Consider the following 57671-nt stretch of genomic DNA (forward strand, 5'->3'; position numbering starts at 1 on the left):
CACCCGAAGCAGCCCTGGCGCAGGAACTCTTGAAAAGCAGACCCCTGCTTGATTCGGTAGCTGAGGATCTTGATCTGTATGAGCGTCTGAACCTGGATGAGAACCCCAAGACAGCTGCCAGAGAGTTCCTCTCCGATAACATGACTGTGGAGTATAAGAGCGACTCCGGCATTTTTTCCATTACCTTTGAGGATACGGACCGGGAGTTCACCAAAGAAATAATTGATACGGTGGTAGTTCATCTGGAACGGTTCTACCGCTCAATAAACCAGGAGCGGAACAACCAAAACCTGGCCTTCGTGGAAGAGCGGGTGGAGGAATTTGCCCGGAATAAGGACCTTGCCCGGCAGCGGTTAAAGACGTTTCAGGAAAAGAACCAGCTCTTCGTACCCCTGGGTACGGCCGCCTCGGCTGCCGGGGCTGCTCAGTCCTTTCAGGCACCCCAGCTGATCGCCGAGTACACAGCCATGATTGTAACGAAACAGCTGGAGATTCAGGGGCTTCTGGAATACCTTTCCGAGGATGCAGCCCAGGTTCGGCGTCTACGCAATGAAATCACCCTACTCCAGAATGCCATACGGGAGCTGCGGTACGGAGATAGTGAAAACCTGCCCATCGATACCATTCCCGAAAGCCAGATCAATCAGGTGCTCTTGGAATACCAGGACCTCGCTAGAGAGCTCCAGCTCCAGGAATCCCTCTACAGCCAGTTCCTGCTCCAAGCAGAATCCATCCGGATTCAAAACGCCGATAAAACAAGCACATTCCAGGTAATCGGCCCTGCCGAGGTGCCAGAGAAAAAATCTGCCCCGTCCCGGGCGATGATCATGGTGGTCGGTACAGCCGGCGCCTTCTTCCTCGCAGTGTTTCTGGCGTTCTTCCGCGAATATCTGCAGCGGGTAAAACAGGATCCTGAGGAGGGTAAAAAGCTGCAGGCAATTAAGGAATCGGCCCGGCTCTTCCCCAAAAAAGGAGCCCAAGAGTAACCATGCCGCTGTTCGTGTGCCAGGTCAAAACAGGGGATGAAAAAAAGGTGATTCAATACCTCCAGAACCGGGGGGTGGTGTCCCCGAATGTGAAATTCCATACTCCGGAACGCGAGCTCTCCATCCGTAGGGCTGGCAGGGTACGGAAGGAGCGATCCCTGCTCTTCCCTAGTTACCTATTCGTTGAAACAGAAACAGTTGAGCCGGAGATGGTTCTCGCCCTGCGAAAAATTCCGGGATTCTACCGGTTTTTGCCGGATAACCAGGCTCCCCAGGCCCTATCTGCCGCCGAACGGGATTTGCTGCGCCACCTCATTCATGGCGGCAGGGTGCTGGGACAATCTAAGGTCATTTTTCGTGAGCAGGGCCGGATCCAGGTACTCTCCGGCCCGTTGCAAGGTCTGGAGGGATGCATAGTGAAGGTTAACCGCCGTAAACAGCGGATACGAATCCGTCTGGATTTGTACCAGAACAGTCATCTGATTGATCTAGGGTTCGAGGAAGCAGCCCCCAGCCAGGAAACCGACGGGCCCCCGGCTGAAGGAGTAGAATCCCGATGAGTATCTATATTATTGGTGCAGGCTTCGCCGGCCGAACCATTGCCAAGGAAATTCTTGCCAAGGGAATCTACGGACCCATTTCCGCATTCTTGGACGATGATCCCGGAAAAATCGGAACCCACATCGAACAGGCTCCGGTCCTCGGACCCGTTGACGACGTTCTGGATATACTGAGTCTCTCGGCTAAGGATGAGGCCCTTATAGCCATGCCTTCGGCTCCACGAGAGCGGATCCGGGAGATTTTCGCCCACCTCAAACGGGCAGGCTTCCCCCGGATCAGAATTCTGCCGGATGTGGGGCAAATAATTGAGGGAGAGGCTCATCTCGTCCAAACCCGGGAGCTTGATCTGCAAGACCTTTTGGGGCGCAAGCCCCTGAGAATCGGACTGAAACAGAGTCTGGGTTACCTGAAGGGTAAGCGGGTTCTTATCAGCGGCGCAGGAGGGAGCATTGGCAGCGAGATTGCCCGGCAGTTGCTCCACGGCGGAGCCGAGCGTCTCTATCTCCTGGGTCATGGTGAAAACAGTATCTATGAGATCGACCGGGAACTTCGCTTACTGCAACAAGAGGGTGTGGGAGAAGAGGCCACCATCGTTCCGGTAATCGGTGAACTCCAGGATCCAGATTTTACCAACTTCATCATGGAACGGCTCCGGGCCGATGTGGTCTTTCACGCAGCCGCCTACAAACATGTACCCATGATGGAAGAAAATCCTGTGAATGCCATTAAAAATAACGTTTTCGGCACCCTGAACCTCCTACGGGCCAGCCGGGTTCACGGGGTCAAACGGTTTGTACTTATTTCCACCGATAAGGCGGTAAATCCCCGTAGTATATACGGTGCGAGCAAGAAAATTGCCGAGGCCATAGTTCTGTCCGAGGGGCAGAAAACCCAGGCGGATTTTCGTTCCATGGTCGTCCGGTTCGGCAATGTCTTAGGCTCCCGGGGAAGCATCATCCCCCTCTTTCGGGAACAAATCCGTACCGGGGGCCCGGTAACCATAACCCACCCCGAGGTCAGCAGGTTTTTTATGACCATTCCCGAGGCGGTATCCTTGGTGCTCAAGGCGGGCGGGGTTGGGAAAAACTCTGGACTGTACCTCCTAGATATGGGTGAACCGGTTTTTATTCGGGACATCGCCGAACAGCTCATCCGGTTCCACGGCTTCGAACCTCACCAGGACATCCCCATTCGAGTCATCGGTCTCCGGAAGGGTGAGAAACTTACCGAAACCCTCACCGAGGATTTTGAGCACGCCCGTACCACAGAGTTTCCCAAAATTCTGGAGGTTCAAAACTCCCTTGATTGGACAGGGAAGGGTCTGGCCGATTTCCTTGAACAGCTCTACCCTGTTTGTTACCGGAGTTCACAGCAGCCTGAAAAGTACCGGGACAGAAAGCTGCTGCGCCGCATACTCGCGTCCCGGTTACCCGACCTTCCGGAGAATACCGATGAACCCCAGTTCTGATTCCACATCTACAACCATCCCCTTCGCAAAACCTAGCCTTGGCAGGGAAGAAGAAGAGGCAGTTATCCAGGTGATGAGAAGCGGCTGGCTCACCTCGGGAGAGCAATGCCGGCTGTTTGAACAGGAATTCTCCCGGTTTCTTGAGAACAACCCTGGGGAAACCCAGTCTACTGCTCCCCTCCATACCCTGAGTGTAAACTCAGCAACGGCGGGACTGCATCTCGCCATGGATGTTTTGGGGGTTCGGCCGGGAGATCGGGTTGCCATGAGCCCCTACACCTTTGTTGCCACCGCAGAGGTGGTACGGTACATGGGCGGCATTCCAGTATTCGTTGATATTGAGCCGGGAACCTTCCATTTGGATCCGGCTGCCCTGGCAGAAGCCCTGGATTATTGGGAGCGCCAGGGCAGTCCCATCCGCGGGGTGATTGCGGTACACATTAGCGGTTGCAGTTGGCGCATGGCTGAGTTAGCCGGGCTCTGTAGTAGTCGGGGTATCTGGTTGGTGGAGGACGCTGCCCATAGCTTCCCCTCACGAACCTCGGCAGGCTTCCATGGAACCCTGGGGGATATTGGTGTGTTTTCCTTCTACGCCAATAAAACCATCACCACCGGCGAGGGGGGAATGGTAGTAACCCGGAATGCGACCTGGGCGGAATCAATGAAACGTAAACGCCTCCATGGTATCAGCCGAGAGGTTTGGAACCGCTACCGGGATGCCGGAGCATCCTGGCAGTATGAGGTCACCGACCTTGGGTATAAGTACAACCTAACCGATTTAGCCGCCGCCATGGGGAGACAGCAGCTGCTAAAGGCTCAGGGCTTCCTCCAGGCTAGACGGGCAATCGCCCGGGATTACACCCGGGACTTTCTCGGGTGGGATGGCATTCAAATCCCCCCGGCAGGGGATCCGGATTCCCCAGGGGCGCCAAAGCCCCTCGAATCTCTCGCTGAGCTTCCCGCTTTCACCGGAGCGGGTCACGCCTGGCATCTGTACATCCTCCAGTTTCCGAATTCGACCATTCGGGACAGGGTTCACCGTGGGTTGGCTGCGGTCGGAATCGGGACGAGCATGCATTTTATTCCCCTGCACCGGATGCCCTACTACCGTGAACTCGGCTGGCAGGAGGGGGCGTTTCCCCGGGCGGAGTACAGCGCGGATCGTGGATTGAGTATTCCGATATACCCCGACCTTCCTCCGGAATCCCGTAACCGTGTTGTTGATGAAATCAAAAAAATCTTTGATACTCTGTGATAATGGCAAAGATTCGATCTGTCAGGTCAACCCTAACCAGCCGCAGCAGGTTTATCACCGATCTCCCTGGAGAGAATGCCTTGGCCTGCCGGTTTCTCAGATCCGAGAAGGCCCGGGCGAAGATCCTGCGTATCCACATTCCCGAGGAGTCCCGGCTTAAGGAAGTGCGCGGCGGGGTTTTGCTCCCCGGTGATCTACCCGGTGCCCGAGACCTGGAGTTTTTTGGCAATTCTCTCCCCCTCTTTGCTGAGGATGAGGTTTTTTTCCAGGGGCAGCCCATTGGATTGGTCTACGCCCCCTCCCAGGCAGACGTCGATGCCATCCTTCAGGAAATTCAGGTCATATATGAGGAACTCCCGGGAGAGTTCATCCCCAAGGATTCTACTGTTTTTACCACCCGGCGGTTCTCATGGTTTGAACCCACCTGGGCAGAGCCAGGGCCTGCTGCCGCCAATCCCCGACTGCCCGATCTCCAAGGGGAAAATCCTTCCGAGGACGACTCACCGGAGCAGCCCGGAACCAACACGGCGGAGGATGGTTCGGATACAGAAATTCTCCCGGAGGTGCAGTGGCTGGATTCCGGGTCGGAAGAAGGGATGGATGATTCGAATTCCGATAACCCAGGAGATTCCCTTGAGTCCGAGATTCAGGATACAAGCATCCATGAGATTCATTCCCAACTAAACCTCCATTCCCAGTTTCAACCCGTGCGAGAAAGCCTCGGAGCATATTGTTATTTACACGATGGTATCTTGGTGGTAAGAACCCCGGCTATCTGGCCCCACCATCTTCAGCGCAGTATCACTCAAATCTGCAAACTCCAGCCGCGCCGGGTTGATGTACAACCGACCATTCCCGGAATGTACCACGACCGCCTCCTGATTGATTCTGAGATCGTTGCCCTCGGCGCCGCCCTTTGCACTATTCATACCGGCAACCCAGCACTCCTGGTTCTTGACCCCGAGGAGGAGATGCTCACCGCCACGAAACAGGCGGTTATGACCTGCTCCCATAGCCTACGGGTGGATGCCGAAACAGGGTTGGATGAGGTGCGGATTACCTACCGGATAAATATGGGTGCCTTCCCCCTCTTTACCCAGGAGATTCTCCGGCAGGTAGCAGTTTCAAGCCTCTACCGGTACCGCTGTCCCAAGGGGTTGGTGGAGGTGGAATTACACCGCACGAACCTCCAGCCCATGAGCATCTTCCACGGGTTTCTCAGCCCTCAGGCTCAAACCTGTACGGAAATTCAGATGAATCGGGCGGCGGAGGTGCTAAACGTAGACCCCATGGAACTTCGGTTGGGGTTGCTTCTGCACCCCGGGGAGCAAAATCCCACAGGAGCGGAATTTCCTAACCCCGAAGAGGTGTTTACCATCCTGCCCCGCCTCGGGGAAATCTCCGATTTTTCCAGGAAATTTTCCGCCTTCGAGGTACTGAGAAAAAGCCGTAGCCGGCAGGAAAATACCCTGGGCAGGGGATTGTTACACCAGCTCCGGGGTATCGGCATGGCGCTGGGATTCCAGGGCAACGGGTTCACCCGGCCTACCGAACAGTATTTTAAAACCCGTGTCAGGCTCCGCCTCGAAACCGACGGAACCATCAAGCTCTACGCCAGTTCCTCTCCCGGGTCCTCTTCCCTGAAGGCCCATTGGCGGGATATGGTGCGGGAATTCTTCGATGTCCCCGAAGAATCCATCGAGCTTGTTCAATCCAATACCCTTGAGGTTCCCGATGCGGGGCCGTCCAGCGTATCCCGAAATATAACAATAATGCGGAAACTCATAGAACAGAGCTGCAAAACCCTCCAGCGCCAGCGCTTCCGGGAGCCCCTACCCCTGGAAATTGTAAAGACGTACCGGCCTTCAACCCGGGGCAGCTGGGATGATGAGCAGTTTTCAGGGAATCCCTACTACACCACCAGCTGGGCAGGGGCTGCGGTGGAGGTTGGGGTTGATCCGGTAACCTACCAGCCGTCGGTAACCGGAGTCTGGGTAGTTGTCAACGCGGGGGGGATTCTCTATAACAGTCAGGCCCGGGCTCATATTGAGGGTAGTGTAATCCAGACCCTCAGCTGGGCTCTAAACCAACGATGGGATCTCGAACGAACCCGCCTGGTTCCCCATCTGGCAACCGGACATAGTCCCACAGGCCTATCCCGCACCCCCCCTATTCATGTAGAATTCATAGAACCCGAGGGATTCACCGGCCTTGCGAAACGCAGAACCGCCCTCTACCAGGAAGCGGTGCTAGGGATCGGTGAATTGGCCCAATCAGCAATTCCCGCGGCCCTGCTCTCAGCCCTGAGTCAAGCTACAGGACAATACTTCGACCAAATTCCCATCACCCCGGAACTTATCCATCACTATATGGAGGAAGTATGAAGCTTGATTTCCTTCTTAACGGTCAGAATCAGTATATTGATGTCCCCCCCGGAGAGACCCTTCTGAAAATTCTTCGGAGCAACCTTGGAATAAAAAGCGTCCACTCGGGCTGCGGCGAGGGGCATTGTGGTTCCTGTACGGTTTTGATGAATGACCACCTGGCTGCAAGCTGTATGATTCCCGCCTTCCACCTAAAACAGAAGCAGATTGAGACTGTAGAGTATTTCCTAACCACCGATGAATTTGTGGATATTGAATGGGCCTTTTTAAAAACAGGATTCCTTCCCTGCAAATACTGTGCAGGAACCAAGGTACTCATGGCTGAGGCTATTCTCCGAGAGTTTGAGACCCCCCAGGAAGAGGATATGCGCAGCTATATAACCCGTACCTGGTGTACCTGCACCGCCCCGGGCCCCTTCTTCAAGGCAGTGTCCGAAGCCTCGGCTCGGAGGAAACGGAGGGCTCATGGCACTCGTCGCTAATCAGCGGGTTTTTATTCCGAAAACCCTCAATGATGCCTTAAACATTCTCCGTCGTCGGCCAGAGTGCATAGTTTCTGCCGGCGCGACCCACCTCTCCCTCCAAAAAGATCCACTACCCGAGGATCGTGACATTGTATCCCTTGCCTACGTCGAGGAACTGTCCAGGGTATTCCGTTCCGACCGGTATGTAGATATCGGTGCAATGGTTTCTTTGGAGAAGATGTACGATCTCAGTACCCACGTTGTTCCCCGGGGTGTCCGACAGACCGTTAAAGACATCGGCACCCCCCAGGTGAGAAGTCTTGCTACCCTCGGAGGAAACATCTGTGCAGGAGCCCACCACCTCGGGCTCCTACCCATCCTCATTCTCAATGATTCAAAGATTGAATTACGTCGATCGGGCGCTTCCCGCTGGATCCCGGCGGGTCGTTTGCTGGATCAGGATGGCAGTCCGGCACTCCAGCCTGGGGAGATTGTCACCCGAATCCGTATTCCCCTGGACCGTTGGAATATCCAGGAAACTCGCCGTCTTGAACTGGGTCGCGGTTTCGGCGGAAAGGACTTTTCCTTCTGCGCCCTGGGGGCCGTGCATCAAAATAGTATTGAGGATCTCCGTATAAGCATCTGTCTCGGGGGTGCGAGGATCCTACAAAGCCGGACTTCGGATGCTGAGCTGGTAGGAAAAAAACTGCCCCTGGGTACCCGGGATGTCTCACAGTACACCGCCACCCTCCTCACAGCCCTGGAGCTGCCCCAGGAGTATAAGACTTCATTTTTAGAACACCGCATTCGAAACCTTGCTGCGGCGTTTCTCTTTTCCCTGAATCGTGACTGATAGATCGTGTGCAGAAGGTTGTAACCCACACCGGACATGGAGGGTTGGCAGTGGTCCCGCCCCGGGGGCAGCGCCGCCGATAGGCATAAGTACAACCTTTTGCACACTATGAGACTAATCCATTTCCCAGGGTTCTATGCAGCCGCCCGTGCATCGGTATTGTGGCCCTACTTGACGTGTTTTGGCTCCCATTCGGTGCAGCCGCCCGTGCATCGGTATTGTGTAACCTTTTCCTAGTGGTGCCCGGGGTTGGGAGTGTGCAGACTTTGGTTATGAATACGGAGTTTTGTCAGAAACAGCACCCGTTCCTCCTGGGTCAGTAAACCCCGATCAACTAAAATCTGACCGAAGCTGCGGGAACGACTCCGCTGCACAGCAAGAACCTTCTGTACATCCCGAGTTGTCAGAAGCCCCAGGTTCTGGGCAGTTACACCGATAAATATTCCGGGCCGGAGGTGCCTGCCCAGGGTTTGAACCCCCGTCGATGAGAGAAGACCGAGGTCCACCGCTGTGGTGCCGAAGTTCACCCGCTCCCGCCGCTGTTCCAGCAAGGCTCCGATAAGATTATCCCAGGAGATGACCCGGCAATAATAGAGGAACTGACCAAAGCGCAGAGGACGACGAGGAATCCAGAGAAAACGCTGGTCCGCCCGGTAGAGCACCCATCCACCGCGGACGGTGCCTCCTGCAGGGTGCATTGTTGCCGGCCCAGGGGTATCCGCGGCGGTCCTGGAGGTACCGGGGGCGGCGGTCCTTGGTCTTCGGTAGGTTGAGGCGGCACCTACAGGGGAACGCCGTTTTTTATCCCGGCCACGGGAGGCAGGGTTCTTTGGCGGGGCGGCGGTTCCGGTTCCGGTTCCGGTTCCGGTTCCGGGAGCATTCGTGGTATCCTTTGTTTTTTTTGCATCCATGGAAGCCCTGGGAGAGCCAGCCCTTGACCCGGCGAAAGGAGCTTGGGGCCTGGGTCCCGGAGAATACGGATCTCCGGGTGATCCGACGGATGATCCTGAACCGGTCCCGCCTTCGGGAGTATACCAGCGGTCAAGAAGCTGCCGGGCATCAATGAGGGAGTCAAGTCCCCGGGTATAGAGGTTTTGGGGGTTCAGATCAGGGTGAACCTCCTTAACCCGCTTTCGAAACGCCTTTTGAATGCTGTCCGGGGTAATCTCCAGGGGGGTATCGGGGAACAGCAATTCGACCGCCTCAGTTAGGGTCACCGGAAGACCTCCTATTCGAAAATATCCAGGAGAGCGCGAATCTCCCCATAGTTGAGATTAAATACATCGACGATCCGGGGGTCAAACTGAAGTCCCCCCTGACTGACGATATACTCCCGGACCTGCTCATGGTGCATAGCAGGCCGGTCGGCTCGGGCATGGCACATGCTGTCATATACATCACAGAGGGCAACAATCCGGGCAGCCTCATCGATCTGGTCTCCCCCTAGTCCCTGGGGGTACCCGGTTCCGTCCCAACGCTCGTGGTGCTGATGGGCGATCCTGGCACCGGTTTGGAACAGCTCCCGGGTTGAACGGGACAACACCCGGTATCCGGTGACGGGATGCTCCCGGACGATTGTCCATTCCTCATGGGTGAGATTGCTCGGTTTTTGGAGGATTCGATCGGGGATACCCACCTTCCCAATGTCATGCAGACTCGCTGCCCACCGCAGCACCTCCACCTTGGCAGCGGTAAACCCGAGTTTCAGACCTAAGAATCCGGCCAGTGCGCTGATCCGTTGAATATGCGTACCGGATTCCTTGCTCAGGGTGTGGATGATCTCCCCCAGTAATCCGGGGAGAGAACGCTGCTCCAGTCCCCGGGCCATGGAGATATTATCCAGCACCATGGTCAGATTCATATGGAAAATTCGCAGGAGATTCTGTTCATGGTCGGTCAGAGGAAAGGCCTGTTGGTAGAGCAAGACAATAGAATCACCCTGACCCCCCGGGAAACTGGCTGCATAGCCGGTCTTGAAATACCGCGGCGCATCTATGGACACCGCCTGCTCTAGAGCAGCCATGGTATCCTCATCAAGAGGGACTTCAATAAACTCTCCCCCCTGAAAGCGGCGCAGCTCCGGAGTGGAGTTTTGTGGCCAACGGCATAGGAGAATCTGCTGTCCCTCGGGATTCCAGGGAATCAGAGCCCCCAAAACCGTGGCTGCCTCGGTTATAATCGTTTGTTCATCCCTAAGGGTTTCGATTCCCTTCCAGTTTTCCACCAGGGTAAGTAGGGCCGTGTTGCTCTCCTGGAGATAGTAGATCCGGGAATAGGCGCGAAGCGCCACGATTAGACTGGTTTGAAGCTTTTGACTGGTCAATTCTGTTTTAAGCCGGTAGTCATTAATATCGTACTCCCGGATCACCTTTGCCTCCGGGGCTTGGCCTGGCTGGCCGGTGCGGAGAATGATACGAACCGCCTGGTTACCGAGGTTCCGCCGGATATACCGTACCAATTCAAGGCCGCTGGTATCGGATTCCATTACCACATCCAGGAAGATCACGGCTACATCGGGATGATCGACCACCAACATCCTCGCCTGTTGGGATGAATAGGCATGCAAAATCTCCAGACCGTTCCCCTCAAACCGTAAGGTGCGGAATACAAGATCGGTAATGGAGTGAACCGACTCCTCGTCATCTACTACCAGTATCTTCCAGGAGGACTCCATGGCTGGGGAATCCGGGGAGTCCACCTCATCCATGAATTCCAGATCGTCACTCATACTACAACTATAGATTTTTTTACGGTTTCCCGGTAGGCTTTTTTCATGGAAGACCAGAATTCCGGTCTAGAGGCCAGGAAAGTTTTTATTTTGTATCCCCCCTCGGTAGTACAAGAACAGCTCATCGAGGTTCTGATCCAGGCGGAATTCGAGGTGGCAGTCATAAAGGATTACCGGCGGATATTCAGCCTCATGTATAAGTACCCGGGATCCATCCTGTTTCTTAATATAGAACAGCGCCTTCCCGAGCGAGACTGGGATTGGCTGGTTGACCAGATCAGGGCGGATCAGGCTGCCCACCGAACCCGGTTGGGAATTCTGGTGTACAACTCCACAGATGAGCTCAAACAGCATTACCTTATGGAAAAGGGATTAGAATGCGGATTCATTACCTTAAAGCTCGGTATTGCCGAGAGCGCTAAAATTCTGCTCAAAACCCTGGAAGCTAACGAAGCCCGGGGACGCCGCCGGTATGTCCGGGTCAGGGTTCCCGCAAGTAAGGGGAGCATTAACGTACGCTACAACGGCTTTACCTCCCAGGGAACCATCATGGACATCTCCAGTGTCGGCATGGCTGCGGTCCTAAAGCCCCCCATAGCGAAGGAGAGTTATATCGACGATATTCAGCTGCGGCTTTGGGGACAGATCAGCTCCGTCACCGGGAGGGTCTACGGTCAGCGGACCCTGGATAGCGGAGAAATCCTCCATGTGATACTCTTTGAGCCCGCTCCCGAGGGAGCGACCAAGGCAAAATTACGATCGGTAATCCGCAAGGCCCTTCAGGCAGAAATTGACGCGGAGTGACCCTAGGGAGGGAAGAAGATAGTGGCAAAAAAGCAGGAACTTCTGGAGCGTTGGAGCATCGGCGATTCCGCAAATGTTTATGGAATAAAGGATTGGGGTGCCGGTTACTTTGATTTATCAAACCGGGGCGAGGTTGTGGTCCGGGCGGATTTTCCCGCCGGTCCGGTGGAAATCAGCCTCATGGATATTATCTCCGGGATCAACGACCGGGGAATGGCCATGCCGGTTCTCCTGCGGATTGAAAATCTCCTGGACGGCCAGATTTCCCGGCTGAATACCAGTTTCCGCAAGGCCATTAAAACCCTGGACTATCAGGGCACATACCAAGGGGTTTTCCCGATTAAGGTCAACCAGCAGGCCCAGGTCATCGAGGAGGTAACCCGGTTCGGCGCACGGTTCAATCACGGATTGGAGGCAGGAAGCAAGGCTGAACTGATCATTGCCCTTTCCATGATTCAATCCACCCAGAGCCTGGTGGTCTGTAACGGCTACAAGGATGAGGAATTCATCGAGCTCGGATTACAGGCAGTCAAAATGGGGTATAAATGCTTTTTTGTAATAGAAACCCCCGCAGAGCTGCCGATTATACTCCGGCGGTCCAAGGATCTGGGGATACGCCCCCTCATAGGCATCCGGTTAAAGCTTTCAAGCAGGGCGGGGGGGCACTGGCAGGATTCGGGAGGGGATAACTCCATCTTCGGACTAACCACCAATCAGATGGTCGATGTGCTGGATACCCTCAAGGCCCAGGATATGCTGGATTGCCTGCAGCTCCTGCACTACCACCTCGGTAGTCAGATACCGAACATCCGGGATATCCGGGCTGCGGTACGGGAGACCGCCAGATTCTACGCCGACCTGGTTACCGAGGGAGCCAAAATGGGATACATCGACCTCGGAGGCGGACTGGCGGTGGATTACGACGGGAGTCAGACTAATTTCATCCATTCCAAGAACTACAGTCTGGATGAATACACCACCGATGTCATCGAGGTATTGGTGGAAATCTTCAATGATAAAAACATCCCTCATCCGACAATCATCACCGAAAGCGGCAGAGCCACCGTCGCCTATTCTTCCATACTGCTGTTCAATGTGCTTGATGTTAACCGCTATGAACCGGGGACTATTCCCAGTGCCCTACCGGAGAACAGTCCGGAATTACTGGAAAACCTCTGGTATGTAAAACAGAACATGACCCTAAAAAACGTTCAGGAATGCTATAACGATGCAATTTACTATCGGGAAGAAATCCGGGAACAGTTCAAACACGGCAACATCTCCCTGCGTCAACGGGCCTTCGCCGACAACCTATTCATGGACATCATCCACCGGATTGCCGCCAGTCTAGAAAAACTGAAGCGCATTCCTCCGGAACTGGAGGGACTTGATGAGGTTCTGTACGATATCTACTACGGTAACTTCTCAGTGTTCCAAAGTCTCCCCGATGCCTGGGCCATTGAGCAGATATTCCCTCTGATGCCCATCCACCGTCTGCGGGAGCAGCCCTCCAGGAGAGCAATTCTTGCGGATATCACCTGCGACAGTGACGGAAAAATCGACCGTTTTGCCGATCTGCACGATGTGCGGAAGGCTCTGCCCCTCCACGACCTGAAGGCTGAGGAGGAGTACTACCTCGGTGTATTCCTGGTGGGTGCCTATCAGGAAACCCTGGGAGATCTGCATAATCTCCTCGGAGATACCAACGTGGTCAGCGTACGGATCAATGAAAACGGAAGCTTTGATTTTGTCCGGGAGATTGAGGGAGATGCGATCTGGGATGTTCTCTCCTATGTTGAATATGAACCGAAGAGTTTGGTAGAACGGTTCCGTGCCAAGGCCGAACAAGCGGTCCGGGACGGAAAGATTACAGTAACCGACCGCCGGAATATTCTCGCAGCCTTCGAAGCGAGTATCCGGGGCTACACATACTACGAGAAATAGGGGGAAGGTATGGCAAAAAAGGTACTTATCATCGGAGCCGGAGGGGTAGGTCAGGTTGTGACCCATAAATGCGCCCAAGCGCCTGAGGTATTCGGGGAAATAATACTCGCAAGCCGGACGGAGGAGAAGTGCCGGCGGATTGCGGCTCAAATAAACCGACCGATACGAACCGCCCGGGTTAACGCCGACAATGTTTCCGAACTGGTTACCCTTATTTCCCGGGAAAAACCCGACCTGGTGATCAATGTAGCCCTGCCCTATCAGGATCTCCCCATAATGGATGCCTGTTTGGAAACCAAAACCAACTACCTGGATACTGCTAACTACGAACCGAAGGACACCGCAAAGTTCGAATATAAGTGGCAGTGGGCCTACCATGAAAAGTTCGCCGAGCGGGGCATTATGGCCCTCCTGGGAAGCGGTTTCGATCCCGGGGTTACCAATGTGTTTACCGCCTACCTTGCAAAGCACTACTTCGATGAGATCACAGAGTTGGATATTGTGGATGTTAACGGCGGTAATCATGGTCAGGCCTTCGCCACCAACTTCAATCCTGAAATCAATATCAGGGAGGTAACAGCCCCCTGCAGACACTGGGAATCCGACAGCTTTGTAGAAACCCCGGCCATGTCCGAAAATCGGAGTTTTACCTGCCCGGAGGATGTGGGAACCTACAGCATCTACCGGATGTATCATGAGGAGCTTGAGAGCCTGGTAAAACACTACCCCAGCCTGAAGAAAGCGCAGTTTTGGATGAGTTTCTCGGAAAACTACCTCAAGCACCTAGAAGTGCTCCAAAACGTCGGGATGACCCGTATCGATCCGGTACTCTACAACGGTATGGAAATAGTTCCCCTGCAATTTCTGAAGGCCGTGCTGCCCGAACCATCGAGCCTCGGTCCCCTAACCCAGGGAAGAACCTGTATCGGAAATATTGTAACAGGCAAAAAAAACGGGAAGGAAAAACGAACCTACATCTACAACATTTGCGACCACCAGGATGCCTATCGGGAGGTTGGTAGCCAGGCTATCAGCTACACCACCGGTGTTCCGGCCATGATCGGTGCAAAAATGATGCTCACCCAGACCTGGATGAAACCCGGGGTATGGAATATGGAACAGTTTGATCCCGATCCCTTCATGGCCGATTTGAACCAGTACGGTCTTCCCTGGAAGATTCAGGATCCTGCAGAGTTAGGGTGATTCCCATGCCCGACCCCTCCATTCCCGGATTAGCGCCGGACAGACCATACTTTCGGGGATTCGATCCGTCCTCGGTTCCAACCCCTTGCTTCGTTGTGGACCGGGCAGCCCTGCAGTACAACCTGGATATCCTGTCGGGGATCTCCCGGGACAGCAGTGCTGACATTCTCCTGGCACTCAAGGCATTCTCAATGTTTGCAACCTTCGACCAGGTACGCAGCAGCCTCTCCGGGACCTGCGCCAGCGGAGTACACGAGGCCAGACTCGGCCGGGAGTTTGTCGATAAGCAGGTTCATAGTTTTGCGCCGGCCTACAATCACCAGGACCTCCTCCAGCTCCTGGAACTCTCAGACCATATAGTGTTTAATACCCCGGGCCAGTGGGCGCGCTATTCCCCGGCCTGCCTCGAGGCGCACCATATAAACCCCTCCCTCCGCTTCGGGCTGCGGATTAATCCCGAACACTCCGAGGGAACCACCCCCTTGTATGATCCCGCAGGCCCTTTCTCTCGTCTCGGGACATCTCGTCAGGCCTTCACCCGCTACCTTGAAACTCTGGGAGACTCCCCCGGAACGGCATCCCCTGTAGATTCCGCCTCATCCGGCCTTGTCACGGATTCCTGGTTCCGGCCCGGTGGGATTCTTCACGGCATATCCGGATTGCACATGCATTCCCTCTGCGAGCAGGATTCCTTTGCATTGGAACGAACCGTCCATGCCCTGGAAGAAGCCTGGGCCGATGTACTGGCCAGGCCGGAAATCACCTGGTTAAACCTCGGCGGCGGTCATCACATCACCAAACCCTATTACGATCGTTCCCACCTAACCGCCCTGATTCATCGGCTGAGCAGTGCCTACAACCTCAAGATTTACCTGGAACCCGGAGAAGCCATCGCAATACATACCGGTATCCTGGTAACCCAGGTGCTGGACACCCTCTGGAACGGCATGGACCTAGCGATATTGGATACCTCCGCCACGGCTCACATGCCCGATACCCTGGAAATGCCCTACCGCCCTGATATCTGGGGAGCGGGACTGCCCGGGGACGAGGCCCATACCTACCGTCTGGGTGGGCAGACCTGTCTTGCCGGGGATATCCTGGGCGACTACAGCTTTCCCCGCCCCCTTAATCCTGGGGACCGATTGGTTTTTGATGACATGGCGCACTATACCATGGTAAAAACAACCACCTTTAACGGAATCGGACTCCCCTCCCTGGCCCTGTATGACAGCCGTACCGGGGCGGTGGAGGTAGTGAAGTCCTTTGGTTACACTGATTTTAAATCGCGGTTATCTTGAATATTCTACCGATAGCCGCATTCTATAGGAGCATTAGGGCCCATGAGTCAATTTCGAGAACCCATCTTCCTTGGCAGCGAGTTTGATCAACCCAAGGAAAGTCATGCACTGTTTCACGTTATTCCCGTTCCCTACGAAGCCACCGTTTCATACGGGCAGGGAACCAAGCGCGGCCCCGGAGCCATCATCGACGCCAGCCTACAGCTCGAGGTCTTTGACGGAACCAGTTCCCCTGCCGAGGAATGCATCTACACCCATAATGATGTGGACTGCTCAGGAACGAGAGAAGAAATATTCTCGCGGATCACTAAAGCGGTTGCCCGTCCCCTGAAGGCCGATGGAGACAAGGTTCCGGTCATACTGGGGGGTGAACACTCCATAACCTACCCCGTCATGCAGGCCATGGTGGAAAAGTATGGCCCCGATAACATCGGTGTGGTGCAATTTGATGCCCATGCGGATCTGCGGGATAGGTACGAAGGAAGCCCGTACAGTCACGCCAGCGTTATGCGGAGGATCCATGACGATCTTGGTGTAGCCATTTACCAACTGGGTATCAGGGCCCTGTGCCCCGAGGAATTCATGTACCGTCTGGAACGCCGAATTCCCGGGGTAGATGCGAAGGTTCTGGTACCATCTGCAATGAAGGAAATACTGCTTCCCGAATCCTTCCCAGAGCACGTATTCATTACCTTCGATGTAGATGCCCTGGATCCATCAATAATGCCCGCAACGGGTACGCCGGTTCCAGGAGGACTCAGCTGGTACCAAAGCCTCAACCTCCTCGAATCCGTAGCGGCCCAGCGCAAGGTGGTTGGCTTCGATGTGGTGGAATTGGCTCCCATGGATAATTTTGTCGCTCCAAGTTTTGCTGCCGCGGACCTAACATACAAAATCATGGGTATAATTGCTCGTTCACGTCTTGCAACCGGCCCTCAAGAACATAAGAATTAAAGAAGAAGGCAAACCGAGGAATTAACTATGAATATGTATCTAAGGGGTATCGCCAACCTTCCCATTATGCCGGAGGTCGCTTCCCGAATCCTCTCACTGAACGAACAGAACAGCGCCTACTCATTTGAACAACTGGAGAAGATCGTCAAAATAGACCCCGGTTTAACGGCAAAAATTCTAAAAGTCGCCAACTCCGCCCTCTATTCCCGCCCCAAAGAAATAGATAATCTGCAGACCGCCATAGGCTTGTTGGGATTTAAAAACATCCGGAGTATGGTCGTATTGGTTACCGCCTCCACCATGGTACAGGCCTCGGGGAACCACCGGGTACTTAAACACCTGTGGGATGAATCGGTTCGGTCTGCATTCTACAGCCGGCTCCTAGCCATTCGAACGGGAAACCGCGATATCGCCGAGGAGGTCTTTATCGCCGCCCTTCTTCAGGATATCGGAAAGCTCGCCTTCGCTGTCAGCGAGACGGATGCATACACTACCATGGTGGAACACAGCCATGAGAGCCCTCCCCTCCCGGACCAGCAGCTCGCCCAGGAGGAAGCTAAAGAATTCGGAATGAACCACCGCGAGCTTGGTGCCATGATCCTGGAAAGCTGGAAGTTTCCCGACCAGTACATAGAAGCGTGCCGGAGCCACGGATCTACCACCGTTTCCCTGCGGTACCGAAAGCTCCTCAGCCTCATCTCCCTGGGGAGCGGCCTCAGCCAGGTCCCCCAGGATAAACAGCTGGATGACCAGAGCACCCAGCAACTTAAAACCTACCTCAGGTACCTGGGTCTGTCCGAGGACGATCTTGAACCGTTCCGTCAGCAAACCGAAACCGAACTCTCCAAGGACCGGATGTTCATTGAATGCCGTCAGATGATCGCCTAGCTGGTTACAGCCCCCTGACTGGCACTGGCTGCCAGCTTAGCGAACTTTGCCAGGGCCCCGCGATTGTACCCCGTGTCCCTGGGGCGCCAGTTCTCCAGCCGCTTGGTAATCTCCCGATCCCCCAGGGCGACATTCAGCGATTTTTTCTCTAGATCTATAGTGATTCGATCGCCATCCCTCAGGGCAGCCAAGGGCCCACCGGTCTGGGCTTCCGGACTCACATGCCCTACAATTAAGCCGTGGCTCCCACCGGAAAACCTCCCATCGGTGATCAGGGCCACCTTCCCTGCCAAGCCCTGACCGGCAATGGCGGCAGTAGGTGCCAGCATCTCCCTCATTCCCGGCCCGCCCTTGGGTCCCTCGTAGCGGATGACCACCACATCACCCTGCTTGATGGTACCGGCCATGATGGCCTTCATCGCCTCATCCTCGCCGTCAAAAACCCGAGCCGGTCCCTCATGGGAGCTCAGGGAGAGGCCGCAGGTTTTTAGGACGGCGCCTTCCGGGGCAAGATTACCCTCAAGGATAGCTATGGGTCCGGTTTTCCGTTCAGGGTTGGTGAATGGCCTGATGACTTCCTGGCCCTCCAGAGCAACCCGAACACCGGCGAGATTCTCTTCCAGGGTTTTGCCTGTACAGGTGAGACAATCCCCATGCAGCAGCCCTTCTTCCAGCAGCATCTTCATAACCACCGGTACGCCCCCGACCCGATGCAGATCCTCCATTACAAAACGACCGGCAGGCTTCATATCGGTCAGGATGGGGGTGGTGTCGTAAAACGCATTAAAATCACCGATGGAAAGAGGAACCTCCGCCTCATGGGCCAGGGCAAGCAGATGAAGAACGGAATTCGTGCTTCCTCCCAACGCCATAACCGTACGGATAGAATTCTCGAAGGCCTTGCGGGTCAGAATATCCCGGGGACGGATATCGGCTTCAATCATCCCCATGAGGGCCTTCACACTCTGGGAAATATGTTCGGTTTTTTCAGGATCCACAGCTGGAATGCTCGCTGATCCAGGCAGGCTCAAGCCCAGGGCCTCTACCGCCGCAGCCATGGTATTTGCAGTGTACATCCCCCCGCAGGCTCCCGCTCCCGGGCAGGCAGCACACTCTATCCCGTGACGTTCTTCTTCGGAGATCCGGCCGTTAGAATAGGCACCCACGGCTTCAAAGGCAGAGACGATGTCGATGGCCTTATCCTTATAACGGCCTGCTTTGATGGTACCGCCGTAACAAAAAATACTGGGCCGGTTCAGCCGGGCCATGGGCATCACCGTGCCGGGAATGGTCTTATCGCACCCGCCTATCCCCAGAATGGCATCCAATTGATGCCCCCGGGTCACAAGCTCAATGGTATCCGCGATGACCTCTCTGCTGATGAGGCTTGCCTTCATCCCCTCATGGCCCATGGCCTCGCCGTCGGTGACCACGAAGGTATTATATTTCATGGGAACCGCATCCGTCTCGCGGATGGCTTTTTTCGCCATGGCAGCCAGATCGTCGTGATGAATGTTGCATGGGCTCAGTTCTGCGCCCGCTGACGCAATGCCGATAAGGGGCTTGGAAAAGTCATCATCGGAAAATCCAATGGCTCTGAGCATGGCTCTATTGGGGGTTCGCTCCAGCCCCTGGGTCATTTCTTTGCTGTATCGATTTTTACTCATGGTATCCTCCAAAATTGGGTGATTTTTTTGCGGCCAACGAGTCCGGGATCTGCTCCGCGCACCCTACCCTGTGGTCCAGGGCACCTGAGCTCTGGGATGCCGGGCCCGGTTCCATGGCTCCGGTTTGGTCTCCGTGGCTCCGGCTCGGTGGCACTGACTCGGTCTTCGTGGCTCCGGTTTGGTCTCCGAGGCACTGACTCGGTGGCACTGACTCGGTGGCTCCGGCTCGTTCTCCGTGGCTCCGACTCGTTCTCCACCGCCGTCGCCGCCGTCAAGCATGGAAATCGAGAATTGCTCCCCGATAGGTTCTCTTGAGTTATCAAAAGGCTGGATAGCACACCCGACATAGCAGAGCCATCGGGAAGTATTCCCAGAGATGGCGCCACCGGGGAAATACGTTGCAGCCCCTTGCGCACTTGGTCTGTATTCTGGGACATGCCCCGGGTACCGGGCCGTTCCCCAGATATTTATTATAATTTCTGTAATATTTAAAAAAAAATCAAGGGCTGATTTGGGAGGCGGAATTAGGTGGTGCGCAAGATAAGGTTACATCCGGAGCTAACCACCCTACCCTCGGTGTGATCATAGATGGAGGGGTAAAGAAAGTAAGTTTCAACTTTTCCTTTACAACTATGGCGTTCTCAGATATGACAAATGTCGTCCTGGGGCTAATACCTGGATAGATTGATGATTTTTAGAAGCCCAGCTTCCAATGGTTCCCCTGGGAATATTTAGAAGTTCACTCACTTCCCGGTGACTCATCCCCTGTTCTACGACCATTGTCAACGCTTCGATTTTAATTCTTCACTATAAAACTTTTTCTCTGCCATGCCTTTATTTTCCAGCTACCAAGCAATTGGTGTCTACCGAATCCAGTGTAGGTCAAGTTATGGAATATTAAGAGGAACGCTATTGGGTTCATCAAGCAAGGGCCTAGAATTATAATCGATGTCCGGTAAAGGCGTATTGCGATCTATGTTCTGTTTTATCGCTAATGATGCAATCATTTCCCCATCAATATTAAAGATCCTGTACCGAATAATTCCCATTTCAAGCTCTAAATTTTCCTGAACATAGCTAGGGGTATATCCTTCTTCGAGAGCTATCTGGAGTAAAACTTTCAGGGGAAATAATGCTTGAATCTGATCAAGGGCTTTAGGATGTATATGTTTAAACACAGATTCATTTTGAGAATCCTTTTCGATTTCATACACTACTTCATTAGGATCTGCTGAAATTGAAGTTGCAAACAACCCTATCCACAAGCAAACAAAAATTATTTTTTTCATTGCGATCATCTACGGTAAACCCAGGGCGGTTCAGGTTTTCTATTTTTTCAGTAATCGAAACACCAACCTGTTTTTCCAATTTTTTATGTTTATTTTTATCATCTATACCTAATAGGTCTCTATCTACTAGAATGATGAATCACCATTTTGTATCCACTCAATTGTATTCATTTTGCACCTCAGCGCCGAAGGCGTCGACCTACCATTGCTATTATAACACTTCTCCAAATCACCCCTTAATTCCAAAAACCACGTACGCCATTATACGTAATGGAGGTTTAGCAAACCATAGGCTGGGAACCGGGGCGCCCTGAGGGCACCCCGGTGATGACCTCTCTATAGCCGTGTCAACAGGGTGAGGAGGAACTCCCAGGTTCGGGCTACCGAGGGAATGTTAACCCGTTCCTGGGGAGTGTGGGCTCCCCGGATATCCGGCCCGAAGGAAAGCATGCGAATTCCCGGTATTTTATCACCGATAACCCCGCACTCCAGTCCTGCATGGATAGCCTCAACCTCCGGAGTGTTTCCGGTTGCATTTTTGTAGGATTCCACTGCGAGTTTCAATAGAGGTGAATTCGGATCCGGGGTCCAGCTCGGGTACTCCCGGGTATATTCCACCCCGAAACCGCAGGCCTTGAATACCGAACCAACCTGAAAGGCAGCCTGATCCCGGAGGGACTGGATATCAGACCGCTGACTGGTAAGAACCTCCATAGCATCCCCTTGAATCTTCACGGCCGCGAGATTGGTGGAGGTAGAAACCATCCCCGGCATTGTACGGCTCCAGCCGAGTATTCCGTGGGGCACCGACTGGAGAAGTAACTCCACAGCCCGCTGATCTGCCGGGGTCATGGCCGGAGTGTTCTCAGATTCCAGGGAATGCATCTCTATGGCAAGCCCTGCATCCTCCGTACCCAACTCCCCAAGAAAGGTCTGTTTCCAGGTGATAAGGCAATCAGACAGCTCCGATACCATCTCGGATGGAATATAACAACGGAGAAAGGCCTCCCGGGGTATGGCATTGTGCTTATCCCCGCCCACCACGGTTACCAGACGGTAGCCGGACCAGCCGGATAGATCACGCATTATTCTTCCCATGAGCACCAATGCATTTCCCAGCTCCATATGAATATCCGCCCCGGAGTGTCCTCCCCGAAGTCCGGTAATGCTGATTTCCACGGGCTGCATTCCCTCGGGTATCCCGATCTCCCGGGTAAACGGCCGAGTACCGATGGTTTCCTTGCCGCCAGCACAGCCTATGCAAAAATGTCCTTCTTCCTCGGTATCAATATTCAAGAGCTGTCGGTACTGAATAAGGCTCGCGTCAAGCCCCATGGCTCCGGTAAGTCCGGTTTCCTCGTCCACGGTGAACAACAGCTCGAGGGGACCGTGGGGATAATCACCAACCATCAGGGCAGTCATGTAGGCAACGGCGATGCCGTTGTCCGCCCCAAGGGTGGTTCCCTGGGCGCTCAACCAATCCTCCCGGACCTCCAAACGGATTCCCTCCCGCTCAAAATCAAAGGTGGTCTCACGGTTTTTTTCACAAACCATGTCCACATGGCCTTGGAGAATAGTACCCGGCCGATCCTCATATCCAGGCGTACCGGGTAGTCGGACGATAAGGTTCCCTACCCCATCCGTGGTTGACTGGAGGCCGCGGCTCTCTGCCAGTTTTTTCAGGTATGCAATGATCCCATCTTCACATTTAGAGCAGCGAGGAATAGCGCTGATAGCCTCAAATTGCTTCCAAACCTGCTGTGGATCCTGTTGTACTATTGTATTCATCCTCTTCTCCTTTTTTCCATTGCCGGTTCCCGGTAGCCATGTCATCCCTCAATCCACCGGAATCTTCTGCTCCGGTTTCCCCACACACACTCATGAGCAGCCCAATACTGGGAGGGCACAACGCTTCTAATGACCCATGCCGGGGGCACCACCCCTGGATTCAATCCTGGATTGCTCCGCTATCTGGCGTATGTTCAAGGTTTTCCGCACTAGGAACTAGGTGAGAATCACAGTCATGGTGTTTTCCCAGAAACCCTACCCCAGGCCTGTGTCTTGGCACTGTAAATCACCCCTTCCGTGCTATACCAGAGCTATGAGTTGTACCATAATTTTTCATGGTGCGCAAAAGGTTGTAGCGTTTCACCTCCCCGGCACTAACTCTGGATTAGATTTAGGTTCTACCGCCATACCCTGAAAATGGTATAGCCCTGTTCGCACTGGGATGCTGAGTTTGCGAATATCACGAAAGAGAACCATGAAGCATGGGCCTGGGTGGGAGGATGGACCTGGGAAATCCTGAGCAGTAACTACGGTCCATGGTCTGCTCATTGGAATAGGTCTATTCGCAGACGAATTGCCGCACCTTGGTCATTTTCCGCGAAAGAAGGCCATGAATAGCCGGAGGCAGCAGGTAATCGCTGATGTACTTGCGGACCGCCTGATCAAACTGCTCCAGCATGATCTGCTCGTCATCGAAGCCTTCCCACCGGGGATCATCCAACAACCGGGCCATGGACTGAATACCACGGATCTCAGACTCAAAGAGGGCGTTATTCTCTTTAAGGACGTACTCGGTGATTTCAGCGCGTTTATACCGGTCCAAGGCAATCTCTTCCATGAGTCGCAGATCCTCTTCCATATCATCAAACTCCAGGCGCAGCAGCCCGATGAGCTTTTTAATACCTCTGTGCATGGTACTCCTCCTTTCAGTTGTATTGTAGTACAGTTTCACCGGAGAAGCCATTTCACTCGGGTTCCCGGGGATTTGTACTGGGTTAACTAGTGGACATCCCTCGGGTAGACCGGGGAAAACAATGCGGATCGGATACGTTTTTTTTATGGCCCTGCTTGACAATTTTCAGCAGAATCGGCATAGTACGTCCATCAGCTGGAGGCGTGGTGTAGTTGGTTAACACGCCGGCCTGTCAAGCCGGAGATCGCGGGTTCAAGTCCCGTCGCTTCCGTCCAGCTATGCACCGAATCCCTGAATTCGGTGCTTTTTTTTGTCTTTAGGGCGGGGATGGTATCGGTATCCCTTACACGCCGCATAGTACCCATTGCTGCCTGCCGGTCCCTCCCCGTTTCCGGTGCTTGCTGTTCTGCTATGGCTGCTTGATCCCAAACAGCGCGGTGGTTTCTATCCCCGCAACAAGCCCCGGCAATAAAATCACCCTGATTTTGAAGCAACCCAGATAATCCTCGCGGTATATCTGGTATGGTTCCCTCATTAGATCCAGAGAGCTGGATTGATCAGATGACAGTTCGGCTGGGTGTGTCTCATTTGTACCCCTACCAAATATTGGTGATGTTTCATCTGGCAAGGAGCATGGGCCTGCTGGATTCCCAGGAGGCTGCCGAGTCGGTGCTCTGTCTTTTTCCCACGGGGATGGGCAAAACACTGTGTTTCATGGGGCCCCTTGCTTTTTCACCGGGGATTTCAGTGGTGGTCTACCCCCTCAATGCCTTGCTTCATGATCAGCAGCGAAGGTTTCAATCCCTGGGTATTCCAGCTCTGGTACTCCAAGGCGGACAAACGAGCCAGGAGCGACGGGCGATTCTGGCAGAGCTGGAACAGTCGCCCCAGATGGTAATCCTAACAAACCCCGAAACCCTCTTGAGTCCGGCGTTGGATTCATGGTGGACCAGGGTACAAATTAAGAACCTTGTGGTGGATGAGGTCCATCTGGTGGATCAGTGGGGGGCCGATTTTCGTCCCCTGTTTCGAGAGTTAGGGGAGTTCCGCCGGTTCTGGGGCATACCCTGCCTGGGGGCTTTTAGCGCTACGGTGAGTGATCAAAGCCTGACGGTTCTGAAGGATTGCTTATTCTCGGGTGATATGTTGCGGATCATCAGGGCACCCTTGGATCGGCCGAACATCTATTTCTCTGCATTACCCTGTTATTCTTCTCTGGAAATCCTCCCCCTCTTGTTTAGTCCTCTGGCCTCCTTATTCGATATGACTGCCCTGGAGCAGCCCGCTATTATTTTTACACCAACCCGAAAATCAGCAGAACGCTGTGCCCTGTACCTGAGACAGTGGATTCGGATTTGGGGCAGGCTTTTTATAGACGACTCTGGGAACCCGATCTCTCCTCCCTGGCGACCTGAGGACTGCCAGGCCTACCATGCCGGGTTAACCAAGGATGAACGCTGTCGGTTGGAGGCATGGTTTTTTAAACAGGAAACGGGGATTCTCAGCGCAACCTGTGCCTACGGTACCGGTATCGATAAGCCGAACATCCGTACAGTCGTGCACCTGACTGCACCCCGGGATCCCCAGGCCTATGTGCAAGAATCAGGAAGGGGAGGCAGAGACGGAAAGCCAGCCTTGGCTTTGCTGCTTCTGGAGCCCGGGGCTCCAAACTGGACCCTGGATTATTCCCGAGCAGATCAATGCCGAAGGGCCTGGCTCACGGCTCAACTGTCTGATGATTTGGAAGGCTGCGCCGGATGTGATTCCTGTGATGAGCGGCAGGAGTACACCGTCCCCCTCGAATGGAGATTGATAGAACCCCTTTTCTCCGTTCTAGGCTCGAAGCCAACGGAGCAGCAGATTCATTCCTGTATTGTATCAGGGTTTTTGGCCGGGGTTCTTCAGGGAACCGAAACCAAGCTGCGGACTCTCTTAGCCATCCGTCTTTTACAGCAGCTTCCATGGCCCACCATCAGGCAGTGGCTACGCTTGGCATCCGAAGACGGTTTTCTAAAAAGAGTACAATATCCATGGGCGCGGCTGTTCCCGGGTGTATCTGTCCGCTACAATGTCAATCATGGAAAAACTCGAATTTTTGGGCACAGGAACTAGTACGGGGTTACCGGTTCCCGGCTGTCGCTGCAGGGTTTGCAGGTCCGAGGACCCCCGGGATACCCGCCTACGCTCCAGCATCTTCTGGCATGGCAAGAATGTTTCAGTCCTTGTGGATACCGGACCCGACCTGCGTCAACAGCTGCTGCGGTCCCGGATTACCCATATAGATTTGGTTCTCATTACCCATACCCACGCTGATCACATCCACGGCATCGATGATCTCCGGACCCTGAGTTACCGTAACCCCCAAGGCAGCATTCCTCTGTATGCATCTCCCGAGGATTGCCGGGAGATACGCAGGCGATTTGACTACATCTTCCCAGAAAATCCCGGAGCTGGCCACGGCGGTGGCCGCCCTCACCTTTCCCTGCATTCCCTGGAGGCGTTTCAACCCGTACAAGCCGGGGACCTCACCGTCACTGCCCTCCCGGTTTGGCACGGAAGATCCATGGTCTATGGCTACCTTTTTGAAACCCGGGATGCTGCCGCGGTCTACCTGACGGACATATCAACACTCCCCGATGATACTCTCGCCTTTTTGCAAAAGCGGCCCCTGGACCTCCTGGTGATTGACGGCCTGCGTCCCAGCCCCCATCCCACTCACTTCTCATTCTCCGAGGCCCTGGAAGCCGCTCGCCAGGTAGCGGCGGGTAGTACCTATATTACCCATCTCAGCGATGAGGTCACCCACGTGGAGGCTGAGGGTCTCCTGGGTCCGGCGGCCCAGCCCGCCTATGACGGTCTCGTGGTGGAGGTGGGCAATGGAGAAACCTGGGGAATCCATAGTTGACATATCAACTTTAGTTTAATACCATAGAGCCATGTTTACCGTTACAGCAAAAGGCATTTACGGGCTCTCCGCCATGGTGGAACTCGCCCGCTACTATGATCAGGGTTCCCGCCAGATAAAAGACATCGCCGAGGCCCACTCCATTCCCCAGCACTACCTAGAGCAAATCCTCGTTGCATTGAAGAAAGCAGGTTTGGTGGAGAGCTTTCGTGGCGCTCAGGGGGGGTACGCCCTGGCAAAAAAACCGTCCCAAATCATGCTCATTGATATTCTCACCCAGCTTGAGGGCAAACTTGAGGTTATTCCCGAACAGAGAAAGGGAAACGAGCTCAGTTTTTTCTGGGAAGAACTAGAATATGAAATCCGGCGATATCTGAACCGCTCCCTGGAAGACCTGCTCATGGCCCATGAAGAGAGCAAAAACCAGGTTTTTTATTCAATCTGACATCCCTGTACAGCGGGGATGATTCTCAGCCCGGCTGATTTCCGGGATGACATACTTCCGGTATGGTACCTAAGCGGCTCGCCAGAAAGCCGACCCGGTTCCTCAGATGTTCATGAGCATCGCAGCAAATCTCACTCTACAAAAACCCGCCGGTGGGCCCGAAAATCACCGGGAAGCAGTCCGGTCTGCTGAAATAGCAGGTTCTGCAGCCGAGCAGCTGCTTCCAGGGATTCGGCGGCGGTCCTGGAAGCCTGTTGGCGGAACCAATCCGCCTCTGCAGGATAGGCGGCCATTAACCGATCTCTGTAGCGGCCCGCTATGGTCCAGGTCAGCTGACCCAGGGGTTGCTGCAGGAGGTACGCCTGAAACTCGTTCTCCATGAGGTATGTATCCCCGGGATCGTACTGCATGTAGGAAAAATACCGGGTTATATACTCCCGGGAAGCATCCGACAGGTTGTTCCATTCGATCCGGCTCTGTTGTACCAGCTCCGGGGTTTGATAATACACACCGTGTAGGGCCTCATGGGTCATGAACAATAACCGGGAGGCAGGAGTTTCCCGGGGGTCCCGGGTAATACTAATGATCCCCCCCTCCCCGGGCCGGTAACCTGCCTGGGGACCTTGAAGGATGATGCCGTGTGCCAGGAGAAGCTTTTTCAAATACTCCTCCTCGGGATTGAGGGCAAACCCTTGGGCCTCAGCTGCGGAAAAGAAGTCCGCCAGCCCCTCGGCCCGGTAGTTATGGGCGTTCCAGCCATGGCGGCCCTGCAGCTGGGTATTACTCAGCAGGGTGCCCCGGAAATTCTTTTTTTCTACAAAAAACGCAAGCCTCTTAAAGAACGCCGATTGAATCTCCCGGGTCCTAAAGTCGAAGATGAGAATGGGCGCAAACAAATCCCAGGAGTAAAGCTCAAAATCCCTGTGGCGCCAGGCAGCCTGGGGATACCGCAACAGGGTTCCAAGATCGATAGGAAGGGGCTCGGGTATGGGCGGAGAATCCATGGAAAACAGCTGGGCTGTCCGGGGTTCTAGTACCGAGGTGTAGGTGCCGGTGCTGACCCCGGTGAGCAGGAGCCCCGGCTCACGGCTTATAATCCGGAGAGAATGGGGAATAAAACCAAGCTCAGCAGGGTAGAGTACGGTCTCGTGTTCCCCGGGGTGAATAACCATCTCGACAATCCCCGGATTGGCTGAGCTTGTCAGGGCAGGAAGAACCTCCACCCTGATGCGGGGGCTGACGGCCTGTTCCCCGGAAGAAGGATTGCTCCGGGAAGAGCCGTCATCGGATGCCTCGCCAGTCAGGTTCAACCGTCCAGGGGGCACATCGTACTCATAGCGGAGAGACAGGTAGCTCAGTCGATTTGGACCCGGGTCTGCGGTCATGGAGGGAGGAAGGATCAGTTCCTGGAGGGATTCCACCACGTTTTCCCCTGGATCCACCAGGGTCAGCTCTTCACGATAGCCGCCCTGGGGAGGTAGGCCGATCCGGTCATGATGGAAACCGAACCCCGGCTGCCGCTGTTCGGAAAGCTGAAGCCGGACCAGGGGCACAGGGGCATTGGAATCACCTTGTAAAAACGAGGCCCTAAAACCGGCAATCTGAACCTGGGCCGGATGCGCCGAGGCGGCAGAGGGATCTGAGTCCCCGGTCTTGGTATCCCCAGTCCGGACAACATCCCGGTTCGGTTCCGGTCTGGAGACGGCGGTTTCGGGCCAGATATCTTCCATGGGATCGATGGTCAGTTCCAGACGACGGGTATCCTTCGGCCCGACCTGTGGCGGCCTGACGGTCAGCCGGGAAAGGGCATAGTCGGTCTGCACCCCTCCCCGGGAATTCTCCGGGGGATACAGGCTCAGGATGAAATCAGGCGTTCCGGGGGGGATCGTCAGGGTTATGAGATCACCGGGCCGCACCGTCTGCGGGGTTTCAAGAACCGTCACAGGATCGCTTCCCAGGCCGAATAAGCCGGCCTGACGGTACAACAGTACCTTCTCTCCCTCGGAAGAATAAAACTCCAGATCCTCCACTGGCTGCCGGCAGGAAGAAAGGCTGAATATCGCCGTACAGGCTGCCGCCATCAGAAAGAGAACCCTACTGTTACCTGATTTGTTCATGCAGGCATCTTATAACCCCAGGATACGCTTGGCAAGAAGCTGGGCTATCTCATACTTCCTATTTAGTGAGGTTTCGTTGCTCCGGGTAAAATTATCCAGGGTACCGGCAAAGGCCTCCGGCAGGGTTTGCAGGGTCAGAATGTGGGTACTCATGATGCGCACCGATGGTTCGAAACACCGGTTAATCGCGTAGACCGTCCGGCAAAGACTCTTCAAAAATCCGGCAGCCGAGATGGTGAAAAACAGGCTATCCCCCCGGAGGGCGGCGGCCCCCAGATCGCTGAGATGATGCTCCATCTTCACCTGGGCTGCAGCACGAACCGCCTCCCAAAAGCTATCGGGCACCTGGGAAAGCTGGCTGCGCATCCGCTCGATCCAATCGGTACGCTGGAAGAGAATCCGGGCATGGGCCAACCGGTAGAGAGAATAGGTTCCCGTGTCCCGCATCTGGGTGGCAGAAATTTTTGACACAGGGGCCCCGGCCTGGCCGCCCGACCCCCCGGTTACCAGGGCTTCAAACCGGTGTAGGCTCTTATACTCGATACGAAAGGGAAGCTCTTCGATAAAAAAACGGTCCTTGGTGGAGTTTCGCCCGGCCTCAAACCCCCCGGCAAAGGTAAACGCACTGCGGCGCACCTCTTCCCGGGGCACCGCACCCTGATAATACACATCCAAACTCACAAAAAAATACGGATCATAGATATCCTTGGAATAATCCATGACGGTAATGGTATCAACGCCTTCCCACTGTGATACGGTTTGTACTACCCTCTTGATTGCGTCGTCTACCTTGTGCATTACCAGCTCCTAGTTCACCTTAAGTTCAGCCTAGTATATCATGGCGCCCGAGGAGGGTGCAATTGATAGTATTGGCTCTAACCATCCCGGATTCCGTCGCCGCCTCTGCGGCCCGTCTTCAGGAACAGCTCTCCGGTTCACCCGGCTGGGAGGCCAGCCTCGTTATGCCCCCCCTCATCCCCCTCTACCGCTTGGACACCTACCCGAGCAGGGGGCAGATGATCCGGGCGGTATGCATAAACGATCCGCGGCTGGTACCGGGCGAGCTTCGCGAGGTTCCCGGCCGGTTGGGCAGCCCTTTTCAAGTCGAGGTTTCTCTTCAGGGTGATTTGAACGCCTCAGCCTTAGCGGAGGGCCTTTGCTCCCGGGACGATACGGGTGGTGCAGCCTCCCGGAACCAGTTGAATCCCCACCCTCTTTTCAATCAGGATACAGGGCCCGCCTTGGTGCTCGGTCTCGGCAGCCGGGAATATCCCCGGCCCATCCACACCCTATACCCCGTAATCGGCCCCCTGCCCCAGGCCCTCACGAGCCTTTCCCTGTCCCTGGTAGACCTATGCCTCACAGACAACCGGGATACCGCAACCCTGGACTGGCGGTTCCTGCTCTCCCTGCGCCTTCCCAAGGGCCGTAAAAATCCGGTACAGTAGGGCCATGCACCATCTCCACGCCACTGTCATTCATAACCGGCCGGCAGCCCGGGGCTATCTCAGCCTTCGATTCTCCTGGCCGGAGACCTCGCCAGTTCCGAAACCCGGACAGTTTCTCACCATCCGGGTATCCGATTCTCCGGTCCCCCTGCTGCGCAGACCCTTCGCATTTTCCGATACCGGAGATGGCTGGGCTGAAATTCTCTATGAGAAGCGGGGGACTGCCACAACCCTGCTGGGCGGCCTCCAGCAGGGCGACAGTCTGGACCTCCTCGGCCCCCTGGGAAACAGCTTCTCCCCACCCCGGGAACACCGTAGGCCCGTCCTGATCGGGGGAGGTATCGGTATGGGACCGGTACTCTATTGGTCTCGAATCCTGGCAGCCCAAGGGTACCGTCCCCTGCTCATCATCGGCGCCAGGGACAAGGGACTCATACCCGATCTGGATCTTCCCCGGGGGATTGATTTCCTGCCCGCCACCGACGACGGGAGCCTGGGATTCCATGGAACGGTGGTAGACTGCCTGGTGAATTACCTAGAGAATCATCCCGAGGCGGAGCATGGGAATCTGGAGTTATACAGCTGCGGTCCAAACCCCATGATGCGGGCCCTGCATTCCTGGAGCCGGGGTCAACTGCCACCGGCTCCCCTATGGGTTTCAATGGAGCAGACCATGGGCTGCGCGGTGGGAGCCTGTATGGGCTGCGTTGTGAAGGTCCACGGAGAAAAACCCTTCGCCCGGGTCTGTATGGAGGGCCCGGTCTTTGACAGCAGCCTTATCGATTGGGAAGGAGTAGGCCATGAGTACCTTTGACCCCCGGGTCCGTATCGGCTCCCTTACCATGACAAACCCCGTAGGTGTAGCCTCTGGCACCTTCGGGTACGGCAGTGAGTATGAACAGCTCATCGACCTCTCGAGCCTGGGAGCCCTCTACACCAAGGCCGTTACCCTGGAGCCCCGTCCGGGAAACAATATTCCCCGGATTGTTGAAACTCCGGCTGGTATGCTCAACAGCATCGGCCTAGCCAATGTGGGCAGCAGGGGGTTTACCCGGGAAAAGTACCCCTACCTGCGTGATCTTCCCTGTTCGGTAATCGTTAACCTTGCGGGCAGTTACATTGAGGATTACTGTCAGACCCTGGAATACCTGGAGGAACACGCCCCCTTGGCGGGTTACGAGGTGAACCTCTCCTGCCCCAATGTGAAATGCGGGGGAATGGCCCTGGGTACAGATCCGGCCCAGGTTGCCGAGGTAACCCGGGAGCTACGTAAGCGAACCAAAAAACCCCTGATAATCAAACTCAGTCCCAATGTCACCGATATTACCTCCATCGCCAAGGCCGCTGAAGAGGCCGGAGCGGACGCGGTGAGCTGTATTAATACCCTGGTGGGAATGCTCATCGACACCAAGCATAAACGCCCCCTGCTCTCGACTGGAACCGGAGGTCTCTCCGGCCCGGCCATTCTTCCCGTAGGACTGGCGGCGGTGTACCGGGTAAGCCAGGCTGTGTCGATTCCGGTAATCGGTCTGGGGGGCATTATGGAGGCCGACCATGCCATCCAGTACCTCCTGGCCGGGGCATCAGCAATTCAGGTGGGAACCGCAAACTTTGTCGACCCCTCAGCTACTGCCCGGATCCTGGAGGGCATTACCGACTACGCCCGCCGGGAGGGGCTGGCATCCATCCAGGATTTTCACCAGTTCCTGGGACGGAAGGCGCAGCTTTGATAGAATGCACGGGAGTGTAATCCACGCCGGATAGAGCCGGGCCCTCGGGTATCATACCGGCTCTTCCCGCTGAAGGTGGATGAGCCGCCCCAGGATCTCCACTCCCCGGCGGATCTGCCCTGGTGAGGCGGCCCCGTACCCCAGGCGTATACAGGAAGCGTACTCCCCATGGGCGGAAAAAATCGCTCCCGGAGCAATGGTAATACCCTGGTCTCGGGCTAACCGTTGGAGCACCATCGTATCACTTCCTTGAGGTAGTTCGATCCACAATACCAGCCCTCCCCGGGGTCTGGTGATGCGGCTGCCCCGGGGCAGCACCCGGTTCAGGGCATGAATCATGGTATTCCGCCGTTCCTGAGCCTCCCGGCGTAGCCGGTACAGGTGACGGTAGAATCCCCCTGAACCAAGAAAATCCTCCATCATAAGGGCCATGAGGGCGGAACCGCCCGTTGATTGGGCCACGGACCGGGCGGTCATAGCCTCAAACATCTGCCCCGTGCTATGAACCCAGCCGAGCCGAAGACCCGGCCCCACGGTTTTGGAGAAAGAGCTGAGATACACCCCCCGGGAAACGAGGCTGGATAGGCTGGGGGTAACCGGGCCCTCAAATCGTATGAGGCCGGCGACGTCGTTCTCAATTACTGGAATATCCCCCTGTCTACAAAGCTCGGCGATTCTGGTCCGATGTTCCCAGGGCATGAGGGAGCCCAGGGGATTGGCGTAGTTGGGGCTCACTAACAGACATGCGTGGCCGGAATGCCGGGAGATAGGTTCCTCAAGGCCCCGGGGATCCAGACCCGTTTCCGGGTGGGTCGGCAGGGGCAGTATCCGAAGCCCCAGCTGCCTTGCCAGAACCAGGTATCCGCTAAAACAGGGACTCTCGGTGAGCAGAAGGTCCCCGGGACTGGTTACGGCCGAGAGAGCCAGGTAGAGCCCCTCCGTGGCTCCCCGGGTCATGAGTATGTGGCCTGCCTCGGCGGGAATGCCCGTCCCCAGCCGGATCATGAGTTGGGCGATCTGAGCCCGAAGGGACCGTCTTCCCGGTGCAAAGTCGTACCCCCAGGCCTCCTCCCGGGCGGTCTGACGCCGCAAGAGACCGGACAGCTGGGACTGGGGGATGAGATCCGCCCCCGGCGCAGCGATGCCCAGGGGGATTCCGGCGGAACTTCGGGCAGCATCCATGGCATTTTCCATTAACAAACTCAATTCAGCCCCCCGGGGTTCCAGGGCCTTGGATACCCCCGGTACCGCGAGACGCCGGACACCCTCCCCTGGAGGTATCAGCTGCCACCCAGACCGTTCGACCCCCCGGATGAGCCCCTGGGATTCCAAAACCCCGTAGGCTTGAACCACCGTATTGGGGCTCACCGACCATTCCCGGGCGGTCTGCCGGATACTCGGGAATGCTCTGGGGGGACGGTGCGCCGTCTCCCCTCGGCGCCACTGCTCGATCATCGTCTCCAGGGCCCGGGCGATTTCCAGATATTTGAAGGATTCCTTTTTCACCTGTCCTCCCCATCTGTATCATATTTTATATTTCATTCTGTATCTGTACCAGCTTTTTACCGGGGTATACCCTGCTTGTATGATGATTACAGGTTCTAAACGGTCCAGCCGGCTGCCCGGCTCAGAAATCAGATCCCTGCTCCGCCATGCCGGATCCCGGGATATCATAAGTCTGGCAGGAGGCCATCCCCGGGACGAACTCCTCCCCCTGCAGCACCTCCAAGAAGCAGTCGGACGCGCACTAACTCGGTTCGGTCGCCGCAGTTTACAGTACGGTAGGACCGAGGGCGAGGCGGAATTGAGGGACTGGGTCTGCGGATACTACCAGGACCGGGGAATACGGGTTACCCCTGAGCAGGTTCTCATTACCTCGGGAAGCCAGCAGGGACTGGATCTCCTAGCCCGGGGACTCTTTGATCCCGGGGATCCGGTGTACATGAATGATCCAGGGTATATTGGAGCAATCCAGGCCTTTCAGGCAGCAGAACTGGTTTGCCAGCCATGGAATTTCACTTCAACCCCTGGGAGTGCCCCGGGAAACCTCTACATTGTTCCCAACTTTGCCAATCCCACCGGAGAGAGCCTGCCCCGGGAGGTTCGTCGTGCTCTTCTGCAATCCTCCCACTGGATTATCGCCGACGATCCCTACGGCCAGATTAGTTTCTGCGGTCCGACAAGTCCCTGGCTTCCGGACATACCTATAGAGGACGGGCCCCTGATCCTTTTGGGTAGCGGATCAAAGTGGCTCTGCCCGGGACTTCGCATCGGATGGATCGTTGCCCCCACCGCCCTTATCGAGCTTCTCGGACGGCTGAAACAGGCAGCGGATCTGCAAACCAGCACCCTGTCCCAGTTCACCTTCCTCGAGTTAGCCGGGCTTCTCCCCCCCGAGGGGGCGAGGGACCTGCTGGTTCCGGTGTACAGACAACAACGGGATGCCATGGTCACCGCTCTGAAGCGTTATTGGGATGATGACGGGGCCTTCCGCACTCCCCAGGGCGGATTCTTCCTCTGGCTGACCCTCCCCGAAGGCTGGTCCGCCGGGGACTTCGCTGCCAGGGCATTGGAGAGGGGGGTCGCTGTGGTTCCGGGTACGGCCTTTGCCTTGGATCGCAGCCGGCCCGGGCACCCTGGCACGATCCGGCTGAGTTACAGCAAGGAGACTCCCGAGATGATTGACCGGGCTATAGCACGTCTTGCTGAGATCCTGTAGACCGGCCCTCCAGAACCGCCACTGCCCAGCGTGCCGTTTCCCTGACAGCAGCATCAGAATCCTCCCGAATAACCTCTCGTAGAATGGGGATGAGGGTTTTCTCACCGCGGTTAGCCCCGGCGATACAAGCGTTGCGAACCATTCCCTCCCGCCGGGCGCGCATTACCGGGGTGCCGGCAAACCGCCGGACAAAATCCTCATGGCTGCGCATGGAAAGCAGCTCCCCCAGGTCCTGGGTTCCCTGGGCGCGTATTGTGAGGAAGTCCTCGACCCCGGTCTGCTGGGCCTTGAGATTCAGCGGGCAGACCTCCTGACAAAGGTCACAGCCGAATACCCAGTCACCCATGAGGGCGCGAAGGTCCTCGGGTATGAGGCCCCGGTGCTCGATGGTCAGGTAGCTGATGCATCGTGAGGCGTCAATTCGAAAGGGTGCCGTCAATGCTCCGGTGGGGCAGACCTGGATACAACGCCGGCAGGAGCTCGGACACACCCCTTGAGCACTGCTCCCGGGATTCTCGGGAATTTGATGGTGACCCCGGGCTTCCAGGGCCAGGGTCGTTAACAATCCCCCTAAAAACACCCAGCTGCCTTGCTCATGGGTGATTAACAGGGTATGGCGGCCGGTAAACCCGATACCTGCGGATTGGGCAAAGAAACGCTCATGCAGCGGCCCGGCATCGGTGAAGGGTAAAAACTCTTCCCCGGGAAAATCCTGCCCAAGGGATGTCTTCAGGGTATTCAGTCTGGTCTTTAGTACCTTATGGTAGTCCCTGCCCCAGGCATACCGGGAAATTCGCCCTCCCCGGGGACCTAGCATCCGGCCCTTTCCCCAGGATGCTTCCTGGTAGTAGGGCAATGCGGCCAGTATCACCGATCGGCAACCCGGAAGAATCCTTTCGGGATCGAATTTCATTTCCCTGTGCCGCTGCAAAAAGGTCATGGTGCCATGGTTACCCTCGTCGAGCCACCGGGCATACATCTCCTCCATGGGGCCCCGCACCCCCTGGGGAATCCGGGCATCGGCAATACCGAGCAGCTGGATTCCCGCCTGATCCGCCCGAACCTCGATGGTTTCCTCGGGGCTTCCGCTCCCCCGGGCCATCAACTCACCCCCTGGACGGAGGCACCGTAGGCGCACCAGGGTAGCAGGAAGCACTCGCTGCACCGGGGTTTTCGGGCGTGGCAGAGCGCCCGGCCGTGAAGGTTCGCCGTCATGGAAAACTCGGACCAGTATGCCCTGTCAAGTTGAGCCGCAATATCCTGTTCAACCCTCTTCGGATCCTCATGCGCGGTTAATCCCAGCCGGCGTACCACTCGCCCAAAATGGGTATCAACGATAATCGCCGGCTTATCAAAGATATGGTGCAACACCACCCCCGCACTCTTCCGGCCCACCCCGGGAATCCGTACCAGCTCTTCCATGGTCTGGGGCACCCTGCCCCCGAAATCTTCCACCAGAACCTTGCTTGCCCCGATAATGTTCCGGGCCTTGCTCCGGTAGAATCCGGTAGAATGGATCAATCCCTCGACCTCCTCCTGCCGGGCACCTGCTAAGGCGTGGCTGTCGGGGTAGCGGCTAAATAAGGCTGGGGTGATTTTATTGACCTGGGCATCCGTGGTTTGGGCGGATAACACCACCGCTATCAGAAGCTCAAAGGCATTGGTATATGAAAGCAAACTCGCTCCTCCGTCGTACCGAGCAGCCAGTTCCCTATGTATCTGCAAAATGCTCATGGTGGAAATAGTACCCGAAAATCCCCATCTTCGGGAACACAGGAGACTCCCGGGACTGTTATAGTATCTAAGAAGGAGTACCCTTGACATGAATACCCATCGAACTACCCCGGGCTGGGTCACCACCCTGGGAACCATCGCTCTTCTAGCCATAACCCTCACCGGCTGTGCGTCCCGGGTTACCCTGGACCGCTGGGACCTTCCGGATACAGCACTTCGAACCGTTACCCTGGAGTTTGATCCCCCGGATGCTCACCATAACCCGAAGGGGGAAATGGGAGTAATACTCGCCATCGCAGCCAGCGTGGCTGAAACCGTCATACCCATGAACATCGACACCGAAGCCATCGAAGCTGAGGCTCGGATCGTCAATCAATCCCTTCAGGAAACCTTGACCTGGGACCTTGAGCTCCCTCTGCTTCCGCCTGTGGATTCACGGACAAGCCTGCGTATTGAATCCGGGGATGGTTCCTGGGTTCATACAACCGCCTATCGGTATGAATCCAGGCCGGAGGCCGATCTTTCGGTAGCCATCACCCTGAGCTACGAGCGTACGGGAACCGTTCCCTTCGGGGTGGATGAGGCCGCCGTGGGTATCGGGATGGTGTACCCCAAGGCCCGGCTTGACGTAACCATGACCGACCGGAGGGGAGACACCCTCTGGCGTGACCATGCAACCTACCGGAGCGACCAGGCCATCCCCTTTGGAAGCCTGTCGGTCTTCGGCGTTGAGATGGTCCGGGAGTACGATACATCTCATAGCTTTGTCTCCCTGGTCGATCAGGCCCTGTATAAACTGGTGGATCGGACCCTTCACTGGTAACCTCCGCCCTCGGTACCGCCTAGGATAAACCGAAGCGGTAGATTCGGTAGATTCACCACCTTTCAAGCATGACAGGCCCGGATAACGGGCCTTGTCCTCCTGGGCGGACCTGTCGTATTATTGGCATATGCATAAAACAAATCACAAAGCAATTGCCACCATGGGCTTTCATGTAGCCCATAATCTCGGCTCCGCCAAGGAGTTCATAGTATTCCAACCCGACACGAAAACCGTTGATCTCCTACCCCTTCCGGGTGAGGTTACCGGCGTTCTCATTCCCGGGTACCTCGCCGAACAGGGAATTTTCGAGGTCTACACTGGGGAGCTGGATGCCATGGTGCTCCAGGAATGTACCCGTCTGGGTATCCAGGTTCACCGGGGATACGACGGCGAGGCCCAGAGCCTTGTTGAAGATCTGAACTGGCAGGGCATGCAGAAAGACTCCGATGAAGACCACCACCATCAAGGCCACCGTCACGGCCACCATCACGGCCACGGCGCCTGCGGATGCGGCGGGGCCTGCGGCGGCGCATCCATCGAATCGGTTCTGGAAGCGATGAAGGGCTCACTCAAAGACTAATGGTGTGCGCGAAAGAAGGTAAAGAACACCGAATCTAGCGGCTCCATCCACGGATCGGGCTGCGGATAGGTTCGATAGTGACAAAGGTGACAACCTGTTACCCACTATCAAAGACTAAGGAGAGAAGCATGCACGGTAATCCCAATCAAGGGGAACAACAAAAGCGGATCAACGAAAATCTCGGTCAAATCAAAAATATCATCATGGTCATGAGCGGCAAAGGCGGTGTGGGAAAATCCACCGTCAGCACCAACCTGGCCTACTCCCTTGCTCTTGAAGGGTACAAGGTCGGCATTATGGATGTGGACATCCACGGCCCTAACGTACCCAAGATGCTTGGGATCGAAGACAAGCAGTTCATGGGCAGCGATGAGGCCATTGAGCCGGTGGAGGTTCTACCCGGACTTCACGCGGCCAGCATTGGGTTGGCGGGGTACAACCCGGATCAAGCATTAATCTGGCGGGGTCCCATTAAGGTCGGTCTCATCCGTCAGTTCCTCGGGGATGTGGTATGGGGACCCCTGGACTACCTCATAATTGACACCCCTCCGGGAACCGGGGATGAAACCCTCACCGTCGCCCAGCTCATCCCCATCATGGCCGGAGCGGTCATCGTCACCAGCCCCCAGGATGTCTCGATCCTGGATAGCCGAAAAAGCATCAACTTTGCCCAGAAACTGAATCTGCCCGTTCTAGGAGTGGTAGAGAACATGAGTGGGTTCGTCTGCCCCAACTGCGGCACGGTTACGGAAATCTTTAAGAGCGGGGGCGGTCAAAAAGCATCGGAAGAACTGTCAGTCCCCTTCCTCGGCAAGGTGCCCTTGGAACCCCATATTGTTGCCGCAGGAGACGCCGGACTTCCCTTCATTGCCCAAAATCCCCAGGGGCCCACCGCCGAAGCCTTCCACACAATTATCCAGGCCATCAACAGTCAGATCGACACCTTCCGAAGCGAGGGACTCTACGCCCAAGATCAACGCCAGCTCCAGGGCGTACTCGGTCCTAAAAAATCCGCTCCTACAGACTTTCGCCCGGAACGATAACTCCCGAAACCGACTTCCCCGCCCCAGGGCTGGCGTCTAGGGCGCGGGATGATCGGTTATTTTTCCCGGACCAGGATGATCCTCATCGCAGGCGATAAAAACCGCGCTGCATTCACCGCATTGCTCAATATGGTGGGTCTCTAGAAAAGCCTCCCAGTGGGGTCGTTGTTCCGGGGTGATTATACCGCTTCCCTGACAAAGGGGGCATGTATTATCAACGGCATTGAGAATAGCCTTCCGTATAAACTCCGATCGGTTGGGAAGCCGTTTGATTATATGTGCTAAGGCAGAATCGACCTTAAACGTAATAGTTTCTTGTTTTTGCTGAGACATACCTGCTCTCCTGAGTTGAGGCTCGGGTTACTAACCGGGCATCCCCTTCCCGAAACCTCACCTCTCAAGAATGCCCTTTCTAGGCAGGTTGGGTCAAGAGAAGGGACCTGCTAACATCCCGGCCGTACTGAAGCCCTGTCTGTTGACCCACTCGGTTAAGTTCTGCTATAGTTCGACGACTTTCGGGATGTTGCCTAGTGGCTAAGGCGCCTGCTTTGGGAGCAGGAGATCGGGGGTTCGAATCCCTCCATCCCGACGATTCCGCCAGCGCAAACCCAAGGCGGCAAGAAACCTGCGTCCTTAGCTCAGCTGGATAGAGCAACGGCCTTCTAAGCCGTAGGTCACACGTTCGAGTCGTGTAGGACGCGTTTTATTCCCTTTATAGTGCGCAAAGGCTTGTACCATTGCCCCCCGACAACACCACCCATGGGTGGATTTATATGTTGCTCCGCTATATCTGTTGTCGTTTACAACCTTTTGCGCACTACATATTCCTTTTCCCCAAGGATCTGCAAACCAGCTGCCGGAGCCTATAGTCGCTCAGACCGGATGCTGTTTAAGAAGCTCAGCGTAGACCCCTCCCAGGGCCAGCAACTGACCATGATTTCCCCGCTCGACTATCTTACCGTTTTGGATAACCAGAATTATATCGGCGGTACGGATGGTTGAGAGCCTATGCGCTATTACAAAACTGGTTCTGCCCCTCATCAGGGTTCTAAGTGCCTCCTGGATAACCCCTTCGGTTTCGGTATCTAAATAGGCACTCGCCTCATCCAGAATCAGAATGGCAGGGTTTCTGATGAGAGCCCGGGCGAAGGCAAGGAGCTGCTTTTGGCCAAGGGAGATGTTCCCTCCGTCCTGTCCTAGTTCGGTATCGTAGCCATTCGGGAAGGATTCGATCATATCGTGGATGCCCAGGGTACGGGCCACCCTGCTGACCTCATCATCCCCGGCTTCGGGCTTCCCGAACCGTATATTATCCGAAACAGTCCCGGAAAAAATCTGAGGCTCCTGCATCACCACCGACATTTGGGAGCGCATCTCTCCTTGAGCATAGGCCCGGACATCCCGCTGGTCTATCAGCACAGATCCTTGCTGGACATCGTAGAAACGGTTCACCAGGTTCACCATGGTGGATTTTCCGGAACCGGTATGGCCAACAATGGCGCAGGTCTGGCCCGGCTGGATATGAAAGCTCATACCGCGGATAATGGGCTCATGCTCTTTGTAATAAAAATGCACGTCCCTGAACTCAACCTCACCCTGTAAATGAAAATTCCGAAGAGCCCCGGGCACATCATCCACCGTCGGTTGTTCCTGGAGGATCTCAAAGATGCGCTTCCCCGAAACCGCGGCCTTGCTGAGTTGGTTAAGCATATTGCTGATTTTTTGCATGGGCTGAAATAGTCTGGTTACGTAACTGAGAAACGCTACGATGACACCGATGGAAATCATCTCATAATGCAGCAGTACCCCCCCGCCAATGATCACGAGTCCCTGACTAAAGGTATTGAGGGTAGCAACGGATTGCCAGAACCAGGCATGGAGGGGGTAAAATGTCCTGCTTTGCTCGTAGTATGCGGTATTCATTTCCTTAAATCTTCTGATGTTCTTGTCTTCCCTGGCAAAGGCCCGACTCACCTGAATACCCGATAGCGATTCATTCAGATAACTATTAACCGTGGAGAGGTTTTTTTGAATCCCTTCAGCCGATGCGACAATCCGGTTCCTTAGAACAAAAACGATGAGGGAAAGTACGGGAATCACAACCAGTAACGACAGGCTGAGCCATGGGTTCAAGAAAATCATTGCAACTACGAGTCCGACAATCATCAAGCTGTCCACAAGAATTGAATCCAGCCCCTGCATGAGCAGTTCTTCCAATACCAGCACATCGTTGGTAACCCTGGTCATGAGGTTTCCCGCTTTGTTTTTGTCGAAGTACGGAATAGACAGGTATTGCAACCGACCGAACAGGTCCCGGCGCAGGTCATAGAGGACAGAATTTCCGATTTTCATCATCATAACTCCCTGCACTCGGAAACCGACAAACTGCAGGATCCCCGTAAGGGCAATCCCACCGGAAAACAGGAGCAGCATCTGCATATCCCCGGGGAGGATACCTCGGTCTATACCCTGTTGGACGAGAATCGGAAGGATGATCATGGTACCTACGTTCAGCAGAGCAAAGAAGTACATCACGGTAATCTTCATTCCATAGGGCTTGAGGTAGGCGGTGAATTTCTTCAGAAACCTTGCAGTGCCATTCGGCGGTTTAGCCTGGGATGGTTTCTTCATGTTACGACCTCCCCGTCATCGAGTCTTCGCCGATGGAACCGAACATCATCTGGGTTTCATAGGTCGATCGGTAGAGAGGACTCTTTTTAAGGAGATCATCATGGGCTTCCATGTGATGCAGCCTTCCCTCGTGGAGCAGAATTATCCGGTCAGCCAGACGCAGGGTAGAAATTCTCTGAGCGATGATCAGGGTTGTCCGCCCGGCCATGAGATTTCTGAGCTCCTCCTGTATTTCCACCTCGGTTTTACTGTCCAAGCTCGATGTACAATCATCAAGGATCAGCAATTGGGGATTTTTAAGCAAGGCCCGGGCGATGGCTAATCGTTGACGCTGACCACCCGAAAGTCCCACTCCAAATTCACCCACCATATTATGGTAGCCCTCGGGCAGACCTTGGATAAAATCATGGATCCGTGCCGCCCGGGCGGCTTGCACAATTTCTTCCATGCTCGCCTCGGGTTTTCCATAAGCGATATTCTCCAGGATGGTGGTGGAAAATAAAAAGCTTTCCTGAAGCACCATCCCGATACGGGACCGCAGATACTCCAGATCCCAGTCTTTCAGGGGCACCCCATCTAGGAGGATTTCCCCCGAATCTGGCTCGTAAAACCGGGGAACCAGGGATATGAGGGAACTCTTGCCCGAACCGGTGAGCCCGAAAATCGCCACCCGCTCACCAGGCTTTATGGTAAAGCTCAGGTCATCCAGCACCTTGGAGGATTGGGGATAGGAGAAAGACACATTCCTGAACTCAAAGGCCCCGGCAATAGCTCCCCTATGCCGTCCTGAGTTTTCCTGGCGTTGATCCGATTGGGAGAGAACCTCATGGATCCTCCGGGAGGCACCGGAGGCCAAACTTAAAAGACTCGTGTTGAAGGCGAGTATGAATACGGGAAACCCCATAATTGACAGGTAGGTAATAAATCCGAGAAGGGTTCCCAGGGTTGTATTGCCCGTGCCCTGGATTACCTGGATTCCTCCGTAGAGAACGATAACCAATGTGCCCAGGGTATTGGTCAGGATGAGCAAGGGATTCAATCTCGCCTGCAGATCGGCCACCTTCATTCCGGCTTCTTTTAGGCTGGTATTTTCCTCATCAAACTCAGCGATCTGCGTATCTTCCATCCCCAAGGCCTTCACGATCCTAATACCGCGTAAATTCTGCTGGAGAAAGCTGCTCAGAGCACCGGTTTGGCGGTGTTTCCTATCCACAGCCGTATTCATCTTTTTGCTGAAGTACACCACCATAAGGAAGATCATGGGAATAAATATGTAAACCATGAGTGCCAGGCGCCAGTTTTGGATGAGCATGAGAACCAGAACGGTTGCGGAGATAAGAACGATACGAACACGGTGTTCAATGCCGAATGAAAAAAAGTTTCTAATCATCTGCACATCATTACTCACCCTGGACATGAGATCACCGGTGCGTGCAGTATCGTAAAAGGGAGCCTGCAAATGCTGCAGTTTCTCAAAGAGTTCATTCCTGATGTCCCTGACAACCCTCTCGGCGACGTACCAGAATGTGCGGATCATCAAATGCGCCATAATCCCCCGAAGAACAGCAACCAGGAGAATCAACCCGCCGAAGAGGAATAATCGCGGCAGATTTTCCTCCCTGCCCAGGGTGGGGAATACATGGTCGGTGATGTACTGAATGAGAATAGGCAGGGTGTAGGCGAACACATCAACAAGAACCATACACAAGATCGCGGCAGCTAAGGAAAATGAGTACCGCTGCACTATGTGTTTAAAGGGAGAGATTATCCCGCGAATCCCATTAAAATCTCCTTGCCTCACCAGACTCTCCTCTTTTTACATTCAATGCTAAGCCGAAGGTAATGATAGTTATTGGTAGTGTACAAAGGGTTGTAAGCCCTCATGCCGGCAACCCTACCCCGGGCTGTTCCCCCTACTGCCCAGCAGCGCCGGGGTCTATCAAGTCTATAAGCAGCCTATCGGCACTGTCAATGAGGATGGACCTTTACCCCAAACACCGGCACTGGCCAGATTATAACCCTTCCTGCCTAAAAAAAGAAACCGGTTTCTATAAAAATGCTTGCGGTTTTCCAGAAGTGGCTGTATGGTGAAAATATCCTAGTCAACACCCATATAAGGAGGATTTTATGCGTGTTTCAACAAAAATTACCGGTGTATTTGCAATAATCTTTTTTCTTTCAATCATTGCAACCGGTTGCGTTACTGCTCAAAAAAATGAGCAAGGATCTGATGGAGGTGATACACCTGCCCGAATTGAATTCGAACAGGGCATCATTGAGGGTAACATCTTGGTGAATAGCCAACCGGATAATGAAGCAGATGGAACCATTGAACCTGCCAGCGGCGATTCACTGTACATGACCGATAGCGGAACCATCACTGTAACAGCGAATGTCCCAGCCGCAGGAGACTATGTCGTTAAGATTTACTACGCCCTCCCCACGAGCTACGGCGACAAGGAAAACAATGTAATGGTTAACGACACCGACCTGGGACCCCAAAAATTTCCAGCAACGGGTGGTAAGTGGACGGCAAAATGGATTCAGGCTACCCTCCAGGAAGGAGACAATACCATTAGCATCAGCCATAACTGGGGTTACACATGGTTCGATTATCTTACCGTCGAGGCCCTGTTTTAGGAATAGATATACGACTCGTCCGGGCACCGGAGGTCTCGTGATCTCGATGTTCTGCAAGAGTATTCAAGCCGGGGTATGTAGAATGTCCTTATGCATTCCCGGCCTATTCATGAAATTGAGGGTTTGAGGTGGGGTGACGATGTAACCCTGGTTGTTCCCAAGGCTGTCCCAGAGATCGGCCCGAAGAGAATACTCTGCGCTTCTGGTAGGTGTATCTTGCTTTCCATGCCGGCAGGGGGCTCCAGTCCCCCTACCCTGGCAAAGGCCTGCTGCGAACAGCCCCATCATGCAGAACCATGGCGCCATCCTCCCGGATCACTCTCCTGGAGACAGACTGGCTAGCTTAGGCTCATCGAGGATGCCGTGCACCCTCGCCCCTCCCAACCCCTCACTCAACAAAAAAGGAATCGCTATGATACACAAGCACCGCATAAGAGTATTTGCCCGAATAACCCTAATGCTGCTGGCAAGCATCGTTCTCCTGGCAAGCTGCGCCACCGGGTCAGGCCCATCTCCCCACGCCGCTGTCGGATCTGAATCCGGCCCCACCTTGCTCGACCATGGTAGCCAGCGTATTTTTCTCAGCGGCATGAACCTTGCATGGATTGATTTCGCCAGGGATCTTACGTCATTCAATGAAGATCGTTTTGTCCAAGCCTTGGATGAGATATCTCAGGCAGGCGGAAATAGTATTCGTTGGTGGATTCACGTAAACGGCAGCCATACCCCGGTATGGGAGGGGGACGCTGTGATCGGAATGCCCGAGGGATCTATCGATACCCTGGAACGGGCCTTAGATCTTGCCTGGGAACGTGGTATTCTTGTAAATATTACCCTGTGGTCCTTCGATATGCTACAAAATCAAAGCACGATGGACCCCCAACGGAACAAACGATTCCTGGAGGACCCAGCCCTGGTTCAATCCTATATTGATACAGCCTTGACTCCTATGGTAGAGCGCCTCGGGTCGCATCCCGCAGTCATTGCCTGGGAGGTGTTCAACGAACCCGAGGGCATGTCAACAGCCTACGGCTGGACACCAACCCGAGTCAGCATGGAAACCATCCAGAGAGTAGTGAACCAGATTGCCGGCGCAATCCATCGAATGGCCCCGGATGCAAAGGTGACCAACGGCAGCTGGAATTTCAGGGTGTTAACGGATATCAGCGGGTTCACCAACTATTACCGTGACGACCGGCTCATCGCTGCCGGGGGCGATCCCCTAGGAACCCTGGATCTGTACCAGGTGCATTTCTACCAGCAGCACTTTTCCGATGCTACCTCGCCCTTCCATCATCCGGCATCCTACTGGGAGTTAGATAAACCCATTGTGATCGGTGAGTTCGCCGCAGTCGGCATTGTCGACATGGGCTCCGGCATAAAGACCTCCTCCACCCTCACACCCCAGGAGGCCTACGAATACGCCTATGCCAACGGGTACGCCGGAGCCTTGGCCTGGACCTGGACGGCGCACGAACCGGAATTCGGCAGCCTCAGCAACATTGAGCCGGGCCTGATGAGCCTAAAATTTTCCCATCCCAGACAGATTCGTATTGATACCGGCACCATCAACCGCACACCCCAAAAAATCGGTACCATTCCCCGGATACTCCTTCCCTTGGATTCGTCGGAACCCAGCAAACCCGTAGATCTATCAACCATCTTCACCGACACCGAGGATCCCAAGGGACTCTCTTATGAAATCCGAATACAAAGCGGAGAGGATATCGCAGAGATCTACCTGGAAGACGGCATCCTTCGTGCCCGGGCAATGCCGGGAAGAGCCGGATCCCTTCGCGGCAGCATCCGCGCCTTGGACAGCGGAGGAAAATGGGTCGAGGACTCTTTATCGGTAACGGTTATTGACCCAGACAGGGGTAACATCGGACTCTTCAAACCCGTCCAAGCCTCCTCTACCGAGGGGGAAGCACATCCTGCCTCATTGGTGAACGACGGCCTCCTTGATACCCGATGGTCCAGCGAGTACGAGGATACCCAATGGCTGCACCTGGATCTTCAGGGGACCTTCACCCTTTCACAGATACATCTATTCTGGGAGGCCGCCTTCGGAACCTCTTATGATATCTCCGTGAGCACCGACGGCACATCCTGGAGCCGGATTATCTCGGAACGCGGTGGCGACGGCGGTGAAGATACCTTTATGCTTGATGAAGTTCCGGCAAGCCATGTACGGGTAGATTTTCATAGCCGGGGAACAGAGTGGGGATTCTCCCTCTGGGAATTGGAAATCATTGGAGAACGGGTTCAGCCCTAACCGCTACAGAACGGCCGACCCACCCGTACCAGGAGACCGCACCGGCTCCCCCCCAAGCAACCCGGGAGGGGGGGGCCGGACCTCTCCAAACAAAGACGGCCCGGCAGATCGACTGCCGGGCCCGCTTTTTCTTCTGTAACATGCGGTAGATTACCGTCTAACCAAGAATACCATCCCCGGACTGACTACCGGACTGAGCCCAATATCAGGCATAGTGTAGAGCCTTCCGCACACAATCGGGATGATAGGCGGATCCTAGGGTCTGCCCAAATCCGGATCATCCCCCACCACTTCGGAGGTCGCCTTAATATAGGAGATGAGCTCATCCGCCTGGGCAAAGGCAAGCCCAACGTAGGTATCCGCTGCACCGTAATAAATGGCAATCCTTCCCGAGGGCGCATCCACCAGGGTTGCGCAGGGGAAAATCACATTATCAACAAAGCCCTGGGTCTCGTAGGCCATTTCCGGGGTTAATAGGAAGTTCTGGCTGCGGTACAGGACCCGGGAGGGCTCATCAAGATCGAGAATCGCCCCACCCATACTGTATACGTACCCGTTGCAGGTCTGGGTTACCCCATGGTAGATCAGGAGCCACCCCTCGCTGGTTTCAATAGGCGCCGGTCCCCCGCCGATTTTCAGGGTTTGCCACCATCCCTGGCCGCCCTTGGACATCACGTGGCGATGCCGTCCCCAGTACACCAAATCGGGGCTTTCGCTGAGAAAAATATCCCCGAAGGGGGTATGGCCACTGTCGCTTGGCCTGGAGAGCAATAAAAACCTTCCCCGGTGCTTCCGGGGAAAGAGAACCCCGTTCCGGTTAAAGGGCAGGAAGGGATTCTCGAGGCGCCGAAAGGTCTTGAAATCCTGGGTACTTGCCAATCCCAGGGCAGCTCCGTGGAAATCGGTACACCAGATGATGTAGTAGGTATCTTCAATCTTCACCAGCCGGGGATCATAGGCATACAGGGGCGGATAATCCTTCCCCTCCCCATCCACCATAGGAATGGGGCTCTCATCGATCTTCCACTGCAATGCATCGGCACTGTACCCCAGATGCAGAAACGGCCGACCATTTACATACTCAGCTCGGAAAACCCCGATAAATCCATCCTCCCAGGGAACTACCGCTGAATTAAACACCCGGGATATTCCTGGGGCTGGATTACGGGGTACCACCGGATTCTCGGAGTACCGCCACACCGGACCTTGGGCCTGGGTGGGCTTAGCCTGCCAGGGCATGGACGGGATCGCCTGCCCCGCCACGGTTATCGTATTCATAAACCTTCCTTTTTATTTGGGTTTGAGGTGATTGTAATGCCAGAGGAAGTCCACGTTATTTAATGGCCCCCTGGGTAAATCCGTTGTAGATATACTTTTGCAGGGTAATAAAGATAAGCAGGGTCGGTATGGTAGCGATGATTACCGCCGCAGAGATAACCTCCCACTGGCTTCCATAGGGCCCCTGAAACTTAAACAGTGCCGTAGACACCATGTGCAAGCTCGGTTTGGGCATGTATAAAAACGGTGTATAGAAGTTATTATACACCCCCACACCCTTAATGATCAAAACGGTGGTTATCGCCGGCTTCAACAGGGGCATGATAATTCTTCGGAAAATAGTGAGGTAGGAAGCCCCCTCAAGCATGGCCGACTCATCGAGGGACACAGGCAAACTGTCTAAAAACTGCAGGAATATGTAAATAGAGATGATATCGGTGCCCATGAAAAGAAGGATACCCGCCATCCTGGTATTGTAGAGCCCCAGAGCATTCACGATCTTGAAGGTGGCAACCTGGGTCGTAACCCCGGGCACCAGGGTTGCAAAGAGAAACAGCATAAGCACCAGCCGTTTCCCGGGGAACGCAAACCGGCTGAGCACGTAGGCGGCCATGGCTCCCAGCACAACCGCTCCGAAGAGGGAGATCGCCATGGTTATACCGGTATTGAGGAAACCCAGAAGCATATTCCCTTCAGTGAAGGCCCGGCGGTAGTTTTCCAGGTTGAGCCAGTTCTGCGGCAGGACCAACGCCCCGGATTGAGCATATTCTGCGGGGGTCTTCAGGGATGCAAACAGTACTACCACTATGGGCAGCAGGGCCGCGAAGGCAGCCATGATCAGCAACGCATAGGACAGCCCCCGGATGAGATAGGCAGTCGAATCACCTTGAGAAATAGAAGCTACCCTGGATTTTCGATAGACGGCATTCCGAACCATTACTGATCCTCCTTTTTGAAGAACAGGTTCTGCATTCCGGTTACCAGAAGGACAATGAAAAAAAGAACCACTGCCATGGCTGAGGCTAACCCGAATTTATTGTACTTGAAGGCGGTCTCAACCGTCTGGATAACGAAGGTGCGGCTTCCGTTGTTCCCGCCGGTCATAATGTAGGGAATTTCAAACACCGAGATGGCTCCGTTTATCGCCAGGATAAGATTGAGCTGCACGATTCGTTTTATGGATGGGTAAATAATGTAGAGGAATTGCTGCCATTTATTCGCGCCGTCGATAGCGGCTGCATCGTAGATTTCCCCGGGAATAGACTGAATAGCTCCCAGGAAGATGACGAAATTAAATCCCATGTATCGCCAGACCGAGGTGGCCGCCAAAGAGATATTAATCAGCCCGGGGTTTCTCAACCAGTACCGTACCGCATCACCGGCCCCAATCAAACGCAAGAAACTATCCAGTGTTCCATCGGGGCGATAGAAATACAGGAAGATAAACCCGATGGCCACCCCGTTCATAAGGAAGGGGAAGAACATCACCCCCTTGAAAAACTCCCTGAACCTAACCCCGTAGCTGATGAGGGTAGCAAAGAATAGGGCAAGGGCGAGCTGCAGGAAGGTCCCTAACAGGTAGTAGAGACTCACCGTCAGGACAGAAAAATACTCGGGATTAGAGAATATTCTCGAATAATTACCCAAACCGACAAACCGGGTATTATCCCCCAAGCCCTTCCACTCCAGCAGGCTGTAATAAAACATATTCAGCACAGGAAGGAGGGTAAACACAAATAGCAGGGCAAGGGGAGCCAACAAAAATGTTCCAATGAGTATTCGCCGCTGCACTTTATAGGACGCGGTTCCCAGCATAGGTACCTCTCTTTTTATGGGTTTCATTCCGGATACAGGCCGGTGTACCGGGGTCTTCCCCCGCTCTGCCGGCCCCTCCGGAGGGAGAACGGGGCGTTACTAGGGGGTCACCACTGCCCGGGCAGCCTTCCAATCCTCATTCAGATCGGCCATGATCTGGTCAAAGGTTTCGTTTCGAGCACCGAAAGCAGCCTCGATAATTCTGGCCTTAAAATTCGGCTCCCAGAGCCCGATTTCACCCTCCCGGTCAATCTCGTCTACCCAGCCCTCTTCCCCGGCCGGGGCGGGGTTATTGCTAACAAAATTCACCCCGAGATCCGCAAAGGCCTGGAGGGACTCTGGAACCTCACCGCCCACCACAGGAGGAATGCCTCCGGTCTCTTTGGCGAATCCGCTCTCCTCCACAAACCAATACAGCCAGGCCAGGGCAGCGGGCTTATTCTTGGAATGAATGTTAACTGCTAGCTTATAGTCACCCCCGCTCGCGGCGCTGACGATACCGTTGTTGTTGTATGGGAAGGGCATGTAGCCCACATCCGAAGGGTCGTCGGCTAAGGCCTGTATCTGGGGTATGGCCCAGCTTCCCAGAACCATGGTGGCAATTTCGCCGTTTCCGAGGCGGGCCTTGGAGCTTTCCCAGTCGGTGGTGGTGGGATCGGCTTCGGCCAGCCCACGGGCCACAATGTCGTACATGAGTTTATACACGATGTAATGGGGTTCCCCCGGAGCGAAGGGCGCATCGGTGTGTGCCAAGGAGTTCACAAAGTCTGGATCGCCGGCCACGGAGGATCGGTGAGCCTCCCATTGGGTCAGGGCCCACCCGGAGGCATAGTTGGTGTAATAGGGAATTGCATCGGTATTAGCCTTTATGGCCTCCAGGGCCTCAAGGAATCCCTCGGGGGTATTGGGAAGTTCGGTAATACCTGCTTCCCGGAAGATCCGTTTGTTGTAAACAATACCGTTAGCGTTCACACTCACAGGAATTCCGTAGGTCGTCCCCTGGTAGGCCTGTTCGGTGGGCATGAGGTATTTCTTCGCCATTTCGGCTGTGGGGCCCAGGGGCTCAAAAAAATCTCCCAGCTGGGGAGGCGTTACCCCATCGGGTATCAACAGTACATCGCCGTAGTCTTTGGTATTCATCCGGATCTTGACGATTCCGCTGTAATCCGTCATGGCTTCAAAATTTACCTGCACATCAGGATAGATCTGATTAAATCTCCGTGCGTAATCGGCGAACAAGGTATCCACCAGATCGGTACGGTTTGTTAAAACGGTAATTGGTCCGGCAACCCTGCCATCCGAGGATCTCCCGGCTTCATCCCCTCCCCCTGCAAAGAGACTGCCCATCCCGAGGACAAAAAAAACAACAACTGCGGTCAGCACCTTCTTCATACTACTCTCCTCATGTGAAGTCACTCCCCGGCAGACCTTTTGCAACAACGTCCCCTGGGAATGAGATTAAAAGTGGCGTATTAGGAAACCGGTTTCCTTCATATGATACAATATACTGAGGCTATGTCAACGGTTATTTTTGCAATTCATCCCGGGTTTGCTTAATCAGCTCCCAGAGGTCTCGGTCGATGCGGTACGAACCTAACGATTCCCACCGGGTATCAGGTCTGCGGTGTCCGGCTACCCCGAAGGGACCCTCAAAGTTCCATAGCGCGAAACCCCATCGGTACTGGCGGAACAGGGAAAACACGTCTTCAAACCATGCCAGGGCCGTTGGATTCGGGATGGTATCGTAACATCCCATCTCCCCCACATGGACCTGTACTCCACGGTCATTCATCTCCCGCCATGACCGATAATGATCTTCCAGGGTTTGCCGGTTCCATAGTTTCCCTTGGTACCGGGCGCCGGGATATTCCTCCATGGGCAGTCCCTGGGTTTCTCTACACCACGAGGCCCTGTGGTGGGTTATGCTCATGGGCTGGTATCCCCGGGTACTCTGGATTGCGCCGGTATCAGCAAGCTCGGGCATAGCCAGATTACCTCCCCCTAAACCATCTAAAACCACTACTCTATCGGGGTTAATGGCGCGTATTTCTCCTATAACCCTTCGCATAAGCCGTTGGTGGATGTCCCGGGTCATTCCGTACTGTCCGATCTCCGGGGGTTCATTCAGTAAATCAAAACTCAGTTGCTCTGGGGTGTAGCTCCCGTACCTGCGGGCGAAGGCAGTCCACATGGCGGAAAATACCTCCTGGGCCTCCCCATCCCTCCAGAGGTTGTGACGCTCAAGCTCGGCACCGTTAATACAATATCCCGGCGCCCGGTGGAGATTCAGCGATACATGAAAACCCCTGTCTACCGCTTGGCGGACATAGTCGTCGATCAGACAAAGAATCCTCTCATTCGGCTGACTGTAGGAAAAATTCTCTATCCAGAACCAATAGTTAAGGGGAAATCGAAGGAAGGAGAATCCTTGATCTGCCAGAAAATCCAGAAGATGCAGGTCCGGAGCGTAGGGCTGCCGGGGATCCTCGGGATTGTACATCCATAATAGGTTAAAGCCAACGTGGGTATGTTTCATGGTTTCCAGTATATGTATGGAAACCGGTTTTGTCAGTAAAAACCATCCCGTTTCTAGGAAGTCCCCCGGAGCGGCATCCCGGGAAACGGAGCTCAAGGTAATCTACCAAGCCTGGACATAGTATGGTAGTATGAAGGCTCTTGGGGACTTGCCCGAGATATGGGCTTCCATGCTAGAAAGAAAGACGAGATATGAAACCTAAAAAATTGACCATAAATGAGATAGCCGAGATGGCCCGGGTTTCTAAGGGTACGGTCTCAAAGATCTTGAACAATAAACCGGGGATCAGCCAGGACACCCGCCGCAGGGTCATGGACATTGTTGGACACCTGGATTACTTCCCGAATTCCGCAGCCCAGGCATTAGCCTACCAGAGGACAAATAATATCGGTTTGGTAATTCCCCACGAAGCGGGAATCAGCCTTGCCGGCTCCTACTGGTCAGCCCTGATTACCGCCATTGCTCAGACCGCTGCAGGGCAAAACTATAATCTGATGCTCCTCACCCCTCATATCGAGGGAGATTTAGAGCAGGTCTATGACTCGGTGCTGCGATCCCATAAGGTGGATGGCCTGATAATCGGGGCTGAGCTGGTGGATAAACGCAGCCTGTCCCGGATTGTCTTGGCGGATCTCCCCCTGGTCATGGTGGGCCAAAACTCGGAGTTCCACCATTATTTTGTCGATATTAACAACCACCGGGCAGCCTACCAAATGACCGAGCATATGATCGAATGCGGAAAACGCCACCCGGCCTTCATCTCCGGGCCGCTGGAATACCAATATAATAGAGAGCGGGTCCAAGGCTTCACCGATGCCCTGGCGGCGAAGGGTATTTCCGGGGCTACCGGGGCCGTAGAGGCCTACGATACCCATCAGATCCAAGGAGAGGTTCTCCGGCTGCTCCGGGACAACCCCGGAATTGACAGCCTATTTATCGGGGCTGGGGGTGAGTTTATGCTGGATGTCATCGATCAGTTACGGAGGAATCACATCAATTTTACCCACTTCGGATTAGCCGTTTTTGATGATTATCCCTATCTAAATTTTCTTAATCCCCGTCTCACCGCCGTTCACCAACCCATTCATGAGATGGGCGTCGCAGCAACCACCATGCTCATGAAACTCATCCAAAACCAGTCTCTGGACCACCCCTCGGAGATCATTGAAACCCATATCGTTGTCCGTGGGAGCTGCGGAGAACCCACTACCTAAAAAAAACACCCAACCCCCCGAGGGTGCTGGGTGTTTTTAACCGAATACCGAAAGCTAATCGGTCCAGGGATCCAGGGTTCCGTACCCCGTGAGCAAATCCCGGAACCAGTAGTAGCTGTCTTTGGGAATGCGCTCCAGGGTCTTGTAATCATGGTATACGATACCGAAACGTCTGCTGTACCCGTGGGACCATTCGAAGTTATCAATAAAGGACCAGACGAAGTACCCCTTAATGGCAACCCCCTCTTCCCGGGCCTTGAGAACCTGGGCGATATGCCGGCTGATATAGTGCAGCCGCTGGTGATCATGGACCCGTTGAACCTTATGGTATTCAGCGCCATGACCCACAACATCGATACTCACTGAGTCGTCATAACAGGCACCGTTTTCCATAATATACTGAGGGATTCCCCCGGTGTGGTCGTGGAGCCAATGCAGCATTCGGGTAATACCCTCGGGAACCACCGGCCAGTCCATCAGGGTCCGGGGATGCCAGGAGAGGCAGTAGCGAAATCCATGCTGCCGTTCCTGCTCGGTTCTCGGCGCGCCTACCACCCCTTCGGAGTAATAGTTTACCCCGAGATAATCCAGGGTTTCGGCCATTATGTCTAGATCACCATCCTCCAGGGGAATGGTAAGGTCGGGGTGTTGATCGATCCAGCGCTGGGGGTACCCCTTACCGATCAGCGGATCCAGATACATTCGAATCCCCCTGTCGGCAGCAATATCCGCAGCCAAGACATCATCGGGATCCTGGGTAACAGGCCGGGGCATCTGGGGATTTAACACAATCCCGATGGGTTTGCTCCGGCCTTGGGCACGGTATTCGGACACCGCCAGGCCGTGAGCCAGGTTCATATGGTGAATCACAGAGACTGAGGCCTGCTCATCCCGGATACCCGGGGCATGCATTCCCCAGCGGTAGCCGAGCTCTGCAACCGACCAGGGCTCATTGATGGTAGACCACATGGCCACCCGGTCATCAAAGGCCTGGAAACAGACCTTGGCATACTCTAAAAACCACTGAGCCATTTGACGATTTTGCCAGCCCCCCTGATCCTCTAGCACCTGGGGATGATCCCAGTGGTACAGGGTAACCACGGGTTTGATACCAGCAGCTATGAGCTCATCAATGAGGCTGTTATAAAAGGCAATTCCTTGGGCGTTCGGTTCACCGGTTCCCTGTGGCAGGATCCGCGGCCAGGAAAGGGAAAAGCGATAGGCCCCAACCCCAAGATCCTTCAGGAGCTGGACGTCTTCTTTATAGCGATGGTAGTGGTCGGTACTTACGTCGCCGGTATCGCCGGCATGTACCCGGCCGGGTATACGGCAAAAGGTGTCCCAAACAGATTCGCTGCGGCCTCCCTCCCGGGTTGCGCCCTCTACCTGAAAACTGGCAGTGGCACTTCCCCAGAGAAAATCCCGATCCGCCATGACTGATTCGTACAGAGTTTGTTTTTTCATGAAACTATAGTGCACGGGTTTTTGATTCCTGTCAAGATAGTTTCTTTATACAACTATCTGTTTTGCATGACATTTTTTTCACGTATTCTGCTTCATAGGTATTTACAGACCCTAGTAAACCTCAGTACCTTTACCCCGGGTACACCTGAGCTCACCAATCGATTCATTGGTGTGAGCTATCCCGGAAACCTATTGCCCGGCGGGACACCCCATGGGCAGGGGCACATGGCTGACCATTGACCTTCGGCGACCCTGCCCGTTGAGCCGGGATAGGGGAAGCACCCTTCTATCCGGCAGGGATCATGCGTCCAGCCCCGGGGTGGGGCGTCTTGATGAGATGTTACCATGTCTTGTGCATTGGGTACGGATTGCGGAATTCTGGAGGAATGTTATGAAGCGTTACGGCATACTGGCAGCATCGGTGGTTATTCAACTAGTTCTCGGCAGTGTATATGCCTGGAGCACCATCGCCCAGGAGCTGACCAGCCTGCACGGTTTTGCAGCCTGGCAGACTCAGTTCATCTACGGAATGATAATCTTCGTATTTTCGGTTTCCCTGATTCTCGGGGGAAGACTCTTCCGTAAGCGCGGACCGCGGTATACGGCTACCTGGGGAGGTATACTCTTCGGGAGTAGCTACCTCCTGGCTGCTGTTCTTCCCCTGGAGCCCCTGGTGCTTATCTTCCTCCTGGGTGGTCTTTCAGGATTTTCCATCGGCCTGGGGTACGCCTGCCCGCTTTCCACCGGGGTTGCCTGGTTTCCAAAGCATAAGGGTCTGGTTACCGGGGTGGCGGTGTTCGGCTTCGGCGGCGGTGCAATTTTAGCAAATCAAGTGTACGTCCAGATTCTTGCATCCGGAGGCAGTGTCCAACAGATCTTTCTTCTTACGGGGGCCATCGGCGGAGGGCTCGTGGTGTTATCCGCACAGGTGCTCGCTCTGCCTGATAAGGTACGCTCCCTCTCCAGCACGGCCGTTCCGGCGATCCAGCAGGGTTTTCTAAAAAGCCCCTCCTTTTGGCGTTTAGCCCTTGGGTTGGGGTTGGGCAGCGCCTCGGGTCTGCTGCTCATCGGCCGGGCTGCGGGCATCGCGGTGGATCTGGGTTTCGCAGAGAGTGCTGCCGCAGCCCTGCCGGCCATGGCTGTAGCCGCTGTATCCGTGGGTAATGCCTCGGGACGGCTCTTCTGGGGCTGGCTTAATGATAGAATTCCCGGGTTAACCATCCCCCTCAGTCTCGGATTAGCAACCCTCAGCGCCCTCGGTCTATTGTTGGCGGGTACAAGTCCGGTACTCTTCATCATTCTCATGGCAATGAGCGGACTTCTCTTCGGCGGGTCTCTGGTGGTCTATGCCGCCCATAGCGAATTGGTCTTCGGTCAGGGCGCCCTGGCACGGGTGTACCCCTTCATCTTTATGTTCTACGGGGCGGCGGCAATAATCGGTCCGAGTCTCGGCGGGGTAATGTACGATGTTACGGGAAACAGTACCGGACCCATCATTCTTGCTGCGGCCCTGCCCTTTGCCGGACTTATCATGACCACCGTGCTCCGGCGGTTTGAATCCACAGAGGTGAATCAGGCTGCCACCGCTGAGGAGCAGGGTTCCCAAGCCCTGGCATAGCTCTATGGGAACCGGCTCAATCTGAGCCGGGGCGGGGCCCGCCCCCTCTACTAGCCTTCTGTTGACAAAGGGGACATACCTCTACTATAACCAGCCCATGGTACGGGAACCCTCCCCGCTTTTCGATGCTCACTACCATTTCTCCACCAGAGAACCGGCATATCAGCCCGGGGTTGTAAACAGCACCCATCAGGGTATGTGGCCCGAGGCCCTGGCATCCTTCCAGGCAGGGTATGCGGGGGTAATGGTAAGCCTTGGTATTCACCCCTGGTTTATAAACCCCGTACACCTGGACAGGGATCTATCGGAGCTGGAGGCACTGTTGCAGGCGTATCCCGGTCTCATGGTGGGAGAAACCGGCCTAGACCGCATCCGGGGGCCGGGTCAGGATATTCAGAGCCGGGCATTCCGGGAGCAGCTGGTTCTTGCAAGGGACCTGAACCGGGTGGTAAGCATCCACTGCGTACGGGCCTGGGGCAGATTAGCGGAGATTCTTGAGGAACTGAGACCCGGAAGGGCAATTATCCACAGTGTTCAATGCTCCCCGGAGTTAGTCCGGCGATTAAGCAGGACCGGGGCATACCTTTCCTTCGGGTACGCTTCGGCCCGGCCCGGAACCAAGGCGGAGGCTGCACTACAGGCCTGCCCCGAGGATCGGCTGCTTCTGGAAACCGATGGCCCCTACCCCGAGGGGTTTCTCCCCCCGGACGGCGGAGGAAGAACCCTGCCGGACCCGGTATCTCACGGCGAGGCTATAGAGGCCTGGTATACCCTGGGGGAACGGCTGCTTGCATCCCTCCGGGGTGCACCCCGGGGAGCCCCCACCTGGAAAGAGAGGATTCTTAGGAATGCACAGATTTTTACGCACGGAAAAACTCCTGGGCACCCCGGGACTGAAACGCCTGGCTGAATCCCGGGTCCTGGTGGTGGGGCTCGGGGCTGTGGGAAGCTACGCAGCCGAAAGCCTCGCCAGAGCCGGGGTGGGAACCCTCGGGCTAGTGGACTTCGATTTTGTCAACGTAACCAATATCAACCGTCAGCTCTTCGCGTTGGAATCAACCCTGGGTGAGGAAAAGACCCAGGCTGCGGTCCGCCGGCTTCTGGATATCAATCCTTCTCTGAAGGCCGAGCCGATCCGGCTCTTCGTAAACAATGAATCGGTTGAGCAGCTTATTCAGTGGAAACCGGATATTGTAGTGGATGCCA

50 protein-coding genes and 3 tRNA genes (2 of these 53 cut by a window edge) are annotated in these 57671 nt (G+C 55.0%); 32 read left to right on the plus strand and 21 right to left on the minus strand.

Going from position 1 to position 57671, the window contains the following annotated elements; translation table 11 throughout:
- The 7 genes in view from DC28_RS11215 to DC28_RS11245 are tightly spaced (at most 2 nt apart) and all read left to right on the plus strand, a layout consistent with a single transcriptional unit that may run on beyond the window.
- Window positions 1–986, plus strand: the 3' portion of a protein-coding gene (locus DC28_RS11215; RefSeq protein ID WP_037548650.1) for a GNVR domain-containing protein. Its footprint begins 367 nt before the window's first position; the window shows 986 of its 1353 coding nt (coding positions 368–1353); the start codon falls outside the window, past its left edge; the stop codon is at window positions 984–986.
- A 2-nt stretch (window positions 987–988) separates the two neighbouring features.
- On the plus strand, window positions 989–1546 hold the full coding sequence (loaP, locus tag DC28_RS11220) for an antiterminator LoaP (protein WP_037548652.1): 558 nt from the start codon (window positions 989–991) through the stop codon (window positions 1544–1546).
- A complete protein-coding gene (locus DC28_RS11225; RefSeq protein ID WP_037548654.1) occupies window positions 1543–3015 on the plus strand; it encodes a polysaccharide biosynthesis protein in 1473 nt (490 codons plus the stop codon). Before loaP ends, DC28_RS11225 begins: the two co-directional genes overlap by 4 nt.
- A complete protein-coding gene (locus DC28_RS11230) occupies window positions 2999–4270 on the plus strand; it encodes a DegT/DnrJ/EryC1/StrS family aminotransferase (protein WP_037548656.1) in 1272 nt (423 codons plus the stop codon). Before DC28_RS11225 ends, DC28_RS11230 begins: the two co-directional genes overlap by 17 nt.
- 2 nt (window positions 4271–4272) lie before the next feature.
- Window positions 4273–6654 carry a xanthine dehydrogenase family protein molybdopterin-binding subunit gene (locus tag DC28_RS11235; protein WP_037548658.1) on the plus strand — a complete coding sequence of 794 codons (2382 nt, stop codon included), beginning with the start codon at window positions 4273–4275 and terminating at the stop codon, window positions 6652–6654.
- On the plus strand, window positions 6651–7136 hold the full coding sequence (locus tag DC28_RS11240; RefSeq protein ID WP_037548659.1) for a (2Fe-2S)-binding protein: 486 nt from the start codon (window positions 6651–6653) through the stop codon (window positions 7134–7136). The genes DC28_RS11235 and DC28_RS11240 overlap by 4 nt, the downstream gene beginning before the upstream one ends.
- On the plus strand, window positions 7120–7971 hold the full coding sequence (locus DC28_RS11245) for an FAD binding domain-containing protein (protein ID WP_037548662.1): 852 nt from the start codon (window positions 7120–7122) through the stop codon (window positions 7969–7971). Before DC28_RS11240 ends, DC28_RS11245 begins: the two co-directional genes overlap by 17 nt.
- A gap of 233 nt (window positions 7972–8204) precedes the next feature.
- On the opposite strand, the gene DC28_RS15715 is transcribed toward DC28_RS11245, so the two are convergent.
- Entirely contained in the window at window positions 8205–9188 is a 984-nt protein-coding gene (locus DC28_RS15715; RefSeq protein ID WP_052078801.1) for a J domain-containing protein, read from the minus strand.
- Between the two features lie 11 nt (window positions 9189–9199).
- Complete coding sequence (locus DC28_RS11255; protein WP_037548664.1) at window positions 9200–10699, minus strand: HD domain-containing response regulator; 1500 nt, start codon at window positions 10697–10699, stop codon at window positions 9200–9202.
- A gap of 45 nt (window positions 10700–10744) precedes the next feature.
- Here DC28_RS11255 and DC28_RS11260 point away from each other — a divergent pair, with 45 nt between their 5' ends.
- From DC28_RS11260 to DC28_RS11285, 6 genes are read left to right on the plus strand one after another with little or no spacing between them, the layout of a single operon-like run.
- On the plus strand, window positions 10745–11503 hold the full coding sequence (locus DC28_RS11260; protein WP_037548666.1) for a hypothetical protein: 759 nt from the start codon (window positions 10745–10747) through the stop codon (window positions 11501–11503).
- A gap of 21 nt (window positions 11504–11524) precedes the next feature.
- On the plus strand, window positions 11525–13447 hold the full coding sequence (speA, locus tag DC28_RS11265) for a biosynthetic arginine decarboxylase (RefSeq protein WP_037548669.1): 1923 nt from the start codon (window positions 11525–11527) through the stop codon (window positions 13445–13447).
- 9 nt (window positions 13448–13456) lie between these two features.
- A complete protein-coding gene (locus DC28_RS11270; protein WP_037548670.1) occupies window positions 13457–14650 on the plus strand; it encodes a saccharopine dehydrogenase family protein in 1194 nt (397 codons plus the stop codon).
- 5 nt (window positions 14651–14655) lie between these two features.
- On the plus strand, window positions 14656–15951 hold the full coding sequence (gene nspC, locus DC28_RS11275) for a carboxynorspermidine decarboxylase (protein WP_052078802.1): 1296 nt from the start codon (window positions 14656–14658) through the stop codon (window positions 15949–15951).
- Between the two features lie 42 nt (window positions 15952–15993).
- Window positions 15994–16905 (plus strand): agmatinase, encoded by a 912-nt coding sequence (speB, locus tag DC28_RS11280; RefSeq protein ID WP_037548672.1) that lies wholly within the window; start codon window positions 15994–15996, stop codon window positions 16903–16905.
- Between the two features lie 27 nt (window positions 16906–16932).
- Window positions 16933–17793: an HDOD domain-containing protein gene (locus DC28_RS11285; RefSeq protein ID WP_037548674.1), complete on the plus strand. Its 861-nt coding sequence runs from the start codon at window positions 16933–16935 to the stop codon at window positions 17791–17793.
- Here DC28_RS11285 and ilvD read toward each other — a convergent pair.
- From ilvD to DC28_RS11305, 5 genes are all read right to left on the minus strand, one after another.
- A complete protein-coding gene (gene ilvD, locus DC28_RS11290) occupies window positions 17790–19460 on the minus strand; it encodes a dihydroxy-acid dehydratase (RefSeq protein ID WP_037548675.1) in 1671 nt (556 codons plus the stop codon). The genes DC28_RS11285 and ilvD overlap by 4 nt on opposite strands.
- Before the next feature lie 630 nt (window positions 19461–20090).
- On the minus strand, window positions 20091–20240 hold the full coding sequence (locus tag DC28_RS16945; protein ID WP_081942154.1) for a hypothetical protein: 150 nt from the start codon (window positions 20238–20240) through the stop codon (window positions 20091–20093).
- Window positions 20241–20347: 107 nt separating this feature from the next.
- Complete coding sequence (locus DC28_RS11295) at window positions 20348–20749, minus strand: hypothetical protein (RefSeq protein WP_156104666.1); 402 nt, start codon at window positions 20747–20749, stop codon at window positions 20348–20350.
- 336 nt (window positions 20750–21085) lie between these two features.
- Window positions 21086–22537: an aminoacyl-histidine dipeptidase gene (locus tag DC28_RS11300; RefSeq protein ID WP_037548677.1), complete on the minus strand. Its 1452-nt coding sequence runs from the start codon at window positions 22535–22537 to the stop codon at window positions 21086–21088.
- Window positions 22538–23096: 559 nt separating this feature from the next.
- Entirely contained in the window at window positions 23097–23450 is a 354-nt protein-coding gene (locus tag DC28_RS11305; protein ID WP_037548678.1) for a hypothetical protein, read from the minus strand.
- A 197-nt stretch (window positions 23451–23647) separates the two neighbouring features.
- Here DC28_RS11305 and DC28_RS11310 point away from each other — a divergent pair.
- The 4 genes from DC28_RS11310 to DC28_RS11325 all read left to right on the plus strand — a co-directional run bounded on the left by DC28_RS11310 (window position 23648) and on the right by DC28_RS11325 (window position 26800).
- Window positions 23648–23721: transfer RNA gene (locus DC28_RS11310), tRNA-Asp, on the plus strand.
- A gap of 362 nt (window positions 23722–24083) precedes the next feature.
- The gene (locus DC28_RS11315) at window positions 24084–25562 is read left to right on the plus strand and encodes a DEAD/DEAH box helicase (RefSeq protein WP_238565807.1); all 1479 of its coding nucleotides are present in this window, start codon (window positions 24084–24086) and stop codon (window positions 25560–25562) included.
- Window positions 25528–26355: an MBL fold metallo-hydrolase gene (locus tag DC28_RS11320; RefSeq protein WP_052078803.1), complete on the plus strand. Its 828-nt coding sequence runs from the start codon at window positions 25528–25530 to the stop codon at window positions 26353–26355. The genes DC28_RS11315 and DC28_RS11320 overlap by 35 nt, the downstream gene beginning before the upstream one ends.
- A 31-nt stretch (window positions 26356–26386) precedes the next feature.
- Window positions 26387–26800: an RrF2 family transcriptional regulator gene (locus tag DC28_RS11325; RefSeq protein WP_037548682.1), complete on the plus strand. Its 414-nt coding sequence runs from the start codon at window positions 26387–26389 to the stop codon at window positions 26798–26800.
- A 131-nt stretch (window positions 26801–26931) separates the two neighbouring features.
- On the opposite strand, the gene DC28_RS15720 is transcribed toward DC28_RS11325, so the two are convergent.
- Window positions 26932–28917: a hypothetical protein gene (locus DC28_RS15720; RefSeq protein ID WP_052078804.1), complete on the minus strand. Its 1986-nt coding sequence runs from the start codon at window positions 28915–28917 to the stop codon at window positions 26932–26934.
- 9 nt (window positions 28918–28926) lie between these two features.
- Complete coding sequence (locus DC28_RS11335) at window positions 28927–29715, minus strand: DUF4037 domain-containing protein (protein WP_037548684.1); 789 nt, start codon at window positions 29713–29715, stop codon at window positions 28927–28929.
- Window positions 29716–29777: 62 nt separating this feature from the next.
- Between DC28_RS11335 and DC28_RS11340 the strand changes: the two genes are divergently transcribed.
- From DC28_RS11340 to DC28_RS11350, 3 genes are read left to right on the plus strand one after another with little or no spacing between them, the layout of a single operon-like run.
- Window positions 29778–30365: a hypothetical protein gene (locus DC28_RS11340; protein ID WP_037548685.1), complete on the plus strand. Its 588-nt coding sequence runs from the start codon at window positions 29778–29780 to the stop codon at window positions 30363–30365.
- 4 nt (window positions 30366–30369) lie between these two features.
- A complete protein-coding gene (locus DC28_RS11345) occupies window positions 30370–31179 on the plus strand; it encodes a dihydroorotate dehydrogenase electron transfer subunit (protein WP_037548687.1) in 810 nt (269 codons plus the stop codon).
- Window positions 31166–32095: a dihydroorotate dehydrogenase gene (locus DC28_RS11350; RefSeq protein WP_037548689.1), complete on the plus strand. Its 930-nt coding sequence runs from the start codon at window positions 31166–31168 to the stop codon at window positions 32093–32095. Before DC28_RS11345 ends, DC28_RS11350 begins: the two co-directional genes overlap by 14 nt.
- Before the next feature lie 51 nt (window positions 32096–32146).
- Here the strand turns inward: DC28_RS11350 and DC28_RS11355 are convergent, their stop codons facing one another.
- Window positions 32147–33601: an aminotransferase-like domain-containing protein gene (locus tag DC28_RS11355; protein WP_037548691.1), complete on the minus strand. Its 1455-nt coding sequence runs from the start codon at window positions 33599–33601 to the stop codon at window positions 32147–32149.
- 79 nt (window positions 33602–33680) lie between these two features.
- Between DC28_RS11355 and DC28_RS11360 the strand changes: the two genes are divergently transcribed.
- Entirely contained in the window at window positions 33681–34814 is a 1134-nt protein-coding gene (locus DC28_RS11360) for an aminotransferase-like domain-containing protein (protein WP_037548692.1), read from the plus strand.
- On the opposite strand, the gene queG is transcribed toward DC28_RS11360, so the two are convergent.
- Together queG and nth are read right to left on the minus strand one after the other, a co-directional pair.
- Complete coding sequence (gene queG, locus DC28_RS11365; protein WP_052078805.1) at window positions 34786–35916, minus strand: tRNA epoxyqueuosine(34) reductase QueG; 1131 nt, start codon at window positions 35914–35916, stop codon at window positions 34786–34788. The two genes, DC28_RS11360 and queG, sit on opposite strands and share 29 nt — an antisense overlap.
- Entirely contained in the window at window positions 35916–36548 is a 633-nt protein-coding gene (nth, locus tag DC28_RS11370; RefSeq protein WP_052078816.1) for an endonuclease III, read from the minus strand. The genes queG and nth overlap by 1 nt, the downstream gene beginning before the upstream one ends.
- A gap of 88 nt (window positions 36549–36636) precedes the next feature.
- Here nth and DC28_RS11375 point away from each other — a divergent pair, with 88 nt between their 5' ends.
- From DC28_RS11375 to DC28_RS11385, 3 genes are all read left to right on the plus strand, one after another.
- Entirely contained in the window at window positions 36637–37371 is a 735-nt protein-coding gene (locus DC28_RS11375; RefSeq protein WP_037548693.1) for a hypothetical protein, read from the plus strand.
- Window positions 37372–37498: 127 nt separating this feature from the next.
- Window positions 37499–37951: a NifB/NifX family molybdenum-iron cluster-binding protein gene (locus DC28_RS11380; RefSeq protein WP_037548694.1), complete on the plus strand. Its 453-nt coding sequence runs from the start codon at window positions 37499–37501 to the stop codon at window positions 37949–37951.
- A 128-nt stretch (window positions 37952–38079) separates the two neighbouring features.
- Complete coding sequence (locus DC28_RS11385) at window positions 38080–38994, plus strand: Mrp/NBP35 family ATP-binding protein (protein ID WP_052078806.1); 915 nt, start codon at window positions 38080–38082, stop codon at window positions 38992–38994.
- Between the two features lie 36 nt (window positions 38995–39030).
- Here DC28_RS11385 and DC28_RS11390 read toward each other — a convergent pair whose 3' ends face one another.
- Complete coding sequence (locus tag DC28_RS11390) at window positions 39031–39327, minus strand: ribbon-helix-helix domain-containing protein (protein WP_052078807.1); 297 nt, start codon at window positions 39325–39327, stop codon at window positions 39031–39033.
- Between the two features lie 183 nt (window positions 39328–39510).
- Here DC28_RS11390 and DC28_RS11395 point away from each other — a divergent pair.
- Window positions 39511–39583 (plus strand) — tRNA-Pro (locus tag DC28_RS11395).
- Between the two features lie 38 nt (window positions 39584–39621).
- Window positions 39622–39695: transfer RNA gene (locus DC28_RS11400), tRNA-Arg, on the plus strand.
- A gap of 172 nt (window positions 39696–39867) precedes the next feature.
- Here the strand turns inward: DC28_RS11400 and DC28_RS11405 are convergent.
- A complete protein-coding gene (locus tag DC28_RS11405; RefSeq protein WP_052078808.1) occupies window positions 39868–41625 on the minus strand; it encodes an ABC transporter ATP-binding protein in 1758 nt (585 codons plus the stop codon).
- Window position 41626: 1 nt separating this feature from the next.
- Window positions 41627–43426 carry an ABC transporter ATP-binding protein gene (locus DC28_RS11410; protein ID WP_052078809.1) on the minus strand — a complete coding sequence of 600 codons (1800 nt, stop codon included), beginning with the start codon at window positions 43424–43426 and terminating at the stop codon, window positions 41627–41629.
- A gap of 326 nt (window positions 43427–43752) precedes the next feature.
- Here DC28_RS11410 and DC28_RS11415 point away from each other — a divergent pair, with 326 nt between their 5' ends.
- Together DC28_RS11415 and DC28_RS11425 are read left to right on the plus strand one after the other, a co-directional pair.
- On the plus strand, window positions 43753–44265 hold the full coding sequence (locus DC28_RS11415; RefSeq protein ID WP_037548696.1) for a CBM35 domain-containing protein: 513 nt from the start codon (window positions 43753–43755) through the stop codon (window positions 44263–44265).
- Window positions 44266–44677: 412 nt separating this feature from the next.
- The gene (locus DC28_RS11425; RefSeq protein WP_037548698.1) at window positions 44678–46540 is read left to right on the plus strand and encodes a discoidin domain-containing protein; all 1863 of its coding nucleotides are present in this window, start codon (window positions 44678–44680) and stop codon (window positions 46538–46540) included.
- Window positions 46541–46795: 255 nt separating this feature from the next.
- On the opposite strand, the gene DC28_RS11430 is transcribed toward DC28_RS11425, so the two are convergent.
- The 5 genes from DC28_RS11430 to DC28_RS11450 all read right to left on the minus strand — a co-directional run bounded on the left by DC28_RS11430 (window position 46796) and on the right by DC28_RS11450 (window position 52169).
- A complete protein-coding gene (locus tag DC28_RS11430; RefSeq protein ID WP_037548700.1) occupies window positions 46796–47818 on the minus strand; it encodes a glycoside hydrolase family 130 protein in 1023 nt (340 codons plus the stop codon).
- Between the two features lie 55 nt (window positions 47819–47873).
- Window positions 47874–48755, minus strand: a complete 882-nt coding sequence (locus tag DC28_RS11435; protein ID WP_081942156.1) for a carbohydrate ABC transporter permease — start codon at window positions 48753–48755, stop codon at window positions 47874–47876.
- Window positions 48755–49660 carry a carbohydrate ABC transporter permease gene (locus DC28_RS11440; RefSeq protein ID WP_238565808.1) on the minus strand — a complete coding sequence of 302 codons (906 nt, stop codon included), beginning with the start codon at window positions 49658–49660 and terminating at the stop codon, window positions 48755–48757. The genes DC28_RS11435 and DC28_RS11440 overlap by 1 nt, the downstream gene beginning before the upstream one ends.
- A gap of 72 nt (window positions 49661–49732) precedes the next feature.
- Complete coding sequence (locus DC28_RS11445) at window positions 49733–51025, minus strand: ABC transporter substrate-binding protein (RefSeq protein WP_037548701.1); 1293 nt, start codon at window positions 51023–51025, stop codon at window positions 49733–49735.
- Window positions 51026–51158: 133 nt separating this feature from the next.
- Window positions 51159–52169, minus strand: coding sequence for a glycoside hydrolase family 5 protein (locus DC28_RS11450; RefSeq protein ID WP_037548815.1), 1011 nt, complete (start codon window positions 52167–52169; stop codon window positions 51159–51161).
- Between the two features lie 191 nt (window positions 52170–52360).
- Here DC28_RS11450 and DC28_RS11455 point away from each other — a divergent pair, with 191 nt between their 5' ends.
- Window positions 52361–53383, plus strand: coding sequence for a LacI family DNA-binding transcriptional regulator (locus DC28_RS11455; protein WP_052078810.1), 1023 nt, complete (start codon window positions 52361–52363; stop codon window positions 53381–53383).
- A 54-nt stretch (window positions 53384–53437) separates the two neighbouring features.
- Here the strand turns inward: DC28_RS11455 and DC28_RS11460 are convergent, their stop codons facing one another.
- Window positions 53438–54847, minus strand: coding sequence for a GH1 family beta-glucosidase (locus DC28_RS11460; RefSeq protein WP_238565809.1), 1410 nt, complete (start codon window positions 54845–54847; stop codon window positions 53438–53440).
- Window positions 54848–55058: 211 nt separating this feature from the next.
- Here DC28_RS11460 and DC28_RS11465 point away from each other — a divergent pair, with 211 nt between their 5' ends.
- The 3 genes from DC28_RS11465 to DC28_RS11475 all read left to right on the plus strand — a co-directional run.
- Entirely contained in the window at window positions 55059–56465 is a 1407-nt protein-coding gene (locus tag DC28_RS11465) for an MFS transporter (RefSeq protein WP_081942157.1), read from the plus strand.
- Between the two features lie 97 nt (window positions 56466–56562).
- Complete coding sequence (locus DC28_RS15725; RefSeq protein ID WP_052078811.1) at window positions 56563–57375, plus strand: TatD family hydrolase; 813 nt, start codon at window positions 56563–56565, stop codon at window positions 57373–57375.
- Window positions 57314–57671 carry the beginning of a tRNA threonylcarbamoyladenosine dehydratase gene (locus tag DC28_RS11475; RefSeq protein ID WP_037548705.1) on the plus strand. Its footprint extends 404 nt past the window's final position, so the window shows 358 of its 762 coding nt (coding positions 1–358); its start codon is at window positions 57314–57316; its stop codon lies beyond the right edge, outside the window. The genes DC28_RS15725 and DC28_RS11475 overlap by 62 nt, the downstream gene beginning before the upstream one ends.

This window comes from Spirochaeta lutea, from assembly GCF_000758165.1.
Taxonomy (GTDB): Bacteria; Spirochaetota; Spirochaetia; order DSM-27196; family Salinispiraceae; genus Spirochaeta_D; species Spirochaeta_D lutea.

What these genes read in the sequence shown, in the direction of transcription:
- loaP (WP_037548652.1), top strand. Translation starts at nt 989, where the DNA reads ATGCCGCTGTTCGTGTGCCAGGTCAAAACAGGGGATGAAAAAAAGGTG.
- DC28_RS11225 (WP_037548654.1), top strand. Translation starts at nt 1,543, where the DNA reads ATGAGTATCTATATTATTGGTGCAGGCTTCGCCGGCCGAACCATTGCC.
- DC28_RS11230 (WP_037548656.1), top strand. Translation starts at nt 2,999, where the DNA reads ATGAACCCCAGTTCTGATTCCACATCTACAACCATCCCCTTCGCAAAA.
- DC28_RS11235 (WP_037548658.1), top strand. Translation starts at nt 4,273, where the DNA reads ATGGCAAAGATTCGATCTGTCAGGTCAACCCTAACCAGCCGCAGCAGG.
- DC28_RS11240 (WP_037548659.1), top strand. Translation starts at nt 6,651, where the DNA reads ATGAAGCTTGATTTCCTTCTTAACGGTCAGAATCAGTATATTGATGTC.
- DC28_RS11245 (WP_037548662.1), top strand. Translation starts at nt 7,120, where the DNA reads ATGGCACTCGTCGCTAATCAGCGGGTTTTTATTCCGAAAACCCTCAAT.
- DC28_RS11255 (WP_037548664.1), bottom strand. Translation starts at nt 10,699, where the DNA reads ATGAGTGACGATCTGGAATTCATGGATGAGGTGGACTCCCCGGATTCC.
- DC28_RS11260 (WP_037548666.1), top strand. Translation starts at nt 10,745, where the DNA reads ATGGAAGACCAGAATTCCGGTCTAGAGGCCAGGAAAGTTTTTATTTTG.
- DC28_RS11270 (WP_037548670.1), top strand. Translation starts at nt 13,457, where the DNA reads ATGGCAAAAAAGGTACTTATCATCGGAGCCGGAGGGGTAGGTCAGGTT.
- nspC (WP_052078802.1), top strand. Translation starts at nt 14,656, where the DNA reads ATGCCCGACCCCTCCATTCCCGGATTAGCGCCGGACAGACCATACTTT.
- speB (WP_037548672.1), top strand. Translation starts at nt 15,994, where the DNA reads ATGAGTCAATTTCGAGAACCCATCTTCCTTGGCAGCGAGTTTGATCAA.
- DC28_RS11285 (WP_037548674.1), top strand. Translation starts at nt 16,933, where the DNA reads ATGAATATGTATCTAAGGGGTATCGCCAACCTTCCCATTATGCCGGAG.
- ilvD (WP_037548675.1), bottom strand. Translation starts at nt 19,460, where the DNA reads ATGAGTAAAAATCGATACAGCAAAGAAATGACCCAGGGGCTGGAGCGA.
- DC28_RS16945 (WP_081942154.1), bottom strand. Translation starts at nt 20,240, where the DNA reads ATGGTCGTAGAACAGGGGATGAGTCACCGGGAAGTGAGTGAACTTCTA.
- DC28_RS11295 (WP_156104666.1), bottom strand. Translation starts at nt 20,749, where the DNA reads ATGAAAAAAATAATTTTTGTTTGCTTGTGGATAGGGTTGTTTGCAACT.
- DC28_RS11300 (WP_037548677.1), bottom strand. Translation starts at nt 22,537, where the DNA reads ATGAATACAATAGTACAACAGGATCCACAGCAGGTTTGGAAGCAATTT.
- DC28_RS11305 (WP_037548678.1), bottom strand. Translation starts at nt 23,450, where the DNA reads ATGCACAGAGGTATTAAAAAGCTCATCGGGCTGCTGCGCCTGGAGTTT.
- DC28_RS11315 (WP_238565807.1), top strand. Translation starts at nt 24,084, where the DNA reads ATGGGCCTGCTGGATTCCCAGGAGGCTGCCGAGTCGGTGCTCTGTCTT.
- DC28_RS11320 (WP_052078803.1), top strand. Translation starts at nt 25,528, where the DNA reads ATGGAAAAACTCGAATTTTTGGGCACAGGAACTAGTACGGGGTTACCG.
- DC28_RS11325 (WP_037548682.1), top strand. Translation starts at nt 26,387, where the DNA reads ATGTTTACCGTTACAGCAAAAGGCATTTACGGGCTCTCCGCCATGGTG.
- DC28_RS15720 (WP_052078804.1), bottom strand. Translation starts at nt 28,917, where the DNA reads ATGAACAAATCAGGTAACAGTAGGGTTCTCTTTCTGATGGCGGCAGCC.
- DC28_RS11335 (WP_037548684.1), bottom strand. Translation starts at nt 29,715, where the DNA reads ATGCACAAGGTAGACGACGCAATCAAGAGGGTAGTACAAACCGTATCA.
- DC28_RS11345 (WP_037548687.1), top strand. Translation starts at nt 30,370, where the DNA reads ATGCACCATCTCCACGCCACTGTCATTCATAACCGGCCGGCAGCCCGG.
- DC28_RS11350 (WP_037548689.1), top strand. Translation starts at nt 31,166, where the DNA reads ATGAGTACCTTTGACCCCCGGGTCCGTATCGGCTCCCTTACCATGACA.
- DC28_RS11360 (WP_037548692.1), top strand. Translation starts at nt 33,681, where the DNA reads ATGATGATTACAGGTTCTAAACGGTCCAGCCGGCTGCCCGGCTCAGAA.
- queG (WP_052078805.1), bottom strand. Translation starts at nt 35,916, where the DNA reads ATGGCCCGGGGGAGCGGAAGCCCCGAGGAAACCATCGAGGTTCGGGCG.
- nth (WP_052078816.1), bottom strand. Translation starts at nt 36,548, where the DNA reads ATGAGCATTTTGCAGATACATAGGGAACTGGCTGCTCGGTACGACGGA.
- DC28_RS11375 (WP_037548693.1), top strand. Translation starts at nt 36,637, where the DNA reads ATGAATACCCATCGAACTACCCCGGGCTGGGTCACCACCCTGGGAACC.
- DC28_RS11380 (WP_037548694.1), top strand. Translation starts at nt 37,499, where the DNA reads ATGCATAAAACAAATCACAAAGCAATTGCCACCATGGGCTTTCATGTA.
- DC28_RS11385 (WP_052078806.1), top strand. Translation starts at nt 38,080, where the DNA reads ATGCACGGTAATCCCAATCAAGGGGAACAACAAAAGCGGATCAACGAA.
- DC28_RS11390 (WP_052078807.1), bottom strand. Translation starts at nt 39,327, where the DNA reads ATGTCTCAGCAAAAACAAGAAACTATTACGTTTAAGGTCGATTCTGCC.
- DC28_RS11405 (WP_052078808.1), bottom strand. Translation starts at nt 41,625, where the DNA reads ATGAAGAAACCATCCCAGGCTAAACCGCCGAATGGCACTGCAAGGTTT.
- DC28_RS11415 (WP_037548696.1), top strand. Translation starts at nt 43,753, where the DNA reads ATGCGTGTTTCAACAAAAATTACCGGTGTATTTGCAATAATCTTTTTT.
- DC28_RS11425 (WP_037548698.1), top strand. Translation starts at nt 44,678, where the DNA reads ATGATACACAAGCACCGCATAAGAGTATTTGCCCGAATAACCCTAATG.
- DC28_RS11430 (WP_037548700.1), bottom strand. Translation starts at nt 47,818, where the DNA reads ATGAATACGATAACCGTGGCGGGGCAGGCGATCCCGTCCATGCCCTGG.
- DC28_RS11435 (WP_081942156.1), bottom strand. Translation starts at nt 48,755, where the DNA reads ATGGTTCGGAATGCCGTCTATCGAAAATCCAGGGTAGCTTCTATTTCT.
- DC28_RS11440 (WP_238565808.1), bottom strand. Translation starts at nt 49,660, where the DNA reads ATGAAACCCATAAAAAGAGAGGTACCTATGCTGGGAACCGCGTCCTAT.
- DC28_RS11445 (WP_037548701.1), bottom strand. Translation starts at nt 51,025, where the DNA reads ATGAAGAAGGTGCTGACCGCAGTTGTTGTTTTTTTTGTCCTCGGGATG.
- DC28_RS11450 (WP_037548815.1), bottom strand. Translation starts at nt 52,169, where the DNA reads ATGAAACATACCCACGTTGGCTTTAACCTATTATGGATGTACAATCCC.
- DC28_RS11455 (WP_052078810.1), top strand. Translation starts at nt 52,361, where the DNA reads ATGAAACCTAAAAAATTGACCATAAATGAGATAGCCGAGATGGCCCGG.
- DC28_RS11460 (WP_238565809.1), bottom strand. Translation starts at nt 54,847, where the DNA reads ATGAAAAAACAAACTCTGTACGAATCAGTCATGGCGGATCGGGATTTT.
- DC28_RS11465 (WP_081942157.1), top strand. Translation starts at nt 55,059, where the DNA reads ATGGGCAGGGGCACATGGCTGACCATTGACCTTCGGCGACCCTGCCCG.
- DC28_RS15725 (WP_052078811.1), top strand. Translation starts at nt 56,563, where the DNA reads ATGGTACGGGAACCCTCCCCGCTTTTCGATGCTCACTACCATTTCTCC.